Origin of the sequence: Nocardioides ganghwensis (assembly GCF_014779655.1) — a bacterium.
Lineage (GTDB): Bacteria > Actinomycetota > Actinomycetes > Propionibacteriales > Nocardioidaceae > Nocardioides > Nocardioides ganghwensis.
The window spans coordinates 169,904-225,750 of record NZ_JACXYX010000008.1 but is presented as its reverse complement, the minus strand read 5'-3'; the positions used below and the strand labels follow the sequence as shown (position 1 = coordinate 225,750).

The window sequence follows — 55,847 nt, the reverse complement described above, 5'->3', positions numbered from 1 at the left end:
CGGGGCGAGATCAAGGTGTTGCTGATCAACCACGACCCCGTCGAACCCGTCGTGCTCAGGCGTGGCGACCGGATCGCCCAGCTGGTGATCCAGCGGTTCGAGCGGGCGCGGTTCGTCGAGGTGGGGGTGCTGCCGGAGTCGGTCCGGGGCGCCGGGGGCTACGGTTCTACGGGTACCGGTTCGCGCGCGTGAGCCGGGGCCCGTGTCGAGACGAGCGCTGATCGAAGGAGTGCTGACGTGAAGTTCCGCCGCAAGGCAGAGGCCGCCCAGGCGTCCGCGGAGGACGCCGCAGACCGGAGCGCCCCGGACGAGGGCGCCGAGGCCGCGGGCGAGCGATCCGTGACTGCCGCGGGAGCCTCGGGTCCGTTCGACGTCTCCCAGGTCGAGGGCGACGGCATCGAGCGCGCCGACCTCGGCTCCCTGCTGGTGCCGGCGATCGCCGAGCGCGAGCTGCGCCTCCAGGTCGACGAGAAGACCGGCCAGGTGCGCGCGGTCATGCTCGCCGGGTCGGACGGCGCGTGCGAGTTCCAGGCGTTCGCGGCGCCCCGCAACGGCGACCTCTGGTCCGACGTCCGACCGCAGATCGCCGAGGACATGGTGCGCCGCGGCGGCCAAGCGACCGAGCGCGAGGGTCGATGGGGCACCGAGCTGGTCTGCCAGATGCCGGTGAAGCGACCAGACGGCACGGCCGCGACCCAGCCCTCGCGCATCCTCGGGATCAACGGCGACCGATGGATGCTGCGCGCGTCCTTCCTCGGCCGGCCTGCGCTCGACCCGGACGCCACCTCCGAGTGGGAGGACGCGCTCGCACAGGTGGTCGTACGCCGCGGTGAGCAGGCGATGCCGGTGGGTGAGCCCCTGCCCGTCACGCTGCCGGACGACGCCCGACGGGTCAGGTGAGCGATGGGCGAGAAGAGCCGGCTGCGGCAGGCCCTCTCGAAGTGGGCCGACAGCTCCGAGGCGCACCAGCGTGACCTGCGTGAGTCGCACGCGACGGCGGAGGCTCTGGCCATCGCCGACGCCCCCGAGCGCGAGCACGTCGTCGTCAACGGCGTCCTGCGCACGGTGACTCTCCGCCCACGGGGCGGCGTACCGGCACTCGAGGCCGAGCTGGACGACGGCTCCGGTGTGATCACCGTCGTGTGGCTGGGCCGGCGTCGGATCAGTGGCGTCGACCCCGGCCGCTCGATGACGGTCGCCGGCTGCATCGGCCGCCAGGGCGGCGTACCCATCATGTTCAACCCGCGCTACGAGCTCCGCCCGTGAGCGGCACCACCGGCCACCACCCGCCGGGCACCGACACCGTCGAGGCGGTGGTGCGCCAGCAGCTGTCCAAGGCGCTCGGTGGCCGCCGCGGCATGGCCGAGGCGGCGGTGCCCACGATCCTGTTCACCGTCACCTGGCTGACGATGCGCGACCTCGACCGCGCCCTCGCGGTGAGCATCGGGGCGGCGCTCCTGCTCCTCGTCATCCGCCTGGTGCAGCGCTCGACGGTGCAGTTCGTCGTCAACGCGCTCCTCGGCATCGGCATCGGCTGGTTCTTCGTCCAGCGCTCCGCGGCGTCCGGCGGGTCGGAGCAGGACCAGGCGCTCGCCTACTTCCTGCCCGGTCTGCTCTACAACGGCGGGTACGCGGTGGTGCTGGCCTTCACCTGCCTCATCGGCTGGCCGCTGGTGGGGTTCATGGTCGGCAGCATCACCGGTGATCCGACCGCGTGGCACTCCGACAAGCAGATCGTGAAGCTCTGCAACAGGCTCACCTGGCTGCTGGTGGCGCCGTGCGTCCTCCGGGTGGTCATCCAGGCTCCGATCTGGCTGGCAGGGAGCTCGGGCTCGATGGACCCGGACGCCGCCATCGCGGCACTCGGCGTGCTCAAGATCGCCCTGGGCTGGCCGCTCCAGCTCGCGGCGCTGGCCTCCATGGTCTGGCTGCTCTCGCGCAACCGGACGCCGGTCGAACCGGACGCGGCACCGGGCTGAGCGGACGGGCGTGGGAGCTCAGGCGTGGCCGGGGGAGAGCAGCTGCTCGAGCTCGTGCTCGACCTCGGCCGGCACCACGAACAGCAGCTCGTCACCCGACTCGAGGGGCTGCTCGGCCTCCGGGGTGTAGACCTGCCCGTCGCGCAGGATCGTCACGAGGGCGCAGTTCTCGGGGAAGGGGACCAGCCCGGCCGGCGTGCCGACGTAGGGCGAGTCGGCCGACAGGGTGAGCTCGACGAGGTTGGCGTTGCCCTGCCGGAAGGTGAAGAGGCGGACGAGGTCGCCGATCGAGACGGCCTCCTCCACGAGCGCGGACATGATGCGCGGCGTCGACACGTTGACGTCGACCCCCCACGCCTCGGTGAACAGCCACTCGTTGTTGGGGTGGTTGACGCGGCCGACCGTGCGCGGCACGCCGAACTCGGTCTTCGCCAGCAGCGAGGTCACCAGGTTCGCCTTGTCGTCGCCGGTGGCGGCGATGACCACGTCGCACTTGCCGAGCTGGGCCTCCGCGAGGGAGGACAGCTCACAGGAGTCGGCGAGGAGCCACTCGGCGTTGGGCACGCGCTCGGGACGGATCGCGGACGGGTTCTTGTCGATGAGCAGGACCTGGTGGCCGTTCTCGATCAGCTCCCGCGCGATCGAACGACCCACGGCTCCGGCTCCGGCGATGGCGACGCGCATGTGTGTGCTGTGCTCCTTCAGTCGTCTTGGGGGCCGGCCTCGAGCACGGCGTACGCGTGGGCGGCGTTCTCCTCGCGGATGACGAGGTGGATCATGTCGCCCTCCTGCAGGACCGTCTCGCGCGTGGGCAGCATTCCCTCGCCGAGGCGGTCGATCCACGCGATCCGGCTGCGCGACTGCATCTGGAACTCGACCGTCCGGTTGCCGATCCACGCCTCGGGCACCGGGACGTGGTCGACCCGGATGGTGCCGGACGGGTCGCGGAAGTCGGGCTCCGCGCCGGCGGGCAGGATGCGGCGCAGGATCTGGTCGGCGGTCCACTTGACCGTGGCGACCGTCGTGATCCCGAGGCGCTGGTAGACCTCTGCGCGACCGGGGTCGTAGATGCGGGCGACGACCTGCTGCAGGCCGAACGTCTCGCGAGCGACGCGCGCGGCGATGATGTTGGAGTTGTCCCCGCTGGAGACCGCGGCGAAGGCGTCCGCCCGCCGGATCCCGGCCTTCTCCAGCACCTGCTGGTCGAAGCCGTAGCCGGTGATCTTGTCGCCGTTGAACTCAGGGCCCAGGCGCCGGAAGGAGTCGGGCTCGCTGTCGATGACGGACACCGTGTGGTTGCGGTCCTCGAGGCTGCGGGCGAGCGTCGAGCCGACGCGGCCACAGCCCATGATCACGACGTGCACAACGGAACCGTATCCCAGCGAGGATATCGGCCGCTGCGGGTCTAGGCTTGCCGCCCGTGAGTGTCGGCGACGTGTCCAAGCGGATCCTGCTGGGCCGCAAGCTGCGCAGCAGCCAGCTGGGCGAGACCCTGCTGCCCAAGCGCATCGCGCTGCCGGTGTTCGCCAGCGACGCGCTGTCCTCGGTCGCGTACGCCCCCGACGAGGTCTTCATCATGCTCGCGATCGCGGGCGCGTCGACCTACGTCTGGTCGTGGAAGATCGGCCTCGCGGTCGCCGTGGTCATGCTCACCGTGATCGCCAGCTACCGCCAGACCGTGCACGCCTATCCGTCCGGCGGCGGTGACTACGAGGTCGCGACCGTCAACCTCGGACGCAACGCCGGCGTCACCGTCGCGAGTGCCCTGCTGGTCGACTACGTGCTCACCGTGGCGGTGTCGATCTCGTCGGCCTCCCAGTACGCCGCGGGCGCCATCCCCCCGTTGATCGGCCACGAGGCCACGGTCGGCGTGATCGCGGTGGCGCTGCTGACGGCGATGAACCTGCGCGGCGTCCGCGAGTCGGGGTCGTTCTTCGCCGTGCCGACCTACCTGTTCATGGTGGCGATCCTCGGCATGTGCGCGTACGGCCTGATGCGCCTCCTGGCCGGGGACCTGCCCGACGCGGAGAGCGCGGACCTCCAGATCGTGCCCCAGGCCGGCTGGGAGGAGCCGCTCACCCAGATCGGCCTGATGTTCCTGCTCGCGCGGGCGTTCTCGTCGGGCTGTGCGGCGCTCACCGGCGTCGAGGCGATCAGCAACGGCGTGCCGGCGTTCCGCAAGCCCAAGAGCCGCAATGCCGCCACCACCCTGCTCCTGCTCGGCCTCATCGCCATCACGATGATGATGAGCGTCATCGTGCTCGCCAAGCAGATGACGATCCGCTACGTCGACCCCCATCACCTCGAGCAGCTGCGCACGTCGAGCGGCGCGGTCCCCGAGGGCTACGAGCAGCACCCGGTGATCTCCCAGATCGCCGCCGGGGTCTTCGACCACTTCCCGCCCGGCTTCTACTTCGTGGTCACCGTCACCGGCATCATCCTCGTCCTGGCTGCCAACACCGCCTTCAACGGCTTCCCGGTCCTGGGGTCCATCCTCGCCCAGGACGGGCTCGCGCCCCGCTCGCTGGGCTCGCGTGGCGACCGGCTGGCCTACAGCAACGGCATCGTGTTCCTTGCCGCGATGTCGATGCTGCTCATCTGGGTGTTCGACGCCGAGACGACCAAGCTCATCCAGCTCTACATCGTCGGCGTCTTCGTGTCGTTCAACCTCAGCCAGCTCGGGATGATCCGGCACTGGACGCGCCACCTGCGCACCGAGAGCGACCCCGCCGTACGCAGGCGGATGATGCGATCGCGTGCGATCAACACCTTCGGCCTCGGGATGACCGCTGTCGTGCTGGTGATCGTGCTGGTCACCAAGTTCCTCGCGGGCGCCTGGATCACGATCCTGGCGATGGGCTTCTTCTTCGTCCTGATGCAGGCGATCGGACGCCACTACGCGCGCGTCGAGCTCGAGCTCGCGGCCGACGAGCAGGACAAGATCATGCCGACGCGCGTCCACGCGATCGTCCTGGCCTCCAAGCTGCACAAGCCCACGCTGCGCGCGCTCGCCTTCGCCCGCGCGACCCGGCCCAACGTGCTCGAGGCGATCTACGTCAGCATCGACCCGCGCGCGACCAACCGGCTGCTCGAGGAGTGGGACGAGCGCCACCTCGACATCCCGCTCAAGGTGCTGCACTCGCCTTACCGCGAGGTCGTGCGCCCGATCGTGGAGTACACCCAGGAGATCCGCCGGGCGAGCCCGCGCGGCGTCGTGGCGGTCTACATCCCCGAGTACGTCGTGGGCCGCTGGTGGGAGCAGCTGCTCCACAACCAGACGGCGCTGCGGCTCAAGGGTCGACTGCTGTTCACGCCGGGCGTCATGGTCATCTCCGTGCCCTACCAGCTGCGGTCCTCGCAGGTCGCGCAGGAGCGGGGCCGGCTCGACGACGCGCGCGTGCATGCCGGTGACCTCCGCCGCGGTCGCGTCGGCAACCGCGACACCGACCGGAAGATCGACGACGTATGACCCGCACCAGCCGTCCGCGCCGTGCCCGGGGCCGCTCGCGGGTGGGGGAGCGGTTCGAGGTCGAGGTGGGTCCCGTCGCCCACGGCGGCCACTGCGTCGCCCGCCTGCCCGAGCCCGAGGCGCGGGTCGTGTTCGTACGCCACGCGCTGCCCGGCGAACGGGTGCTGGTGCAGATCACCGAGGGCACCGAGGGTGACCGGTTCTGGCGGGGCGACGCCGTGCGGATCGACTCCGCCTCGCCCGACCGCGTGGCGCCGCCGTGCCCCGTGGCCGGACCGGGCCTGTGCGGCGGTTGCGACTTCCAGCACGTGGCCGTGCCGGCCCAGCGCGACCTCAAGACGGCCGTCGTGCGCGAGCAGCTCGTGCGGCTCGGCCGCCTGCCCGCCGACTCCGCGCTGGTCACCGCCCTCCGCGTCGAGGCCGTCCCGGTGCCCGGCCGGGCGGACGACGGGCTGAGGTGGCGCACCCGGCAGAGGTACGCCGCCCTCCCAGACGGACAGCCCGCGATGCGGGCGCACCGCTCTCACGACCTCGTCCCCCTCGAGGACTGCCTGATCGCGGTCGACGAGGCCCGCCCGCCCGTGTCGCTGGTCGAGGAGGCCGTCCCGCACCCGTCACGAGACCCCGTCATCCACGAGGTCACCGCCTCGGGCCAGACCCACGGCTTCGACGTCGCGGCGGACGGCTTCTGGCAGGTCCACCCGGAGGCACCGCGCGTCCTCGTCGAATCCGTCCTGGACCTGCTCGCGCCCCGGCCGGGTGAGCGGGCCCTCGACCTCTACGCCGGCGTCGGGCTGTTCGCCCGCTTCGTCGGCGAGGTCACCGGTGCCCGGGTGGTGGCGGTCGAGGCCGATCGCACGGCGTGCCGGCACGCCCGCGCCAACCTGTCGGCGCTGAAGGGTGCGGTGGTGGAGTGCGGTCCGACCGACCGGGTGCTCCGCGGCGGTTTCGACGAGCCGTTCGACCTCGTCGTCCTCGACCCGCCGCGGGAGGGCGCCAAGCGGGCCGTGGTCGAGCAGGTCGTCGACCGGCGCCCCCGCGCCGTGGCGTACGTCGCCTGCGACCCCGCTGCCCTGGGTCGCGACGTCGCGATCTTCGCCGAGCACGGCTACGAGCTGACGGCGATCCGCGCGTTCGACCTGTTCCCGATGACCCACCACGTCGAGTGCGTGGCGCTGCTGGAGCCGCGGCGCCGCTGACGGCGTCAGCCCGCTGCTGCGTACGCCTCGCCGAGCCAGGCGCACACCTCGGCGTCCACGTCGCCGGGGGCACGGAGCTCGAGGTGGTGCATCCAGGTGCGGGCGGAGGGGTGGACCACCTCCTTCCACCGCGGGCTCGCGTCCTCGCGCGGCAGGGCGATCGACAGGACGGCGGGCACGTCGCTGGCGACGTACTGGCCGGGGCGCCACAGGTAGGCGAACCCGGTGCGGCGGCGGAAGGCGACCTGGCTCCGGGAGACCCGCACCTCGTGGGGCCCGACGGACCCGACTGCCCGTACGACCGCGGCGGCCATGCCCTGGCCGTCAGGGTGCCCGGCGAAGAACCGGACGGCGGGATGCTCGGTGACCACGGGACCAGCCTGTTCCCGATGAAGCCCCGCGTCGAGTGCGTCGCACCTTCGCCGTGTTCCGGCCCCGACCTCCCGTGCTTCCGAACTAGAGTCGGGCGGGTGCGTCTGGTCTCGGCAGTCCTCGGCTTCGTCCTGAGGAAGACGGGCGCGCTCCTCGTGGTCGTGCTGTCCCTCTTCCTCGCCTACCTGCTCGTCCAGGCCGCGGTCCCCGCGGTCAAGGAGGCCGTGACCGACCGCGAGAGGCTGGAGCAGGTGGCGGCCGAGCGAGCTGCGCTGGAGAAGGACCTCGAGCAGCTGAGGGACGAGGTCGCGGAGGCCCAGCGCGAGGAGGTCGCCTCGCTGCGTGGCGCCCTCGACACAGAGATCGAGGCGCTGGGCGACCAGGTGTCGGAGCAGCGGTCCGATGTCGAGAAGAAGCTCGAGGAACGTGACGAGTGCAGTCGCCTCCGGGAGATCGTCGAGAACCTGCCGCTGGTGCCCAACACGTGCGACCTGAAGGAGCGTGCCGCCGAGACGGCACAGGAGGCACTGGACACCCTCGAGTCGAGCCTCGCCCGGGCAGAGGCCGATGCGGCGTTGCTGCGCGATCCCGACCTGACGCCCCAGCAGCAGCTCGCGCAGCTCGGCGCGGACGGTGCCTTCGAGTCGTCCGAGAGGGAGATCGACGCCGTCGAGTCGGAGCTCGCCCAGAAGGAGGCGGAGGAGCGGAGCCTGGAGGAGACCCAGGGGTCCGGGGTCGGGTGGGTCGTCGACCAGTGGGCCCGGTCGTGGCGGTGGCTGGCCGCGGTCGCACTCCTCGTGCTGCTCCTGCCTCCGGTCCTCAGGACGGTCAGCTACTTCGTCCTGATGCCCCTGGTCCACCGGGCGCACCGACCGATCCACCTGGCCCGCGGGTCGGAGGGTGAGGCCGGCGTGCTCCGGACCTCGGATGCCGAGCGGACGCTGACGGTCGAGCTCGGCCCCGGTGAGGTCCTGTCCGCGCGCTCGGAGCACGTGCGCCCGGTGCAGGGCCGGGCCCGGAGCCACCTCCTCTACGACTGGTCGTCGCCGTTCATCAGCTACGCCGCAGGACTCTTCGCCCTGAGCCGCGTCACCGGTGACGAGCGCGTGACCGCGGCGACGCTGTCCACGCCGGACGACCCGGACTCCTACCTGATGCGCATCGACTTCGCGAACCATCCGGGACTGGTGATGCGGCCGCGGCACGTCGTGGGAGTGATTGGGACACCGGAGCTCGAGACGCGCTGGCGCTGGGGGATCCAGTCCTTCGCGACGTGGCAGGTGCGCTACATCCTGTTCTCCGGCACCGGCAGCCTGATCGTCCAGGGCCACGGCGACGTCGTGGCGACGAGCCCCCGGGGCGGGACCACCCGGTTGGAGCAGCACCTCGTGATGGGCTTCGACTCCCAGCTGCTCGTGGGCGTCAACCGGACCGAGGTGTTCTGGCCGTACCTGTGGGGCCGCACCCCATTGGTCGACGACGAGTTCACCGGGGTCCACCCGTTCTTCTGGCAGAAGGCCAGCACCCAAGGGCCGAGCAACCCGGTCGCACGGGCGTTCAACACCTTCTTCTCGGCGTTCGGCAAGCTGCTCGGCTTCTGAGTCTGGCAGGGTGGCGCCATGGCCAGGTACGCCGTCAATGCCGCCGCTGTCGTCCATGCGCGCCGGCTGATCGACGCCCGCCAGTACGTGCTCGACAGCGACTGGGGCGAGGTGCAGCCGAGGGCCGAGGCGGAGAACGCCTATCTCGAGCGGCACTCGTGGGAGGACTACGCCGCCTGGCACCTCGGCCTCACCGAGGGCGCCAACGACCACACCAAGGCGCGCTACGCGTTCGTGTACGGCGACCTGCGGCGGGTCCACCGCAGCGGGCTGATCGCCTGCGTCTACCGGGCCGCGGAGTGGCGCCACAAGGCGGTCGAGCTCGCCGCCCACGACCTGCTGCAGCGCCTCGACCAGATGGCGGGCATCGACTGACCCGCCGACGGCCTCACGGGCGTACGGCGTGAGCCAGCGCAGCCAGCGCGGGCTCCTTGTTGCTCGTCTCGACCACGGCCCAGCCCTGCTCGAGGGCGAGGTCGAGCAGCTGCCGACGTCCCTCGAGGACCAGCTCGTCGCCGCCGCGCTCCTCGATGATCCGGGAGACGACAGCCGTGACCGGCGTGACCTCGCGGGAGTGGAGGCGCTCGAGCAGGACCTCGGGTGCCACGTCGAGCACCACCCCGACGTACGTCGCCCCGGCCTCCGCGGCGGTCGTCTCGAACCGCTCGACCTGGGCCGGGGTCACGATGAGCTGGGGGAGGACCACGTCGCGACCGGTGCGGAGGTAGGCCGTCATCAGGGCGAGCGCCGAGGCGCGGACGGCCTCGCCGGTGCCGACGAAGTCGTCCTCCCACCCCGACACCCACGAGCGCAGCTCGTCGATGTCGCAGAGCAGGGTGCCCGGGTGGGCAGCGGCGTGGGCGCGCGCGAGCGTCGACTTGCCGACGCCCGACGGGCCGTTGAGGTGAAGGAGGGTCGGCACGCGGCGAGGCTAGCGGGGGAGGATCAGGCCGGTGTGATATCTTGACGTCAAGATACTGCGATGTCAGAACTAAGGGTCGCCTGTCTTCCCGTCCTCTCCCGGACGACGGCAAGATGGACGCGAACCCGCGAACTCCCGAGGAGATATGGCTGATGGCCAGTCAGGACAGCTTCGGTGCCAAGGGCACCCTGGACGTGGACGGACAGTCCTACGAGATCTACCGCCTCGACGCGGTCAAGGGAGAGGGCCTCGACGTCGAGAGCCTGCCCTTCTCGCTCAAGGTGCTCCTGGAGAACCTGCTCCGCACCGAGGACGGCGCCGACATCACGGCCGACCACATCAAGGCGATCGCCGGCTGGGACGCCGACGCGAACCCCGACCAGGAGATCCAGTTCACGCCCGCCCGCGTGATCATGCAGGACTTCACCGGCGTCCCCTGCGTCGTCGACCTCGCCACCATGCGCGAGGCGATGGCCGAGCTCGGTGGCGACGCCACCAAGATCAACCCGCTCGCTCCGGCCGAGATGGTCATCGACCACTCCGTCATCGCCGACGTCTTCGGCTCGGCCGACGCCTTCGAGCGCAATGTCGAGATCGAGTACGAGCGCAACCGCGAGCGCTACCAGTTCCTCCGCTGGGGCCAGGGTGCCTTCGACGACTTCAAGGTCGTCCCCCCGGGCACCGGCATCGTCCACCAGGTCAACATCGAGCACCTCGCCCGCGTGGTCATGGTGCGCGACGGCGTGGCCTACCCCGACACCTGCGTCGGCACCGACTCCCACACCACGATGGTCAACGGCATCGGCGTGGTCGGCTGGGGCGTCGGCGGCATCGAGGCCGAGGCCGCGATGCTCGGTCAGCCGGTCTCCATGCTGATCCCGCGCGTGGTCGGCTTCAAGCTCTCCGGCGAGCTGCCCGAGGGCTCGACCGCCACCGACCTCGTCCTCACGATCACCGAGATGCTCCGCGAGCACGGCGTGGTCGGCAAGTTCGTCGAGTTCTACGGTGAGGGCGTCTCGGCTCTGCCGCTGGCCAACCGCGCCACGATCGGCAACATGAGCCCGGAGTTCGGCTCCACGATCGCCGTGTTCCCGATCGACGAGCAGACCGTCGACTACCTGCGCCTCACCGGCCGCTCGGAGGAGCAGCTCGCGCTCGTCGAGGCGTACGCCAAGGAGCAGGGCCTCTGGCACGACCCGAGCGCCGAGCCGCGCTACAGCGAGCGCCTCGAGCTCGACGTGTCGACGGTCGTCCCGTCGCTGGCCGGCCCGAAGCGTCCGCAGGACCGCGTCGAGGTCACCAAGGCGCAGGAGAGCTTCCAGAAGGCGCTGGCCGACTACACCGAGGACAAGGACACCAAGGCGACCGTCAGCCTCGACGGCCAGGAGTTCGAGATCGGCCACGGCGCCGTCACGATCGCCGCGATCACCTCGTGCACCAACACCTCCAACCCGAGCGTGATGATCGGTGCGGCGCTGCTCGCCAAGAACGCCGTCGACAAGGGCCTGACCCGCAAGCCGTGGGTCAAGACCACGCTGGCTCCCGGCTCCAAGGTCGTCTCCGACTACTACGACCGCTCCGGTCTGACGCCCTACCTCGACAAGCTGGGCTTCAACCTCGTCGGCTACGGCTGCACGACCTGCATCGGCAACTCCGGGCCGCTCATCCCCGAGGTCAGCGCCGCGGTCAACGAGGCCGACCTCGCGGTCGTCTCGGTGCTGTCGGGCAACCGCAACTTCGAGGGTCGGATCAACCCCGACATCAAGATGAACTACCTCGCGTCCCCGCCGCTGGTGGTGGCCTACGCGCTGGCCGGGTCGATGGACCTCGACCTGTTCAACGACCCGCTGGGCCAGGACCAGGACGGCAACGACGTCTTCCTCAAGGACATCTGGCCGAGCCCGCAGGAGGTCGAGGAGACGATCGCCCAGGCGATCAGCTCCGAGATGTTCAACGAGTCCTACCAGGACGTCTTCGCCGGCGACGAGCGCTGGCGGTCCCTGCCCACCCCCGAGGGCAACACGTTCGAGTGGGACGAGAACAGCACCTACGTCCGCCGCGCGCCCTACTTCGACGGCATGCCGGACGAGCCGGAGCCGGTCAGCGACATCGTCGGCGCCCGGGTGCTGCTCAAGCTGGGTGACTCGGTGACCACCGACCACATCAGCCCGGCCGGCGCGATCAAGAAGGACAGCCCGGCCGGCAAGTACCTCGCCGAGCACGGCGTCGAGCAGCGGGACTTCAACTCCTACGGCTCGCGCCGCGGCAACCACGAGGTCATGATCCGCGGCACGTTCGCCAACATCCGCCTGCGCAACCAGCTCGCGCCGGGCACAGAGGGCGGCGTGACGCGCGACTTCACCACCGCCGACGGTGACGTCACCAGCGTCTTCGAGGCCAGCCAGAACTACCAGGCCGCCGGCACCCCGCTGGTCGTGCTCGCGGGCAAGGAGTACGGCTCCGGCTCCTCGCGCGACTGGGCCGCCAAGGGCACCGCGCTGCTGGGCGTGAAGGCCGTCATCGCCGAGTCCTACGAGCGCATCCACCGCTCCAACCTCATCGGCATGGGCGTCATCCCGCTCCAGTTCCCCGCGGGCAAGACCGCCGAGGACCTGGGCCTCACCGGCGCCGAGATCATCTCGATCTCCGGCATCACCGAGCTCAACGACGGCACCACGCCCAAGACGGTCACCGTCAAGGTCGAGCCGGCCCCCGGCACCGACCAGGCGCACGGCGAGACCAGCGAGTTCGAGGCCGTGGTGCGCATCGACACCCCGGGCGAGGCCAACTACTACCGCAACGGCGGGATCATGCAGTACGTCCTGCGCAACCTGCTCAAGGGCTGACCGCACGCATCAGCCGAGCACGCGGCCGCGTCCAGGACCTCCTGGGCGCGGCCGTCGTGCGTCCCGGTGGCGTGGACAGTGGCACTTCCGGGACGCGCCCCACCGAACGCGCCGCTCGCGGCGTGTTGACGTGTGAGGCTGTCCACCCACCCGAGGAGCTCCGCATGTCCGCACCACCCGGCGACGTCGTCGACCGGCTCGACCAGCTGGCCGCGCACGCGCCCGCGGGCGGCATCGACCCGGACGCGGTCTGGACGCACGGCCGCCGTCGCCAGCGCGTACGCCTGGGCGCGGCCCTCGCCGCCGTCGCCGCCGTCGGGCTGCTGGGGACGACGACCACGCCGCTGCTCGTGGAGCGCGCGCAGCGGGTGGAACCGGCGGACGCGGGGGAGCGGATGGTGCTCCCGGACGTGGTGCGCCAGCCGGGGGCGTGGGAACCCGCCTTCCCCTCCGCTCCCGGACGGCTGTCCGCGGTCGCGATCGGGACGCGCGGCAGCCTGCTGGGGGACCATGCCGCGCTCTGGGGCGTCTCGGCGACCACCGGTGAGTCGCGCTTCCTCGACCTCCCCGTGGCGGAGGCGTTGGTCGACCAGGCCGTGCTGTCGGCTGACGGCACCAGACTGGCCTACTGGGCGTCGACCGGCGACGCCGGTAAGCGCTCGGACGGGCAACCGTCGGCCGCGACGGGACTGAACGTCCTCGATCTCGTCACCGGCGAGCAGCGGGGCTGGGACCCGGCGACCGAGCACGGGCTGATGACGGTCGGCCTCGCCTGGGCGGGCGACACGGTGTGGTTCACCCAGGGCGCCTACCGCGACGCCGACCAGGACAGTGCACGGATCAGCACGCGCACCTGGCGATGGGGGTCGGTCCCGGAGCCGGTCGAGGGCCCACCCGCCGACGACGCCGGCCTCACCACGACCAGCCAGGACGCAGGCGGCTTCCTCGCCGCCAGTGGCAGCGCGGCCACCGAGGCCTGGCGTGTCGACGACGGAGGATCCGTGGGCAGGATCCGGTTCGTCGCCGACGAGGCCGTCACCACGCCGTACCTCTCTCCCGACGGCAGCCGGGTGGCGGGGATCGAGCAGGGGCGTGGTGCTCGGTTCATCCTGACCGATCTGCCGCTGCTGGTCGGCACGCTCGAGGGCGACCGTGCAGTGATGCAGCGCGTGGGCCCCGTCGAGGCGGAGCTCGTGCTGGGGTGGCGCTCACCCACGGAGGTCGTCGTCGGCGCCGGCGCCGACCGTGATGGCGACGGCGTGCGCGATGCCACCCGGGCGTCGCTCGTCGACGTGACGGACGGGAGCATGAACGCACTGCTCGACATCGAGGGCAACCTTCCGGACTTCGCCGCGGACGCGTGGGCCGCCGAGGTGGTTCCCGCCCCGGACGCCCCGTTCGCCCCCGACCCCCGCCTGGTCGGCCTGGGGCTCCTGGTCGCGGCGTTCGTGGGCTGGCGGATCGCCGTACGGGTCAGGGGGCGCCGTGTCCACGCCTGACGGCTTCAGCGAGTTCGTCCTCGCCCGGCAGGCGGCACTGCTGCGCACGGCGTACCTCCTCACCGGCCACGCGCAGGACGCCGAGGACCTCGTGCAGACCACGCTGGTCAGGGTGGTGCCGCAGTGGCGGCGCATCCGCGACAACCCCGAGCCGTACGTCCGCCGGACGATGGTCAACACCAACGTCTCGCGCTGGCGACGGCGTCGGTGGCGCGAGGAGAGCACCGACGTGCTGCCCGAGCAGCTCGCAGAGGCCCCGGACCACGACGAGCTGCTCGCCGTACGCTCCGCGCTGGCGGGCCTCGCGCCCCGGCAGCGGGCGGTGCTGGTGCTGCGCTACTACGAGGGGCTCTCCGAGGCTCAGATCGCGGCGACACTCGGGATCGCGCCCGGGACGGTGAAGTCGCAGGCACGGGACGGGCTGGCCAGGCTGAGGCAGGCGCTCCCCGCCGAGGAGGGCGCCGGTAGCCTGACGCGGTGAGCGACGCCCACGGCCAGGCCCCTGCGCAGCCGGACGAGAACCCCCTCGTAGAGCAGTTCCAGGGGCCCGTTGCCGAGGATTCGCGGCCCGGACGGCTGCCGCTCGTGCTGGCGAGCGTCGCGGCCGCCCTCGTGCTCGGTGCGGCGCTCGTCGCGCCGCTGGTCGACCGGGTCGTCCGCGGCGACGAGCAGGAGCAGCGCGCGCTCGACCTCAGCCTCGTCCAGACGTGGGAGATCACGGACCGGGCGCACACCACGGGCGACGTCACCTACCCGCAGGACCCGCCCGCCGGTGGCGCCCACGCGCCCACTTGGCTGGCGTGCGGCGTCTACGACGAGCCGGTGCGCGAGGAGAACGCGGTCCACGACCTCGAGCACGGCACCGTCTGGATCACGCACGACCCCGGCCTGTCGGCCGCGGACGTCGAGGCGCTGGCCGAGCAGCTGCCCGACAACGGCATCATGTCGCCGCGCGAGGGCCTGCCGTCACCGGTCGTGGTGACCGTGTGGGGCGCCCAGCTCCGGCTCGACGGCGCCGACGACGAGCGGCTCGGGCTGTTCCTCGAGGAGTACGGCGACGGGCACACCGCGCCGGAGTTCGGGGTCAGCTGCCAGGGCGGCACCCCCGACCCGCAGGGCGGGCTCCCGGGCGAGGGTGCCAACGCCTGATCAGCGGGCGAGGAAGTCCAGCAGCGCCCGGTTGAACTCGACGGCGTGGCTCACGTTGAATCCGTGCGGCGCGTCCGGCACCACGACGAGCTCCGAGCCGGCGATCGCCTCGTGGGTACGCCTGCCCGAACCCTCGAAGGGGACGGTGGCGTCGCTCTCGCCGTGGATGACCAGCGTCGGCACGGTGATCTTCGTGAGGTCGTCGCGGAAGTCGGTCGTGCCGAAGGCCTCCATGCAACCCAGGGCTGCCGTCTGGTCGCTCTGGTGGCACAGGGCGATCGCGTCCTGGCGCTGCTGCTCGGTGACCTTGAGCTCGCCGTTCGCGGAGAAGAAGTCCGTGGTGAAGCCGTCGAAGAACGCCGTCCGGTCGTCCTTCAGGCCCTGCTCCATCTCGCCCGCGGCCTCCTCGGTGAGCGGGCCGTCGGGGTTGTCGTCGGTCTTCAGCAGGTACGGCGGGACCGCGGCCGCGAAGACTACCGAGTGCAACCGGTCCTCGCCGTGGCGGGCGACGTAGCGCGCCACCTCGCCGCCGCCCATCGAGAACCCGACGAGGGTGACGTCGGTGAGGTCGAGCTCGGACAGCACGCCGTCGAGGTCGTCGGCGAGGGTGTCGTAGTCATAGCCCTTGGACGGCTTGTCGCTGCGACCGAAGCCGCGGCGGTCGTACACCACCACGCGGTGCCCGGCCGCGCTGAGCGGGCCGACCTGCTCGCTCCAGGACTCGCCCGAGAGCGGCCAGCCGTGGATGAGGACGACGGGCCGGCCGCCGCCTCCCGAGTCCTCGACGTGGACCTTGATGGTGCGCAGCAGTCCGGAGCTTGCGGTGACGTCAGGCACGTGGTGTCCCTTCGTTGGGGCCCTCGGCGCGAGGGCCGTTCGGTGGTGCTTCGAACGTAGGCAGGGGCACGGATGGGGTGTCCCACCCGGCGGGGTGGCCCGGGGCCGGACGCAGTCGTCCCGGGCGCACGACTAGCGTGGCCGCATGATCGTGGCCTTCTCGCTCTCGCCCATGTCCAGCGACCCGTCCGGGTCCGTCACCGAGGCGGTCGCCGCGGCCGTACGGGTCGTCCGGGAGTCCGGGCTGCCGCACGAGACGAACGCGATGTTCACCAACATCGAGGGGGAGTGGGACGAGGTGATGGCCGTCGTCAAGCGTGCCGTCGACGTCGTCGCCGAGGTGTCCCCGCGCGTCGGGCTCGTGCTGAAGGCCGACATCCGCCCTGGCTACGACGGACAGCTCACCGCCAAGGTCGAGCGCATCGAGGAGGCGCTGCGCGATGCCCCGGACAGATCCTCGGACGGACGAAGCGGGGAGGCGCCGCGCGATGAGAAGTGAGACCAGGACCTATCGCACCGGCGGTGACGAGGTCGTGCTCGACCTGACCCGCGACGCGGCGGACGTCGTGGCCGGCCGTGGCGACGGGATCCTGCACGTCTTCGTGCCGCACGCGACCGCCGGCATCGCGATCATCGAGACGGGAGCCGGCTCCGACGACGACCTCCTCGCCGCGCTCGGCGACCTGCTCCCGGCCGACGACCGCTGGCGGCACCGCCACGGCTCGCCCGGGCACGGTCGCTCCCACGTCATGCCGGCGATCGTGCCGCCGTACGCGACGGTGCCCGTGCTGGCCGGACGGCTCGCGCTCGGCACCTGGCAGAGCATCTGCCTGGTGGACCTCAACGTCGACAACGCCGAGCGCGAGGTGCGCTGGTCCTTCCTGGAGGGCTGACGGCGTCACGGACGGCGGTGGGGGCGATCGTCGTGTCATTTCGAGGACGTTCGTCCCCCTCTGCTCGCCCGAGCGGCTCGATGGATCGAACAGGCGTTCGATAGACTGGTGCGGTGTTCCCCGCACCGCAGCCACGTCAAGGCCCGACCCCACCTCAGGGGCACCGCGGCGTGGCGCCGCCCGGCTGGCCGCGCCAGGTGCGACCGCCCGACGCGCCCGACTGGGAGGTGACCGCGGCCAGCTGGCTGCTGGACCTGTGCCCGCCCGACTACCGCCGCTTCCCCGGTCTGCGCCGACATGTCGTGGTGCTGGCCCGCTTCGCCGTGCTGCACGTCGAGGCCCAGCAGCTGGCGACGAGGCGCGGGCTGAGCGAGATCCGCGGCGACCTCAAGGACGTCGCGAGCGAGGCCGTCGTCCTCGCGGCGGTGCAGACCTTCCAGCTCGAGGACGCCCGCCTCCAGGCCGTACGTCGCGAGGTCGGCCTCGTCGAGGACGCGCTGCGCGGGCGTCGCTACCGCGTCCGGATGTGAGTGCTGGCTAGGGTCGCCGGATGCCAGCCTCCGCACCGGACCCAGCACCCGCCCCCGGTCCCGATGCCCGCCGCTTCGCCGGCGTCATCCTCGTCGACCGGCGGGGCTGGATCCTGCTCCAGGAACGCGACGAGCACCCCCGCATCGACCCCGAGAAGTGGGGCCTCGCGGGCGGGCACGTCGACCCCGGGGAGGACTTCGAGCCCGCTGCCCACCGCGAGCTCGAGGAGGAGACCGGCGTACGCCTCCCCGACGGCGGGCTGCGCCTGTTCCGCGAGTTCGTGGTCGACCACCGCGAGGCCTACGGCACGTGGGACGTGATGCAGGTCTTCGTCGCCGCCACCGACCTCACCGACGCCGACATCGACTGCCGCGAGGGACGGCAGATCGTCTTCGTCGCCCCGGAGGTCGCCCGCGGCCTCGACCTCAGCGCCGCAGCCCTCGACATCGTCCCGGCGTTCCTCGACAGCGACCTCTACGCCACGATGGCGCCATGACCTCCTCGACCTCGCTCAGCGTGCACCCCGTCCCGTCCATGGGCGCCGAGGACGTCGTCGTCTCGGCAGAGGGGGTCGTCCTCACGGGGACCGAGGACGGTGCGATCTGGGCGATCGACCCGACCACCGGCAGCGCCCGGGTCGTCGCCGACACCGGCGGTCGTCCGCTCGGACTCGAGATCCTCCCCGGCGGGCACCTGCTGGTGTGCGACGCGCAGCGCGGGCTGCTGCGCGTCGATCCGGCCGCGGGCACGGTCGAGGTACTGGTCGACCTCGTCGACGGCGAGCCGATGAGGTTCTGCAACAACGCGGCGGTCGCCGCCGACGGCACGATCTGGTTCAGCGACTCCTCGTTGCACTTCGGCGTGGACCAGTGGAAGGACGACTTCGTCCAGGACACCGCTACCGGCCGGCTGCTCCGGCGCGACCCCGACGGCACGGTCACCGTCGTCCTCGACGGCCTCCGCTTCGCCAACGGCGTCGCGCTCGCGGCCGACGAGTCGTTCGTCTGCGTCGCCGAGTGCCGCGGGCGCACCGTCGTACGGCTGTGGCTGACCGGCCCGCGGGCGGGGGAACGCGACCACCTGGTCACCGACCTGCCGGGCTACCCCGACAACATCAGCCGCGGCAGCGACGGGCTGATCTGGGTCGCCGTCGCCAGTCCGGTCGACGCCGTCGTCGAACGCCTCGGCCACGCCCCGATGGTCCTGCGCCGCGCGGTCACGAGGATCCCCGAGGCGCTCCAGCCCAGGCCGAAGCAGACGATCCGCGTGCAGGCGTACGCCGACGACGGCCGGCTGGTGCACGACCTCGACCTCGCGCAGCCCGAGCACGGGCCGGGCTACCACATGGTCACCGGGGTGCGGGAGCACGACGGCAGGGTGTGGATGGGGAGCCTCCACGAGCCGTCGGTGGCCGTCCACGACCTGGCATGAAATAGACTCAGGCCCCATGGCACTCCTCGACTCGATCGGCTCCCCGCGCGACCTCCGCGACCTCTCTGCGGAGCAGCTGGACGAGCTGGCCGCCGAGATCCGGGACGTGATGATCCGCACGGTGGCGACCAACTCCGGCCACCTCGGTCCCAACCTCGGAGTGGTCGAGCTGACGCTGGCCATCCACCGGGTCTTCGACTCGCCGCGCGACCGGGTCGTCTTCGACACCGGCCACCAGTCCTACGTGCACAAGCTCGTCACCGGACGGCACGCCGACTTCGGCACGCTCCGTAAGGAGGGTGGCGTCAGCGGCTACCCCAGCCAGGCCGAGTCCGAGCACGACATCGTCGAGAACTCGCACGCGTCCACCTCCCTGTCCTACGCCGACGGCCTCGCCAAGGCCTACGCGATCCGCGGCGAGGACCGCCACGTCGTGGCGGTCATCGGCGACGGCGCGCTGACCGGTGGGATGGCGTGGGAGGCGCTCAACAACATCGCGATCGCCCGCAACAGCCGCCTCGTGATCGTCGTCAACGACAACGAGCGCTCCTACACCCCGACCATCGGCGGCCTCGCCACCGCGCTCACGTCGCTGCGCACGAACCCGCGCTACGAGCAGGTCCTCGACCTGGTCAAGAAGCGCCTCAACCAGGTGCCCGGCGTCGGGCACGCGGCGTACGACGCGCTCCACGCGGTCAAGAAGGGCATGAAGGACGCCCTCGCGCCGCAGGGCCTGTTCGAGGACCTCGGCCTCAAGTACGTCGGTCCCGTCGACGGGCACGACCGCGCCGCGATGGAGCAGGCGCTGACCAACGCCAAGCGCTTCAACGGTCCCGTGATCGTCCACGCGATCACCCGCAAGGGCCAGGGCTACGACCCGGCGCTGCGCCACGAGGCCGACCAGTTCCACGCTCCCGGCCCGTTCGACGTGCAGACCGGGGCGGAGAAGCCCAAGGGCAGGATCTGGACCGACCACTTCTCCGAGGCGGTCGTCGACCTCGGCGAGCGTCGCGACGACGTCGTCGCCATCACGGCCGCGATGATGCACCCGGTCGGTCTCGACGTCTTCGCGCAGAGGTTCCCCGAGCGCACCTTCGACGTCGGCATCGCCGAGCAGCACGCCGTCACCTCGGCCGCCGGCCTCGCGATGGGCGGGCTGCACCCCGTGTTCGCGGTCTACGCGACCTTCCTCAACCGCGCCTTCGACCAGGTGCTGATGGACGTCGCGCTGCACAGGTGCGGCGTGACCTTCGTCCTCGACCGGTCCGGCGTCACCGGCGACGACGGCGCCAGCCACAACGGCATGTGGGACATGTCGATCCTCCAGGTCGTCCCCGGCCTGCGCCTCGCCGCGCCGCGAGACGTCACCCGGCTCCGCGAGCTGCTCGACGAGGCCGTCGAGGTCGACGACGCGCCCACGGTCGTCCGCTTCCCGAAGGGTCCGCCGCCCGAGGACGTGCCCGCGATCGACCGCGTCGGGGGCGCTGACGTCCTGGTCCGCGAGGGCGAGCGGGACGTGCTCGTCGTCGCCGTCGGGTCGATGTGCACCACCGCCGTCGACGTCGCCTCGCGCCTCACCGCGCAGGGCATCGGGGTGACCGTGGTCGACCCGCGCTGGGTCAAGCCGGTCGACCCCGCGATCGTCGACCTCGCGCGCGAGCACCGCCTCGTCGTGAGCGTGGAGGACAACGGCCGCGTCGGCGGCTGCGGTGCCGCCCTGCTCCAGACGCTCAACGACGCGGGCGTGCGTACGCCCGTCCGCCTGCACGGCATCCCGCAGGAGTTCCTCGACCACGCCAAGCGCGACGTGATCCTGGCCCGCATCGGGCTGGACGCCCAGACGATCGCGCGCACGATCGTCGAGGACGTCACCGCGCTCGACCGGGGGCTCACCCTCGTCGAGGCGGAGCACCCGGCCTGAGCAGGGGCGTCACAGGTCCCGGTGGACCGACCCGGGCTCCTCGCCGCGGAAGCGGTTGATGTTCCAGATCGCGACGGCCAGGCCGCCCCACAGGACGGTCATGGCGATCAGCATCGTGATGACGGCTGCTGCGGACATCAGGAGCTCCTCTCGTCCTGCGCGGCGACGACCTCGGGGTCGTCGAGGGGGGTGCTCGCCCGCCACGGCAGGCGTGCCGCCACGAAGCCGAGCACGAGGACGGCTGCGGCCAGGCCCCAGCCGAGCGTGTTGAGCATCCAGGTCGGGTAGTCCTCGTAGGGGACCCGGATGTTGTCGATCAGCTCGTTGACGAGGATGAAGACCAGCGCGGCCGGGGCGACGAACCCGATGAGGACCTCCCACGTACGCCCGATCTGCACCGACCCGTCCCGGTTGAGGTGGTCGCGCAGCAGGCCCGTCCTCCGGAACACCCACGCGAGGGCGAGCATGCTCGCCACGGCCACGAGGAGGATCCCGAACCGGTTGATGAAGTGGTCGACGATGTCGAGGACGTAGACGCCCGTCGTGGTGCCGAGCAGGGTGATGCTGATGACCGCCGCGGGCACTCCGACGGCGAGCGAGGCTCCGGTGCGCGTCATCTCGAACTTGTCGCGGACCGCCGAGATGACGACCTCGATGACGCTCACGAGCGAGGTCACCCCGGCCACGACGAGGGAGCCGAAGAACAGGATGCCGATCAGCGCACCGGCGGGAGCCTCGTTGATGATCGCCGGGAAGGCGATGAAGGCGAGGCCGAGGCCCTCCGTCGCCACCTCGTCGACCCCCACGCCGGTCGCGGTCGCCATGAAGCCGAGCGCGGCGAACACGCCGATGCCGGCCAGCAGCTCGAAGCCCGAGTTGGCGAAGCCGACCACGAGGCCGGAGCCGGTCATGTCGCTGCGACGGCCGACGTAGGAGGCGTACGTGATCATGATGCCGAAGCCGACCGAGAGGGAGAAGAAGATCTGTCCGTAGGCCGCGATCCACACGCTGGTCTCGGTCAGGGCGCCCCAGTCGGGCGAGAACAGGGCGTCCAGGCCGGTGGCGGCGCCGTCGAGGGTCAGTGCGACGACGACGAGCGCGATGAAGGCGACGAACAGGATCGGGATGAAGATCGCGGATGCGATCCCGATGCCCTTCTGCACGCCCAGCACCATCATCGTCAGCACCGCCACCCAGACCAGCACCAACGGGACGGTGACGCCGCTGACGAAGTCGAGACCGATGCCGGGATCGCCGGCCTGGAGGTAGGACCCGAACAGGAAGCCCTCGGGGTCGTCGCCCCACGCCTTGTCGAAGGAGAAGAGCGCGTAGCGGGCGGCCCAGGCGATCACGGCCGCGTAGTAGACCGCGATGACGAAGCAGATGCCCACCTGCCACCAGCCCAGCCCTTCCGCCGCCCTGTGCGCGCGCCGGAAGGACAGCGGCGCGGAGCCGCGGTAGCGGTGACCGAGGCCGTAGTCGAGCAGCAGGAACGGAAGTCCCGCGGTGAGCAGGGCGATGAGGTAGGGGAGGATGAACGCCCCGCCGCCGTTCTCGTAGGCGACGTAGGGGAAGCGCCAGATGTTGCCCAGGCCGACGGCGGAGCCGATCGCGGCGAGGATGAACACCTTGCGCGAGCTGAAGCCGCCGCGCTGCTGCTCGGCGTGGTCGAGTTCCTGGCTCACGGTGCCTCCCGGCTGACGACGACGACGGACGACGTCCAGCATGGCAGAGATCCGCCGTGCCGGACGTCGCCCGTCCCTCGCATGGGACGTGGCCTCCAAGGGCCTCAGTCGCCGAAGTGGATCCCCACGGGCAGCTGGAACTGCGCCGCGAGCGACTGGCTCGGAGCACACGCACCGGTCGACACCGCGCAGTTCAGCAGGTGGGGCCGGTCCTCCTCGACGCCGCTCAGCGAGCCGCTGAAGGCCAGCACCGCGACGGTGTCGGAGTCCAGCCACTGGAACGGCAGCGCCCAGGCGTACCCGGTCTCGAGCGCCACCCTCTCGCCCGTCGTCGTGTCGAGGAGGACTCCCTCGTCATCGGTCTCGGAGACGAGGTGGGTGCCGTCGGGGGAGAGGTTGGCGAAGCTGTCCGTGGTGAAGGTCAGCTCGCCGGCCGGGCCGCTGACCCGGGCGCGGCGACGCCGGTCCGCGATGACGAGCGTGGCGGCCTCGGCGTCGATGACGACCTGCTCGCCGGTGGGGTCGAGCACCTCGACCTCCTGGCTGCGGGTGTCCCACGAGAAGACCCCGCCGCGGTCGACGCCGTAGACCATGTCCCCGTCGAGGGCGGTGACGCGGGTGTCCCGCTCCCCAGCGGTCCCGAGCTCCTTCTGCTCGCCGGTCGAGGCATCCAGGTGGACGACCCGATCCCCGGGGGCAGCCCACGCCACGCGCGTCCCGTCGGCCACCAGCTCGGCGTCGTCGGCTCGCGGCGCCGCCACGGTCCCGACGAGCTCGAGGTCGTCGCCGGTCCAGACGAGCACCCGGCGCGCGGCGTCGGTGAGCACGATGTCGTCGCCCGCCCACACCCAGGCGCGGACGTCGACGCCGAGGTCCACGTCGGGGCTGCCGACGCGGCGGAGCGTGCTGCCCTCCACCCACGACAGCGCGACCGGGGCGGCGTCCGTACCGTCGGCGACGTCGGCGCGACCGCCGTCGGGTCCGGGCGCGCGCCCGCCGCCGAGGAGAGCGGAGCCCGCAGCGACCACGACGGCGGCCGCGGCGATCCCGCCGACGAGGGCCGTACGCCGATGCCGGACGCGGCGGTCGCCGTCGCGAGTGATCGCCTCCAGGTCCACGGGAGGCGGGCCGAGCCGGTCGGCGTAGTCGTGCATGACGTCGGTCAGGAGCCCGGTCATCGGGTCACCTCCAGCAGGTGCAGGGGCAGCACGTCGGCGTCGGCGCGCTCGCCCAGGTGGTCGCGGAGCTTGCGGAGCCCGGCCGAGACCTGGCTCTTGACGGTGCCGGGCGCGCAGCCGAGGACCTCGGCGGTGCGGGCCTCGGACAGGTCCTCGTAGAAGCGCAGCACGATCGCGGCGCGCTGACGCGGCGGCAGCGCCTGGAGGGCCTCCCACAGGAGCTCGCGGGTGGTGAGGTCGTCGACGTGGTCGGCGCGCACCCGCTCGGGCACGACGTCGGTGGGACGCTCGCCCCAGCTGCGCCGGCGGTACCACGTGATCGCGGTCGTCGTGATCGCCTTGCGGGTGTAGGCCTCGGCCTTGCCGGGGTCGCGCAGCCGCGGCCACGCGACGTACGTCTTGGTCAGCGCCTCCTGCAGCAGGTCCTGTGCGAGCTGGCGCTCACCGACCAGCAGGTACGCCGTGCGGTGCAGCGCGGCGGACCGCGCGGCGACGAACTCGGCGAAGGCCGCCGGGTCGCGTCGGGTCATCGGGTGCTCCTCGTGGGTGGGAGTGGTCACCACTACCGACGAGGTGGCGGGTCGTTTTGGTTCGTCGGGCCTCCGGGCGGTGTGCCAGCCACATTGTGCGGCGCTTGGAGGTGGCACCCGCACCGCCGCACCGGCGTGTCCTCCGCGACGCGCGAAGGGGCGGTGCCCCAGCCACCCTCCGCGCGTACGGAATGTGGCTGGGACACCGCCCCAGCGGTCAGGCACGGATCAGTGGAACCGCTTGCCGGTCGCCTTCTCCGAGATGCCCTTCACGTCGAGCATGAAGGTCAGCCCGCCGTTCCAGAACGAGAACCCGGCACCGGTGATCATGGCCAGGTCGATGTCCTGCGGGGCCGCGACGACGCCCTCGTCGAGCATCAGGCGGGCCTCCTCGGCCAGCCCGGCCAGCGTCTTCTCGCTGACCTCCTCGGCGGTGAGGACCACCGGCGAGGCCGGCTTCTCCAGCAGGGCCTCGACCTCGGGGTCGAGGTTGCCGTCCGGGCCGTAGTAGGCCGGCTTCCGCGCCGCGACGATCCGCTCGAGGGCGGGGGAGACGTAGAAGCGGTCCGGGAACGCGCCCTTCAGCGTCTCGTTGTTGTGCAGCGCGATCGCCGGGCCGACCAGCGACAGCAGCACGAACGGCGGCATCGGCGCGATGCCGGCGAAGGCGCTGTCGGCCACGGAGACCGGCGTGCCCTCGTCGACGATGCGTCCGACCTCGCTCATGAAGCGGCCCAGGAGACGGTTGACGATGAAGGACGGGCTGTCCTTGACCAGGATCGAGGTCTTCTTCAGCGCCTTGCCGGTGGCGAACGCCGTGGCCAGGGTCGCGTCGTCGGTGGCGTCGCCCTTGACGATCTCCAGCAGCGGCATGACCGCGACCGGGTTGAAGAAGTGGAAGCCGACGACCCGCTCGGGGTGCTCGAGGTCGGCAGCCATCTCGGTGATCGACAGCGAGGAGGTGTTGGTCGCGAGCACGCACTCGGCGCTGACGACCTTCTCCACGTCGGCGAAGACGGTCTTCTTGACCGACATCTCCTCGAAGACGGCCTCGATGACGAAGTCGGCGTCACCGAAGGCGACCTGCTTGTCGGTCTCGCCCGAGACCAGCGCCTTGTGCCGGTTGGCCTTGTCCTGGTTGATCCGGCCCTTGGCGAGCAGCTTGTCGATCTCGGCGTGCACGTAGGCGACGCCCTTGTCGGCGCGCTCCTGGTCGAGGTCGGTCAGCACGACCGGCACCTCGAGGCGGCGTACGAAGAGCAGCGCGAGCTGGCTGGCCATCAGGCCGGCGCCCACGATGCCGACCTTCGTCACCGGACGGGCCAGCGACTTGTCGGGCGCGCCGGCGGGTCGCTTGGCGCGCTTCTGGACCAGGTCGAAGGAGTAGAGCGAGGCCAGCAGCTCCGCGGTCTGCGACATCGCCTCGAGCGCGTCGTCCTCGGCGGCGAAGCCGGCGTCACGGTCGGTGTCGCGTGCGGCGGCGATGAGCTCGACGGCCTTCGCGGCGGCGGGTGAGGCACCACCGGTCTTGGCGGCGACGATGCCCTCGGCCCGTGTGATCGCGGCGTCCCAGGCCTCGCCTCGGTCCACATCGGGACGCTCGACGACGGTCTCCCCGCGCAGCACCGAGGCCGCCCAGAGCAGCGACTGCTCGAGGAAGTCTGCACCGTTGAAGACCGCGTCGGCGAGCCCGAAGTCGTACGCCGCCTGCCCGCCGAGGGTCTTGCCCTGGTTGAGCGGGTTCTCGATGATCAGCGTGACGGCCTTGTCGGCGCCGACGAGGTTGGGCACGAGCCACGCGCCGCCCCAGCCGGGCACCAGGCCGAGCATGACCTCGGGCAGTCCCAGCGCGGGGGCGGAGTCCATCACCGTGCGGTAGGTGCAGTGCAGCGCCACCTCCAGGCCGCCGCCGAGGGCGAGGCCGTTGATGAGGCCGAACGACGGCTTGCCGCCCTCACCCAGCTTGCGGAAGACCGCGTGGCCGAGCTCGGCGACGATCCGCACGGCGTCTGGGCCGCCGCCCTGGATCGAGGTCAGGTCGGCACCCGCGGCGAGGATGAACGGCTTGCCGGTCACCGCGATCGCGTCGATCGAGTCGTCGGCCAGCGCGGCATCGATCGCCTCGTTGAGCGCGAGCAGCGAGCCCGGGCCGAAGGTGTTGGGCTTGGTGTGGTCCTCGCCGTTGTCGAGGGTGATCAGGCCGAACGTCGCGCCCGGCAGCGACACCGTGCGCAGGTGGGCCTGGGTGACGCGCTCGGCGTCGGACACGATCGCCTGCGCGCGCTCGAAGATGCTGGTGCTCACTTGCTGTTCTCTCCCTCTTCGGTGGAGCCGGTCCAGTGCGGGTTCTCCCAGATCACGGTGCCGCCCATGCCGATGCCGATGCACATGGTGGTGAGGCCGTAGCGGACCTCGGGACGCTCCTCGAACGCCTTCGCGAGCTGGTTCATCAGGCGTACGCCGGACGAGGCCAGCGGGTGGCCCATCGCGATCGCGCCGCCGTAGGGGTTGACCCGCGGGTCGTCGTCGGCGATGCCGTAGTGCTCGAGGAAGGCGAGCACCTGCACGGCGAAGGCCTCGTTGACCTCGAAGGCCTCGATGTCGTCGATGGTCAGGCCGGCGAGCCTGAGGGCCTTCTCGGTGGCCGGGATCGGCCCGGCACCCATCACCTCGGGCTCCACGCCGACGAAGGCGTAGGTCACCAGGCGCATCTTGACCGGGAGGCCGAGCTCGCGTGCGGTCTCCTCGTCGGCGAGCAGTGCGGCGGTCGCACCGTCGTTGATGCCGGCCGCGTTGCCGGCGGTCACGTTGCCGTGCGAGCGGAACGGCGTCTTGAGCGCGGCGAGCGACTCCAGGGTCGTCTCGGGGCGCATCGGCTCGTCGATCGTGGCCAGGCCCCATCCGGCGTCGGCCGACCGGGTCGCGACCGGGACGAGGTCGGGCTGGATCTTGCCGGCGTCGTAGGCAGCCTTGGTCTTCTGCTGGCTGCGCACGGCGTACGCGTCGACGCGCTCCTTGGTGATCGTGGGGTAGCGGTCGTGGAGGTTCTCCGCGGTCTTGCCCATCACCAGGGCGTCGGGGTTGACGATCCGCTCCGACAGGATGCGCGGGTTGGGGTCGACGCCCTCACCCATGGGGTGGCGCCCCATGTGCTCGACGCCGCCGGCGATGGCCACGTCGTAGGCGCCGAAGGCGATGCCGGACGCGGTGCTGGTCACCGCGGTCATCGCGCCGGCGCACATGCGGTCGATGGAGTAGCCGGGCACGCTCTGCGGGAGACCCGCCAGCAGCGCCGCGGTGCGGCCCAGGGTCAGGCCCTGGTCGCCGATCTGGGTGGTGGCGGCGATCGCGACCTCGTCCACCCGCTCGGGCGGCAGGGACGGGTTGCGACGCATCAGCTCGCGGATGCTCTTGATGACGAGGTCGTCGGCGCGCGTCTCGGCGTACTGGCCCTTGGCCTTGCCGAACGGGGTGCGCACGCCGTCGACGAAGACGACCTCACGCTGGGGACGGGACACTGGCTACTCCCATGACACTAGAGGTGGAGAACGGGGGACAGGGCGGGATCACGTTACCCCTGAGTAACAAGGCCTGCCCACAGGGACGGGTGTGTGTCGGGTCACCTGCGCGTACGCCCTAGTCTTGGCGCATGGCCGACCGACTCGTGCACATCGTCGACGATGCCGAGGTGCTGGCCGACGCCGGTGACCTCACGCTGGTGGTCGTCCTGACCGGGTTCCTCGACGCAGGCAAGGCGGCCGAGCTCGCCGCCGCGCACCTCGCCGACCTCTCCGAGGGCAAGGTCGTGGCGACCTTCGACGTGGACGCGCTCCACGACTACCGCGCCCGGCGCCCACCGATCACCTTCGTCCGCGACCACTACGCCGACTACGAGGCGCCCCGGCTGGTCGTCCGGGCGCTGCGTGACACCGGCGGCACGCCCTTCCTCCTGCTCGCCGGCCCCGAGCCCGACACCCGGTGGGAAGGCTTCGCGCGCGCCGTGCGCGAGGTCGTCGAGCACTTCGGCGTCTCCCGGACGGTGAGCCTGGGAGCGGTGCCGATGGCGGTGCCGCACACGCGCCCGATCGCGATCACCCCCCACGCCAACCGTCCCGAGCTGGTCCCGGGCGAGAGCCCGTGGCAGGGCGAGCTGCGGGTGCCTGCCAGCGCGCAGGCGCTGCTCGAGGTGCGGTTGGGGGAGTGGGGCCTCGACGCGCTCGGCTTCGTGGCGCACATCCCCCACTACCTGGCCCAGATGGAGTACCCGCAGGCCGCACTGGTGCTGCTCGAGCACCTCGAGATCGGCGGGCGCCTGACCATCGACCTCGGGGAGCTGCGCGAGGCCGCCGAGATCACCGAGACCGAGGTCGACCGCTACCTCGCCAGCCACGACGAGGTCGACGACGTCGTGCGCGGGCTCGAGGAGCAGTACGACTCCTTCCGTGAGGCCGAGGCCAGCGGCACCTCGCTCCTGGCGGGCGACGAGCCGCTCCCCACCGGCGAGGAGATCGGCAGCGCCTTCGAGGCGTTCCTCGCCGACCTCGACGACCGCCCCAAGGACAGCGACGACGACACGTCCGGCTGGGACGGTCGCTGATGGCCGGCACCTCCGCCGAGCTCGCGAGCCTGCTCGACCTCGAGCGCCTCGAGGTCGACCTGTTCCGGGGCGCGCAGGCCCGCACGGAGCGCCAGCGCGTCTTCGGCGGCCAGGTCGCCGCGCAGGCCGTCGTGGCCGCGACGCGCAGCGTGGACGGCGACTTCGTCCTGCACTCGCTGCACTCCTACTTCCTGCGCCCGGGCGACACGACCGTGCCGATCGTCTACGACGTCGAGCGGATCCGCGACGGGCGCTCGTTCGTCACGCGCCGGGTCTCCGCGCGCCAGCACGGCCGTCCGATCTACTACATGACCGCCAACTTCCAGATCCCCGAGCCGGGACTGGAGCACCAGGACCGGATGCCCGAGGTGCCGGGACCCGAGCAGGGCATGCCGCTCGTCGACCTCGCGCGCGAGCGTGGCCCCGAGGCCGCCGAGCACTGGGAGCGCGAGTGGGCGGCTCTCGACATCCGCCACGTCGGCATCACCGGGAAGGGCCTCCCCGAGGACCCGGAGCACGCGGCGCGCGCCCGCCTGTGGATCAAGGTCGACGGTTCCCTCGCCGACGACGCCACCGTGCAGCAGGCGGCCTTCACCTACGCCAGCGACCTCACGCTGCTGGGTGCCGCCCTGGTGCCGCACGGCATCCACATCGCCTCACCGAGGCTCCAGCCGGCGTCGCTGGACCACACCATCTGGTTCCACAAGCCCTTCCGGGCCGACGAGTGGTGGCTCTACGACCAGTTCTCGCCCTTCGCCGGCGGGGCCCGCGGCCTGGCCCTCGCGCGGGTCTTCTCGCAGTCGGGCGAGCTGGTCGCCACGGTCGCCCAGGAGGGCCTGATCCGGCTCCGCGACGGTCGTCCCTAGCAGCAGCGCCCGACATCTGAGGACGTGGTGAACGGGGATCCGGGCCCATCCCGTTCGGGGCGTCCTCAGACATCACCCATCAGGCAGGCGTGGCCCGCCCCACGAGGTGGGGCGACCCGTCCTTCGGGTTCGTCATCGCAAAGGTCCAGCCGCCGTCGTCCCGGCGTGCGGCGAAGGCGACCGTGCCCGGCAGGAACACCGGCTTCTTGAACGCCACCTCCACGGTGACCGCGTCGGGCAACCGGTTCTCGATCGCCGCGACCGAGCGCGCCTTGGTCCACATGCCGTGCGCGATCTGGCGCGGGAAACCCAGCGCCCTCGCCGTCAGCGGGTAGAGGTGGATCGGGTTCGCGTCGCCGGACACCGAGGCGTACGTGCGCCCGAGGTCGGCGGGCAGGCGCCACTCGACGCCACCGGTCGGCGGGTCGGGGACCTCGAGGCCGGGTGCGACGTCCCCCTCGATCGTGCGGCCGCGACGCAGGTAGGTCGAGGTGGACTCCCACGCCGTGCCACCGTCCGCCGTCACGGTGGTCACGAAGTCGAGGAGCACCCCCCGGGCGTGCGGTCGCGGCGGGCCGACCTCCGTGGTCACGTCGAGCGCCTCGCCGACGCCGACCGCACGGTGGGCGGTGATCGCGTTCTCGACGTGCACCATCCCGATCGCGGGGTAGGGGAACGCCGGGTCGCCCATGATCGCCATGTGCAGGGGGAAGGCCAGCATGTGCGGGTAGGTGACCGGCACGACGTCGCGGCGCGGGAAGCCGCACACGGAGGCGTACGCATCCACGCGGGCGCGCTCGGCGACGACCTGCTCGCGGCGGTAGGACAAGCCGGCGAAGTCGCGGGCCGGGCCCTTGCGCACGCCGGGCAGCTGGTTGACCCCGGGTACGGCCGGCAGCGCCGCGCGGACGAGCGTGCCGAGCCGGCCGGGCTCGCCGTCGAGGGTCTTGGCGGGCGGGGGTGTGGTCGGCATCAGGCGCCCAGCATCATCTGGCCGCAGACGCGCACCACGTTGCCGTTGACCGCACCCGAACCGGCGCTGGCGAACCAGGCGATCGTCTCGGCGACGTCGACCGGCAGCCCGCCCTGGGACATCGCGTTGAGCCGCTGTCCCACCTCGCGCGTCGCGAACGGCACGGCGGCGGTCATCTGCGTGATGATGAAGCCCGGTGCGACGGCGTTGACCGTGATCCCGTCGTCGAGCTCGTCGCGCAGGCTCTCCACGAGGCCGATGACGCCGGCCTTGGAGGTCGCGTAGTTGGTCTGCCCGACGTTGCCCGCGATGCCGGCGATGGAGGCGACCCCGATGATCCGCCCGCCCGCGTTGAGCACGCCCGTGTCGAGGAGCTCGCGGGTGATCAGCTCGGGGGCGGTGAGGTTGACCGCGATCACGCTGTTCCAGCGGTCCTCGGCCATGTTGGCGAGCTTCTTGTCCCGGGTGATGCCGGCGTTGTGCACGACGACGTCGACGCCGCCGTGGTGCTCCCGGAGGTGGTGCGCGATCCGCTGCGGCGCGTCCTTGGCGGTGATGTCGAGGACGAGGTGGTCACCGTCGAGCTCGGTCATGAGCGTCTGGAGCTCGCTCGCCGCCTGCGGCACGTCGACGCCGACGACCGTCGCGCCGTCGCGGTGGAGCACCCGGGCGATCTCCTCGCCGATGCCGCGGCTCGCGCCCGTGACGAGGGCGACCTTGCCGGCCAGGGGGCGGGTCCAGTCGGCGACCTCGTCGGTCGCGCTCGCCCCGTGGGCGCCGATCCGGACGACCTGGCCCGAGACGTACGCCGACTTGGGGGAGAGGAGGAAGGCGAGCGTGGACGCGACGGCGCCGTCGGCGGCGGGAGCCACGTACACGAGCTGGACGGTGCCTCCGCGGCCGATCTCCTTGCCGAGGCTGCGGGTGAAGCCCTCGAGCGCGCGCTGCGCGACGCGTTCGGAGCCGGTGCGCTGCTCGGGCGGCGTGCCGATCACGACGACGCGCGGGCAGGTCTCGAGCCGGCGCATGAGCGGGGTGAAGAACTCCTGGAGCGCGACGAGTCCCGCGGTGTCGGTGATGCCGGTCGCGTCGAAGACGAGGGCCTTGGCGCGGACGCCGTCCTCGAGCGTCGTGGCCGAGGCGATGCCGAGCCCGTCGAGGGTGCGGGGGAGGACCTCGGTGAGGCGGCCCTCGCCGCCTAGCACGACGAGCCCGTCGACGAGGACGTCCCCGCCCGACCAGCGCTCGAGCGGTGTCGGGTTGGGCAGACCGAGGTTCTTGACGAGCAGCTGGCCGATCGAGGTGGACGCGAAGCCCTGGTAGCGGTCGCTCATGGGGGCGGGAGCCTTCCGGTAGTGCGGCGGTCGGAGTCATGTAACTCTGTGTGCAACTCAGAGTCCACATTTCGTGACGTGCCCCTCATACCGTTGGCGTGAAGCACCTCACCGGCAAGGATATGGACATGCAGCCCACCACTCGTCCCGTCGCCGTCCTCGGTGGCAACCGCATCCCGTTCGCACGCAGCAACACGGTCTACGCCGGGGTGTCCAACCAGGAGATGCTCACCGCCGCGATCGACGGGCTCGTGGACCGCTTCGAGCTGCGCGGCGAGCGGCTCGGCGAGGTCGTCGCCGGCGCCGTCCTCAAGCACTCCCGCGACTTCAACCTCACCCGCGAGGCGGTCCTCGGCTCGCGCCTGGCACCGGAGACCCCGGCGACCGACATCCAGCAGGCCTGCGGCACGGGGCTCCAGGCGGCGATCCAGGTCGCCAACAAGATCGCGCTCGGCGTCATCGACGCCGGCGTCGCCGGTGGCACCGACACGACCTCCGACGCGCCGGTCGCGATCAGCGACAAGCTCCGCAGGAAGTTGATGAAGGTCAATGCCGCCAAGGACACCGCGTCGCGGCTCAAGGCCCTCGGCGCGATCCGCCCCGGCGACATCGGCCTCGACATCCCGCAGAACGGCGAGCCTCGCACCAGGCTGTCGATGGGCGAGCACGCCGCGCTCACCGCGCTCGAGTGGCGGATCACCCGCGAGGCGCAGGACGAGCTCGCCGCCCGGTCGCACCACAACCTCGCCCGGTCCTACGAGGAGGGCTTCCACGACGACCTGGTCACGCCCTTCCGGGGAGTGGAGCGCGACAACAACATGCGCCCCGACTCGTCGGTGGAGAAGCTCGCCACGCTCAAGCCGGTCTTCGGCAAGGGCGCCGCGGCCACGATGACCGCCGGGAACTCCACGCCGCTGTCGGACGGCGCGTCCGCGGTGCTGCTGTCCAGCGACGAGTGGGCGGCGGAGCGCGGACTCCCCGTGCTGGCGCACCTGGTCGACGCGGAGACCGCGGCGGTCGACTACGTCAACGGCCACGAGGGCCTGCTGATGGCGCCGGCGTACGCCGTGCCGCGCATGCTGGAGCGCAACGGCCTGACCCTGCAGGACTTCGACTTCTACGAGATCCACGAGGCGTTCGCCTCCCAGGTGCTGTCGACGCTGGCGGCGTGGGAGGACCCGGTGTTCTGCCGGGAGCGCCTCGGCCTCGACGCCCCGCTCGGGGCGATCGACCGTGACAAGCTCAACGTCAACGGCTCCTCGCTCGCCGCGGCCCACCCGTTCGCCGCAACCGGTGGCCGGATCGTGCCGGTGGCGGCCAAGCTGCTCGCCGAGAAGGGCGAGGGTCGCGCGCTGATCTCCATCTGCGCCGCCGGCGGCCAGGGCGTCGTCGCGATCCTGGAGCGCTGAGGAACCCGTACGGTCAGGGGCGGGTGAGCCGGTACCACGTGCCGTGACGGGGGGAGGTGGCGTCGTCCGCGACCTCCTCGGCGACCGTCCAGCCGCGGAACGCCCGCTCCACGTCGGCCCGGCCGGCGCCTCGCCCGCCGAGGCGCCACGGACGCCGTTCGGTCGCGTGCAGCAGGACCGTCGCGTCGGGTTCGGCGAGGGCGGTGATCCCGCCTGCCATCAGGGTCCGGCCCGCGTCGTCGAGGGACTGGAAGCACCCGACGTCGAGGAAGAGGTCGAAGGCCGAGCCGACCCCGGAGTGCACGAGGTGGCGTACGTCGCCGATGACGAACCGGGCGTCGTCGAGACCGTTGCGTCGTACGGCCACGTCGACCGCCCACCGGACGTCGTCGACGCCGATCGCGTCCCAGCCGCGGTCGACGAGGAGCTTGGTGTGCGCCCCGCGGCCGCAGCCGAGGTCGATGGCCCGGCGGCGCCCTTCGGGACGGTCGGCCTCCTCGCGGTCGAGGAGACGCTCGAGGACCGGGAGACCGTTGCGGCCCGCCTTCTCCCAGGGAGTGATCCCGGCGCGATAGGCAGTGGCGTAACCGATTCCCATGGTGCTGTCCTGACCTGAAGGGTCGGGGAGTACCGGCCACTGTCGACTCTACGCCCCCGACCCTGACTGCTAGGGTCGCCCCGATCGACATCCTTTAACGAGCCGTCCCGTGAGGCGGAGAAGGAGGTCCGGCGCGCAGATGCCTGCCCCCGAAGAAGTGAGCCCCGACGCCGTGAGCCGACGGGCACCCCGCACCGACCGCACGGTGCTCGACGCCCGTGACATCTCCCGGGCCCTGACCCGGATCTCGCACGAGCTGCTCGAGCGCAACAAGGGCGCCACCGACCTGGTGCTGCTCGGCCTGCACACCCGCGGCGTACCCCTCGCGAAGCGGATCGCCGAGAAGATCGCCGCCGTCGAGGGTGCTCCGGTCGCGGTCGGCGAGCTCGACGTGACGATGTACCGCGACGACCTGCGCTCGCAGCCGACCCGACGCGCCCACCGGACTGCGCTGCCCCCGGGCGGCATCGACGGGAAGGTCGTCGTGCTGGTCGACGACGTCCTGTTCTCCGGGCGGACGATCCGTGCCGCGCTCGACGCGCTCGCCGACCTCGGCCGCCCGTCGGCCGTACGCCTGGCGGTCCTGGTCGACCGCGGTCACCGCGAGCTGCCGATCCGCGCCGACCACGTCGGCAAGAACCTGCCCAGCGCCCTCGCCGAGCGCGTCAGCGTCCGGCTCAGCGAGGTCGACGGCACGGACGAGGTGACCATCTCGTGAAGCACCTGCTGTCCATCGACGACCTCTCCACCGACGAGATCATCCAGCTGTTCGAGACCGCCGCCGACATGCACGACGTGCAGGGCCGCGAGGTCAAGAAGCTGCCGGCGCTGCGCGGTCGCACGGTCGTGAACATGTTCTTCGAGGACTCCACGCGCACCCGCTCGTCGTTCGAGATCGCCGGCAAGTGGCTGTCGGCCGACGTGATCAACGTCAGCGCCAAGGGCTCGAGCGCGTCCAAGGGCGAGAGCCTGCGCGACACCGTGCTGACGGTGTGCGCGATGGGCGTCGACGGCCTCGTGATCCGCCACCCCGCCAGCGGCGCCGCGGTGCAGGTGAGCCAGTGGGTCGACGCGGCGGTGGTCAACGCCGGCGACGGCATGCACGAGCACCCCACCCAGGCGTTGCTCGACGCCTACACGCTCAGGCGGCACCTCGGCTCGCTCGAGGGCCGGCACGTCGCGATCGTCGGCGACCTCACCCACAGCCGCGTCTTCCGGTCCAACGTCCAGTGCCTGACCCGCCTCGGAGCCCGCGTGACAGTCGTGGCCCCGCCGACGTTGATGCCCAGCGGCATCGGCGCGTGGTCGGCCGCCGCCGGCTTCGAGACGTCGTACGACCTGGACGAGGTGCTGCGCGGTGCCGGGGTCCATGGGAGGCCGGACGCCGTGATGATGCTGCGCGTGCAGCGGGAGCGGATGTCGGGTGCGTTCTTCCCGAGCCCGCGGGAGTACACGGTGGGCTACGGACTGACCCGCGACCGGCTCGCCCTGCTGGAGCCGGACGTGCCGATCTGCCACCCCGGCCCGATGAACCGCGGCCTCGAGATCGCCGCCGACGCCGCCGACGCGGCGCAGTCGGTCGTGCTGGAGCAGGTCTCCAGCGGCCTCGCGATCCGGATGGCCGTGCTCTACCACCTGCTAGCCGGAGAGCCCGAAGGAGGGATTGCCTGATGTCGCTGGTGATCAAGGGGGCCTCGCTGCTCGGCGAGGGAACCACGGACCTGTTCATCGACGACACCGGCACGTTCGTCGACGCCGCACCCAGCGGGGCGGAGACCGTCGACGCCGACGGCCTCGTGGCGCTTCCGGGCCTCGTGGACCTGCACACGCACCTGCGCGAGCCCGGCCGCGAGGACGCGGAGACCATCCTAACGGGCTCGCAGGCTGCTGCGCTGGGCGGTTACACCGCCGTCCTCGCGATGGCCAACACCTCGCCGGTGACCGACACGGCCGAGGCCGCGACCCGGGTGTGGGAGCTCGGCCGCGAGGCCGGCCTGGTGCACGTCCAGCCGGTCGGTGCGGTGACCCGCGGCCTCGCCGGCGAGGAGCTCGCCGAGCTCGGCTTGATGCACCGCTCGCGTGCGGGCGTCACGGTGTTCTCCGACGACGGCAAGTGCGTCCACGACGCTCGCGTGATGCGCCGGGCGCTGGAGTACGTCAAGGCGTTCGGCGGCGTCGTCTCGCAGCACTCGCAGGACCCGTCGCTGGCCGGTCCCGCCGCGTGCTGCCACGAGGGCGAGCTCTCCGGTCGCCTCGGCCTGCCCGGCTGGCCCGGCATCGCGGAGGAGGTCATCGTCGCCCGCGACGTGATGCTCGCGCGGCACACCGGGTCGCGGGTGCACGTCGCCCACGTGTCGACCGCCGGGTCCGTCGAGGTGCTGCGCTGGGCCAAGGCACAGGGCATCGACGTCACCGCCGAGGTCACCCCGCACCACCTGCTGCTCACGACCGACCTGCTCGTCGGCTACGACCCGACCTACAAGGTCAACCCGCCGCTGCGCCCACAGGAGGACGTCGAGGCCCTGCGCGCTGCGCTCGTCGACGGCACGATCGACGCCGTCGCCACCGACCACGCCCCGCACGCCCGGCACGACAAGGAGCACGCCTTCGTCGACGCCGCGTTCGGGATGCTCGGCATCGAGACCGCACTCGGCGTCGTCCGCACGGCCCTGCCGGACCTGTCCTGGGCGGACGTCGCCCGGGTGATGTCGGTGACCCCGGCCCGGATCGCCGGCCTGGCCGCCCAGGGCCGGCCGCTCGCCCCGGGCAACCCTGCCAACCTCGTCCTCGTCGACCCGGACGCCTCGGTGACGGTCGACCGCGACGCCTCGGCGTCGCTGTCGCGCAACAACCCGTGGCACGGCCGCAGCCTCAGCTCCCGGGTGGTGCACACGGTGTACGCCGGGCGGGTGACGGTCCGCGACGGCGCGCTGGCGCAGGCAGGCGCCCACTCGTCGTGAGGACGGCCGTGTTGGTGGTCGACGTCCAGCGCGGCCTCGTGGAGGGTGAGGCCGCCGTCCCTGACGCGGACACCTTCGTCGCCGGGCTGGCCGCGTTCCTCGAGCGCGCCAGGTTGGACGGTGTGCCGATCGTGCACCTGCAGGACGAGGGCACTGCACCCGATTCGCCCATCCGGCGAGGCACGGAGGGCTGGGAGCTGGCGCTCGCCGTTGGGAGCGGCGAAGTGGTCCTGTCCAAGTCGGACGACGACGGCTTCCGCGGCACCGGCCTCCACGACACCTTGCAGGCCCGCGGAGCCGACCGGTTGATCGTGGTCGGCATCCAGTCGGAGATGTGCGTCGCGGCAACGGCTCGCGGCGCACTCGACCGGGGGTACACCGTGGTGATGCCGCGCGAGGGGCACACCACGTACGACGTCCCGGACGACGACGCAGGCGGCCCCGCCGTACCTGCCGCCCTCGTGGCGCGGGTGGCCGAGTGGTCGCTGGGGGACGCGGTCGAGCTCCCGCAGACGCTCGACGACGTCACCTGGAGCTGAGACGACCCGAAGTTGGACTTCCACTCACACGGGTGGAAGTTCAGGCTTGCACGGGCCGCCCCACGCTCACGTGCGGATGAAGAACCACGCGCACGGGTGGAAGTTCATCGGCGGCCGTCAGCGGCGCGGCCGCAGGTCCAGGACGTTGCCCTCCCCGCGGTCGCGGACGGTCGTACGCCCGCGCTCGACGACGACCGCGTTGCGGTCCCCTGTGAGGACGAGACGATCGCTGCGCCGGAGCCGCACCACGTTGTCGGACCCGGTGAGGCGGGTGCGGTAGGCCTTCCGCGCGGTCACGCTGCCGGTGCCGCGCAGCCGGAGCACGTTGACGGTGTCGGCGGTCAGCGAGGACCCGGTGCTGCGCAGCTCCGCGCGCTCGACCAGGCCCGCCACGACGACGCTCGACCCCGCACCGGAGACGGCGAGGGTGGTGATCGACGGGGTGGTGACGGTCGTGTCGGGGCCGAGGACCTGCAGGTCGTACAGCGACTTGGCCGTGACGGCGTTGGCGCTGCCCTCGACGACCAGCTTCGTGGCTGCGGGCATCGTGACGGTGGCGTCGTCGGCGGTGACCCGGACGACGCCACAGGTGCCGCGCAGCTCGTAGGCCACGTCGTCCCAGGCCAGCACCGTCTCGGCACCGATCTCGCACTGCACCGGCACGGTGAGGCCGGCCGCGTGGGCCGCGCCGGAACCGCCGCTGACGGGCGTCGCGACCAGCGACGCAGCGAGCAGGGCGGCTGACAGGGTGCGGGCGCGGGAATTCACATACCGACAGTACGCATTCCGCGCCGCGAGCGCGCCGTGGGGTCCGTCACACCGCTCGGCCGGTCGCCGGATCGCGATCGGTGAGGCAGTAGACCTGTCCGCCCGGAGCCTCGAGGACCGTCCAGTGGTCGTGCTCGTCGCGGACCCTCGCGCCCAGCGCCACGTGACGGACGGCGTCGGAGCGCCGGTCCGAGGTGGCGAGGTCCGGGTGCGCCCGGACGGGTCCGTCCTCCTCGTCGAGGCGCTGGAGCAGCAGCCGCACGCGGCCGTCCTCCACGAGGCGTACGAACTCGGGCAGCGCGCCGACCTCGGGTTCGCGTCCGGTCAGTGCCTGCCAGAACGCGACCTCGGCCTCCCAGCAGGTCGACGGGATGTCGAGGCAGACCTGGTCCAGGATGGTGCTGCCGTCGCGGACCAGGCTGGGCTCGCCGTCGACGACCGTGTGGCAGAACGTCAGGCCGCCGGGGGAGCGCGCCACCTCGACGTCGTGGTAGGTCCAGGCAGTCGTCGCGCCGAGGGTCCGTGAGCGCTCGACGAGTGCCGGGCGGTCCGCGGAGTCGAGGTCGAGGTGCACACCGGCCGGGCCGGCGACGGCCTGCACCTTGACGTACGCCTGGCCGCGCCGGGGGACCAACGTGAGGAACTGGCCGTCCTCGCCCCGTCGCGGCGACGGGTCCCACCCGGTGACGGCGGACCAGAAGGCCACCGCCTCCTCCATCCGGTCGGCCGGGGTGTCGAGGAAGACCTGGATCCAGGCGGGGCGCGCGGTCATCGACGCATCGTGGCACGACGTAGGGTCGCGACGTGAGCGACTTCCCGCCCGTCGTCCCGCAGCTGCTCCACACCGTCCTCGACGCCGTCGACGTACGCGTCGAGGCCGAGTTCTGGCGGGACCTGCTCGGCCTGGGCTACCGTCCCGGCGACGAGCCACCCGCCGACGGTCCCGACGAGGCCGACTGGGTGGTGCTCACCCACCCCGACGGTCGCCGCTGCCTCGCCGTCCAGCAGGTGGAGGAGCTGCCCGCGAGCCGCTGGCCGGAGCCCGGCCACCCTTCGGTCTCGCACCTCGACACGACGGTGCCGTCGCGCACGGCGCTCGACGCCGTGCACGAGCGGGTGCTGGAGATGGGCGGCGAGCTCCGGCTCGACCGCACCGACGATCCGGACGAGCCGCTGCGGGCGTACGCCAGTCCCGCCGGGCACGTGTTCTGCGTCTTCGTCGCCTGAGGCGACAAGGAGGTCGGCTGCCTCAGGCGAGCCCGAGCGCGCGAGCCTCCTCCCACAGGTCGTCGCGGACGCTCGGGTGGGCGGCGTGCTCGATGAGGTTGCGGGCCTGGTCGCGCTCGCTGCGGCCCCACATCCAGGCGACCCCCTGCTCGGTGACGACGGCACCGTGCTGGAAGGACGTCACCGGCTCGTCGACCAGCGGCACGATCGTCGAGACGTCGGCGCGAGGGTGCCAGCTGCGCAGCGCCATGAAGGCGCGGCCGCCGGGCGAGTGGCTGGCACCGACGGTGAAGTCGGTCTGCCCGCCGAAGCCGCTGTAGATCCGCGCGCCGATCCGCGACGCGTTGGCCTGGTCGAAGAGGTCGACCTGGAGGGCCGTGTTGATCGACGTCATCGCCGGCTGCTGGGCGATCGCCGCAGGGGAGTTGGTCGTCTCCGTGCGCAGCATCCGTACGCGGGGGTTGTCGTCGACCCAGTCGTAGAGCTCCTGGCTCCCGAACACGAACGACGTCCGCACCGGGGTCCCGCGGTCGAGCGCGCCCGACTCCTCGAGGACCAGGACACCGTCGCTGAACATCTCGGTCCAGATCTTGAGGCCGCGCCTCTCCAGGACGCCGGCGATGGTGGCGTCGGGAACCTCGCCGATGCCCGCCTGGAGCGTGGCTCCGTCGCCGATCTCCGCCGCGACCCGCGACCCGATCAGCCGTGCGTCGTCGCTGGGCGGGCGGGCGACGTGCGTGGTCAGCGGGGCATCGATCTCGACCCCGAGGTCGATGTCGTCCAGCGACACCACCGCGTCGCCGAAGGTCCACGGCATCCGCGGGTTGAGCTGGGCCACCACGAGGGCGCCACGGGCACGGGCCGCCTCGATCGCCGCGGGCAGCACGTTGACCTCGAGGCCGAGGGACACCTGGCCGTCGCGCGGGGTGGTGGCGTGGACGACCACCACGTCCGGGGCGAGCGGCCCGTGGAAGAGCCGCGGCACCATCGACAACCGGCAGGGCACGTAGGACAGCCGCGGGTGCCGCCGGAAGCCCGGACCGACGAACGTCGTCTCCGGGACGACCCCGTCGTGCATCGGCAGGTCGGGCTGCGCGTTGAGGGCGTGCAGCCGGGCCGACGGGAGCTCCGCCAGCAGGGGACCGAGCAGGTCGACGGGCGAGGCGAAGTTGCCGCTCGTCACCACCCGGGGGCCCTCGGGGGAGGCGCAGTGCTCGCGCACCTCGCGGACGGCCTGGTCGATCTCGACGACTCGCATGGGGCCAGCGTGCCAGTCCTGCGCGAGAAATCGGTGGGCCGTCCGGCCCCACCCGCCTAGGCTGTTGGTCATCATGTGGATCCAGGACTGACCCGACTCGCGTCCGCGGCGGCGCACCAGTGCGCCCACAGGCCCGGCGAGTCCCCCGAGTCGTCGAAGGACCTCCGCATGCCTGTCAGCCCCACTTCTCCGTCCGTCCTCGCGCCCCTCGTCGTCACCGGTCTCTCGGTGACCTACCCCGACCGGACCGTGCTGGGCGGCGTCGACCTGCTCGCCCAGCCCGGTCGCCGCATCGGGCTCGTCGGCGAGAACGGTGCCGGCAAGTCGACCCTGCTGCGAGCGGTCGCCGGCCGTCTGCCCGCCCACGCGCACACCTCGGGCTCCGTCACCGCACCGGACGACCTGGTGCTGCTCGGCCAGGAGCCGCCCTTCCGCGACAGCGCGACGGTCGCGGAGGTGCTGGCCATGACCCTCGCTCCGCTGCGGACCGCCGTCGCCGACGTGGAGCGCCTGGCCGGCGGTGTCGGCACCGCCGGGGGAGACGCGGCGTACGAGCGCGCCCTCGAGCTCGCGGTCGACCACGACGCGTGGGACGCCGATCGGCGGGCGGCCCTCGCGGCCGAGCGACTGGGGCTGTCGCGGCTCGACCCCGCCCGGGTGGTCGGCACGCTCTCGGGCGGCCAGCGCACGCGGCTCGCCCTCGCCACCACGATGACGACGAGGCCGGCCTGCCTGCTGCTCGACGAGCCGACCAACCACCTCGACGACGACGCGATCGACGTGCTCACCGCCTTCCTGCGCGAGCTGCCGGGGGTGGTGGTGCTCGCCAGCCACGACCGCGTCCTGCTCGACGACGTGTGCACCGACCTCGTCGACCTCGACGCCGGCGCACTGGGCACCGACGGCGGTGGCGGTCGGCGGTTCGGCGGCGGCTGGAGCGCCTACGAGGCGGCCCGGGCAGACGCCCGGCGGCGGTGGGAGGAGACGTACGCCGCGCAGCAGGAGGAGATCGCCCGGCTGCGCTCGGCGACCCGGATCGGGACCGAGGCGATCGCGCACGACCGGCCCCCGACCGACAACGACAAGTTCATCTACTTCGGCAAGGGGCAGAAGGTGGCGCGGGCGCTGGCACGTCGCAAGGCCGACGCCCGGCGACGGCTGGAGGCCGCGGAGCGGGAGCAGGTCCGGAAGCCGCCCGCGCCGATGACCTTCCGCGGCGACCTCACGCGCGTCGGGACGGGAAGGCTCGTGCAGGTCCGCGACGTCGAGGTCGAGGGACGCATGCGGCTCGACCGGCTCGACGTCGCGGCGGGTGAGCACCTGCTGCTGACCGGGCCCAACGGCTCCGGCAAGTCGACGCTGCTGGGCGTGCTGTCGTCCCGGCTCGCGCCGACCGCGGGCACCGTCGTGGTGGCGGCGCGCACGGTGCGCGAGCTCACCCAGGACCCGGACGTCACCCACCCGTCGCGCTCCGCGCTGGCGACGTACGACCGCGCGGTGGCCGGGCTCCGCGACGCGCCCCGGCTCCGGGACCTCGGGCTGCTCCACCCACGTGACCACCGCACACCGGTCGGCGCCCTGTCGGTGGGCCAGCGCCGGCGCCTCGGCCTCGCGGTCGCGATCGCCGCCGCACCGGACCTGCTGCTCCTCGACGAGCCGACCAACCACGTCTCGCTCGCCCTCGCCGGGGAGCTCGAGGAGGCGCTGGGCACGGCTCCGGGTGGGGTCGTCCTGGCCTCGCACGACCGCTGGCTGCGCCGGCGCTGGAGCGGCCGGGAGCTGACCCTCTCGGCCTGGTGAACCTCCGCCCGGGCGGCCCGCCGTGCCGTGGACACGATGCCGCTCCACGGTCGTGGCGCTGGTAGGGTCGGCGACGGCTCGAACATCCTTTAACGATCCGTCCCGTGAGGCGGAGAAGGAGGTACGGCATGGCTCTGCCTGCCCCTGCCCAGACCCGTCTGGCGCCCCGATCGGCACTCATGGTCCTCGAGGACGGGCGCACCTTTCGCGGTGAGTCCTTCGGAGCCGAGGGCGAGACCTTCGGCGAGGCCGTCTTCTCCACCGGCATGTCCGGCTACCAGGAGACGTTGACCGACCCCAGCTACCACCGCCAGGTCGTCGTGATGACGGCCCCGCACGTCGGCAACACCGGGATGAACGACGAGGACACCGAGTCCTCGCGCATCTGGGTCGCCGGCTACGTCGTGCGCGACCCCGCCCGGGTCCCGTCCAGCTGGCGCAGCGTGCGCACCCTGGACGACGACCTGCGCGACCAGGGCGTCGTCGGCATCAGCGGCGTCGACACGCGTGCCCTCACCCGCCACCTCCGCGAGCGCGGTGCGATGCGCGTCGGCATCTCGACCACGGAGACCGACCCCCAGCGCCTGCTGGAGCGGGTCCTGGCCTCCGGGGAGATGACCGGCGCCAACCTCAGCGAGGCCGTGAGCACCAGCGAGGCGTACGTCGTCCCGGCACAGGGGACGAAGCGCTTCACGGTCGCGGCGGTCGACCTCGGCATCAAGTCCAACACCCCGCGGATGATGAGCGAGCGCGGCATCGAGGTGCACGTGCTCCCGGCCACCGCGACGCTCGACGACGTGCGGGCGCTCGGTCCGGACGGGCTGTTCTTCTCCAACGGGCCCGGTGACCCGGCCGCCACCACCGGCCAGGTCGAGCTGCTGCAGGGCGCGCTGCGCGCCGGCATCCCCTACTTCGGGATCTGCTTCGGCAACCAGCTGTTCGGTCGCGCGCTGGGCTTCGGCACCTACAAGCTCAAGTACGGCCACCGCGGGATCAACCAGCCGGTGATGGACCGCACGACCGGCAAGGTCGAGGTCACGGCCCACAACCACGGGTTCGCTGTCGACGCCCCGCTCGAGGGCATCACGACCACGGAGTTCGGCGAGGTCGCCGTCAGCCACGTCTGCCTCAACGACGACGTCGTCGAGGGCCTCGAGCTGCGTGACGCGGAGGGTCGACTCGTGTCCTTCTCCGTGCAGTACCACCCGGAGGCCGCGGCGGGCCCGCACGACGCGGCGTACCTCTTCGACCGCTTCTGCGAGCTGATGTCCTCGGTTTCGACACGCTCGCTGGCGCTCGCTGCTCAACCAGCGGACGACGACACCAAGAACGGGGGCAACTGACATGCCCAAGCGCACCGACATCCAGAGCGTCCTGGTCATCGGCTCCGGGCCGATCATCATCGGCCAGGCCTGCGAGTTCGACTACTCCGGCACCCAGGCGTGCCGGGTGCTGCGCCAGGAGGGCCTGCGGGTCGTCCTCGTCAACTCCAACCCGGCCACGATCATGACGGACCCGGAGTTCGCCGACGCGACCTACGTCGAGCCGATCACCCCCGAGTTCGTCGAGAAGGTCATCGCCAAGGAGCGCCCCGACGCGCTGCTGGCCACCCTCGGCGGCCAGACCGCGCTCAACTGCGCGATGGCGCTCGACAAGGCCGGCGTGCTCGAGAAGTACGGCGTCGAGCTGATCGGCGCCTCGATCGAGGCGATCGAGCGCGGCGAGAACCGCCAGCAGTTCAAGAAGATCGTCGAGGAGCTCGGCGGCGAGTCCGCGAAGAGCGTCATCTGCCACTCGATGGACGACCTGCTCGCCGCGGCGGACGAGCTCGGCTACCCGATGGTGGTCCGCCCGTCGTTCACGATGGGCGGCACCGGTTCCGGCATGGCCTACGACGAGGCCGACCTGCGCCGCATCGGCGGCGCCGGCCTCGCCGCGAGCCCCACCACCGAGGTGCTCCTCGAGGAGTCGATCCTCGGCTGGAAGGAGTACGAGCTCGAGGTGATGCGCGACCGGGCCGACAACAGCGTGATCGTCTGCTCCATCGAGAACCTGGACCCGATGGGCGTGCACACCGGCGACTCCATCACCGTCGCGCCCGCCCTGACCCTGACCGACCGCGAGTACCAGAAGATGCGCGACCTCGCGATCGCCATCATCCGCGCGGTCGGCGTCGACACGGGCGGCTGCAACATCCAGTACGCCGTGAACCCCGCCGACGGCCGCCTGATCGTCATCGAGATGAACCCGCGCGTCTCGCGGTCCTCCGCGCTCGCCTCGAAGGCGACCGGTTTCCCGATCGCCAAGATCGCCGCCAAGGTCGCGATCGGCTACACCCTCGACGAGATCCGGAACGACATCACCGAGGAGACCCCGGCGTCCTTCGAGCCGACCCTCGACTACGTCGTGGTGAAGGTCCCGCGGTTCGCCTTCGAGAAGTTCCCCGAGGCCGACCCGACGCTGACCACGCACATGAAGTCGGTCGGCGAGGCGATGGCCATCGGCCGCAACTTCACCGAGGCGCTGCAGAAGTCCCTGCGGTCGCTGGAGAGCAAGCACGCGCCGTTCGACTGGCACAAGGAGTTCGTCGAGCTCGACAAGGCCGCCCTCCTCGAGGAGATCGCGGTCCCGCACGACGGCCGGCTCAAGAAGGTCATGGACGCCATCCGGGCCGGCGCCACGCCGGAGGAGATCTTCGAGGCGACCAGGATCGACCCGTGGTTCGTCGACCAGCTCGCGCTGATCAACGAGGTCGCGGTCCAGCTCATCGACGCCCCCGAGCTCACCCCGGAGCTGTTGCGCCTGGCCAAGCGCCACGGCTTCTCCGACGAGCAGATCGGCAAGATCCGCGGGCTGTCCGCCGACGTCATCCGCGGCGTACGCCACGCCCTCGGCATCCGGCCGGTCTTCAAGACCGTCGACACCTGCGCCGCCGAGTTCGCCGCGCAGACGCCCTACCACTACTCCTCCTACGACGAGGAGACCGAGGTGCAGCCCCGCGCGGAGGGCAAGGAGGCCGTGATCATCCTCGGCTCCGGTCCCAACCGGATCGGCCAGGGCATCGAGTTCGACTACTCGTGCGTGCACGCCTCGCTCGCGCTGGCCGAGGCCGGCTACGAGACGATCATGGTCAACTGCAACCCGGAGACGGTGAGCACCGACTACGACACCTCCGACCGCCTCTACTTCGAGCCGCTCACGCTCGAGGACGTCCTCGAGATCGTCCACGCCGAGCAGCAGGCCGGCCCGATCGCGGGCGTGGTGTGCCAGCTCGGCGGGCAGACGCCGCTCGGCCTGGCCCAGGGCCTCGCCGACGCCGGGGTCCCCATCGTCGGCACCAGCCCGGAGGCGATCCACCTCGCCGAGGAGCGCGGGGCCTTCGGGCGCGTCCTCGCCGACGCCGGTCTCCCGGCGCCCAAGCACGGCACCGCGACGTCGTACCCCCAGGCCCAGCGGATCGCCCACGAGATCGGCTACCCGGTCCTGGTGCGCCCCTCGTACGTCCTGGGCGGGCGCGGCATGGAGATCGTCTACGACGACGCCGCGCTCGAGGCGTACCTCGAGAAGTACGTCGCCAACGGCCTGATCAACGAGCGCCAGCCGGTGCTGGTCGACCGGTTCCTCGACGACGCGGTCGAGATCGACGTCGACGCGATCTTCGACGGCGAGGAGCTCTTCCTCGGCGGCGTGATGGAGCACATCGAGGAGGCCGGCATCCACTCCGGCGACTCCTCGTGCGCGCTGCCGCCGATCACGCTGGGGCGCGAGGAGATCGACCGGATCCGGCGCTCGACCGAGGCGATCGCGCGCGGTCTCGACGTGCGCGGGCTGCTCAACATCCAGTACGCCCTCGCCTCCGACGTGCTCTACGTGCTCGAGGCCAACCCGCGCGCCTCGCGCACCGTGCCGTTCGTCTCCAAGGCCACCGCCACGCCGCTGGCCAAGGCGGCGGCGCGGGTGATGCTGGGCGAGTCGATCGCCGACCTCCGCACGGCGGGCGTGCTCCCTGCCGAGGGCGACGGCGGCCACCTCGCCGACGGCTCCCCGATCGCGGTCAAGGAAGCGGTCATGCCGTTCGACCGCTTCAAGACCGCCGACGGGCGCACCGTCGACGCGCTGCTCGGCCCGGAGATGCGCTCGACCGGAGAGGTGATGGGCTTCGACGCCTTCTTCGGCACCGCGTTCGCCAAGGCGCAGGCCGCGGCATACGGGTCGCTGCCGCTGTCGGGCACGGTCTTCGTGTCGGTCGCGAACCGCGACAAGCGCCACATGATCTTCCCGGTGCGGCAGATCGCCGACATGGGCTTCGAGATCCTCGCGACGGCGGGCACGGCCGAGGTGCTGCGCCGCAACGGCGTGAAGGCCACCGTGGTCCGCAAGCAGTCCGAGGGCGAGGGCCCCGACGGCGAGCGGACCATCGTGGGGCTCATCCGCGACCGCGAGGTCGACCTGGTGATCAACACGCCGCACGGCGCCACCAGCGGCGGCTCGCCGCGCGCGGACGGCTACGACATCCGTACGGCGGCGGTGCTCACCGACATCCCGTGCATCACCACCATCCAGGGCCTCGGCGCCGCCGTGCAGGGGCTGGAGGCGATGCGGCGCGGCGACATCGGGGTGCGCTCGCTGCAGGACTGGGCGGCCCACCTCAACCCGGCCGGCGACCGGACCGACTGACGTGCGGCCCTACGACGTCCTCTTCGAGCAGGCCCTGACCCGGGTCGACCCCGAGCGCATCCACCACGCCGCGTTCGGGGCGATCCGGGCGGCCGCGCCCGTGACCGGCCGCGTCGTCCGCGTCCCGTCGAGGCCGGTGCACGCCCTCGGCCTGACCTTCCCGCACGCGCTCGGGCTGGCCGCGGGCTTCGACAAGAACGCCGTGGGCATCGACGGCCTCGCCGCGCTCGGCTTCGGCCACGTCGAGATCGGCACGGTCACGGGAGAGGCCCAGCCGGGGAACCCGCAGCCGCGGCTGTTCCGGCTCAAGGACGACCGGGCGATCGTCAACCGGATGGGCTTCAACAACGACGGCGCCGAGGTGGTCGCGAAGCGCCTTGCGGCGTGGAGGTCGGGTGGCGGCTCGACGATCCTCGGCGTCAACATCGGCAAGTCCAAGGTCGTGCCGGAGGAGGAGGCCGCCCGCGACTACGAGAAGTCGGCCGGCCTGCTCGCGCCCTACGCCGACTACCTCGTGGTCAACGTGTCCTCGCCCAACACCCCGGGACTGCGCAACCTGCAGGCCGTGGAGAAGCTCGCGCCGATCCTGGCGGCCGTGCGTCGCCGCGCCGACGAGGCGCGGCCCGACCACCGGGTGCCGCTCCTGGTCAAGATCGCTCCCGACCTCAGCGACGACGACGTCCTCGCCGTCGCCGACCTCGCCCTGTCCAGCGGCCTCGACGGGATCATCGCCACCAACACCACGATCAGTCGCGACGGGCTCGCGAGCCCGGCGGCGACCGTGGCAGGCATCGGCGCCGGCGGGCTCAGCGGACGCCCGCTGACCCAGCGCTCGGAGGACGTCGTACGGATGCTGCGCCGGCGCGTCGGCCCGGAGCTGACACTCATCGGCGTCGGCGGCATCACCACGGTGGACGACGCCCGCCGGCGGCTGGTGGCCGGGGCCGACCTGCTCCAGGGCTACACGGCGTTCGTCTACGAGGGCCCGCTGTGGCCACGTCGCATCGTGCGGGGGCTCGCCACGGATGCCTGAGGAGCGGGGGACGCCGGCCGGACCGGTCCACGTGGAGGGGGAGGTCGTCGCCACCAAGCGGGTGGGCGCCTACCGCCACCTGACCCTGTCCGCCCCGGGCATCCCGGAGCGCTTCCGCGCAGGCGGTTTCGTCGCGGTCACGGTCGCCGGCCATGTCGCCCGCCGGGCGCTGTGGATCCACCGCGTCCGCGCCTCCAGCGCCTTCGGGCCCACGCTCGACGTGGTCGTCGAGGTGCGGGGGAGCGGCACCGCGTGGCTGGCCGCGCAACCGGTGGGGACCAGGATCGCGGTCACCGGTCCGCTCGGCCGCCCGTTCGCGCTGCCCAAGGACGCCGTGTCCTGCCTCCTCGTGGGCGAGGGCTACGCCGCGGCGCCCCTCTTCCCGCTCGCCGAACGGCTGCGCGAACGCGGCTGCGCGGTCTCGCTCGTGGTCTCGGCCCCCGACGAGGCGCACCTGCTCTCCGCGCTGGAGGCCCGACGCTCCGCTCGGTCGGTCACCGTCCTCACCGCGGACGGCTCGGTCGGCCAGCGCGGCGGCGTGGCCGACCACGTCGACGACCTCGTGCGCCGCAGCGACGCCGACGTCGTCTACGCAGCAGGTCCTGCGGCGGTCCTGCGCAGCGCCGCCGGAGCGGCCGAGCGCGCCGGCGCCTGGAGCCAGGTCGCGGTCGAGTGCCCGACGCCCTGCGGCACCGGGCTGTGCCACGGCTGCCCCCTGCCCGTCGTCGGCGAGGACGGCGTCGACCGGGTGGTCCGGGCCTGCACCGAGGGCCCGGTCGTCCGCGGCGACCGCGTGCGGTGGGACGCCCTGATCCCCCCACGGGACCCCGCGTGAGCGCCGCGCTGCTGGGTCGGGTGCCCGGTCCGGTGATGGTGGCCGCCGGGTGCGGCGGCACCGGCCGCGAGCTCCTGCCGTACGCCGGCCCCGCGGGCCTCGACGGCCTCGACCTCGTCACCCGGTCGATCACCCTCGACGCCCGCAGCGGTGGGCCGGGGCCCCGGGTGGTGGAGGTCCCCGGCGGTCTCGTCAACGCCGTCGGCCTGCCCAACCCCGGGCTGGAGCACTTCCTCGCCACCGAGCTCCCGTGGCTGGTGCGTGCCGGCGCCCGGGTCTTCGTCTCGGTCGCCGGAGCGACGATGGGGGAGTACGCCGACCTCGCGCGCCGGCTCAGCCGGGCGCCCGGCGTCGCCGGCCTCGAGGTCAACGTGGGCGCGCCCGACGAGGCGGGGGCCGGGCTGTTCGAGGTCCGCGAGCCCTACCACGCCGCCAGCGTCATCGCGGCCGTGCGGCGCGAGTTCCCCGCCGACCGTCCCGTCCTCGCCAAGCTGCGCCCCGACGTGTCCCGGATCGTCGAGGGCGCCCGCGCGTGCCACGAGGCCGGCGCCACCGCCGTGGTCGTCGGCAACGCCGTCCCGGCTGCCTTCAGGGACGGACGTCCGGGAGGACTGAGCGGCCCGGCGATCGCGTCCGTCGCGCTGCGCTGCGTCGTCGAGGTGCACCGAGCCCTGCCTGACGTGCCGACCATCGGGTGCGGCGGCGTGCACGACGTCGCGTCGGCCCGCGCCTTCCTCGACGCGGGCGCGCGAGGCGTACAGGTCGGCACCGCGCTCCTGCACGACCCGACCACGGTGACTCGCCTCCGCGCCGCCCTGCTGCCCGTCGACCCGCCCACCCCCGAGGAGACCCCATGACCCCGTTCGGCACCCGTCTGGCCGCCGCCATCGAGGAGCGCGGCCGGTTCTGCGTCGGCATCGACCCGCACGCCGCGCTGCTGCGGGAGTGGGGCCTCGGCGACGACGTCGCCTCGCTGGAGAGGTTCGCGCTCACCGTCGTCGAGGCGGTGGCACCCGTGGTCGGCGTGGTCAAGCCGCAGAGCGCCTTCTACGAGCGGTTCGGCAGCCGGGGCATCGCCGTCCTCGAGCGCGTCGTCGCCGAGTCGCGCGCCGCCGGGGCGCTGGTGCTGATGGACGCCAAGCGGGGCGACATCGGGTCGACCAGCCAGGCGTACGCCGACGCCTACCTCGACCCCGCCTCGCCGCTCGGCTGCGACGCGGTGACGGTCAGTCCCTACCTCGGCTTCGGCTCGCTGGCCCCGATGGTCGAGGCCTGCCGACGCCACGGCGGTGGGCTGTTCGTGCTCGCACTCACGTCCAACCCCGAGGGCCCCGAGGTCCAGCACGCCCGCACGGACGGCGGCACCGTCGCCGGCACGATGCTCGCGCACCTGCGCGCCGCCAACGCCGGCGCCGAGCCCGTGGGGTCCTTCGGCGCGGTCGTCGGCGCCACCATCGGCACCACCGACGAGGACCTCGACATCAACGGACCGCTCCTGGTGCCGGGCTACGGCGCCCAGGGCGGCACGGTCGCCGACCTCGAGCGCATCTTCGGCGCGGCCGCCCGTTGGGCGCTGCCGAGCTCGTCGCGCGAGGTGCTGGGCGCCGGCCCGGACCCGACGGCGCTGCGCGACGCCGCCCTGCGCGGCAACGACGCCGTACGGGGCCTGGGCGCGTGAGACGACTGGCCCCCGCGGTCCTGCTGGCCGGCCTGGCCCTCGGCGGCTGCTCGGGCGACCCGCAGGAGCGCTACTGCGAGGCGGTCGAGGAGCACCAGGCCGAGCTCACCGAGGTCGCGGCCTCCGACGACCCCGGCGCGGTGTTCGACGCGCTCGACGCCTACGACGACCTCGCCGAGCGGGCACCGCGCGACATCGCCGACGACTGGGCGGCCGTCGTCGACCCGCTGCGCGCCCTCGAGCAGGCGCTGGCCGAGCACGACGTGGACCCCTCCGACTACGACGCCGAGACGCCTCCGTCCGGCCTCGACGAGGACGCGCGCGCGGAGATCGAGGCGGCGGCCCGCGAGGTCGGTTCGGAGCAGACCGTACGCGCCATGGCCGCGGTCGAGCAGCACGCGCTCGACGTGTGCGGCACGCCGCTGTCGCGCTGACCGACCCCTGGCCTCCGGCCGCCCATGGCGTACGTCACGCGGGGCGTGTGGCGGCATCGGCTCGATTGCCTGTGTCGTCGGGCAATGACTAGATTGACCCGCACCAGCCGGGCCCTCTCCCACCCGGCCCTTTCCGACCCAGAAGGACAGCTTTCGTGGCCTTGCCCCCTCTGACGCCCGAGCAGCGCCAGGCAGCCCTCGACAAGGCTGCGGCCTCCCGACGCGAGCGGGCCGAGGTGAAGAACCGCCTCAAGAACTCCGGTGGCTCCATCGTCGATGTGCTGCGCGAGGGCCAGACCAACGAGGTCATCGGCAAGATGCGCGTCGTCGAGCTCCTCCAGTCGGTCCCCGGGCTCGGTCGCGTCCGTGCCCGCCAGGTGATGGAGCGGCTCGGGATCGCCGAGAGCCGACGCGTCCGCGGGCTCGGCGTCAAGCAGGTCGCCGCGCTCGAGCGTGAGTTCGGCCCCGACGCCCCGTGACCGGCTCCGACCCGACTCCCGACACCGCCGCGCCGTCGGGCAACCACACCACGCGCTCGCGGCTGATCGTGCTCGCCGGCCCCACCGCCGTGGGCAAGGGGACCGTCGCCGCGGCCGTGCGCGAGACGCACCCCGAGGTCTGGATCTCGGTGTCCGCGACCACCCGCCCCCCGCGTCCCGGCGAGGAGAACGGCGTCCACTACTGGTTCGTCTCCGACGAGGAGTTCGACGCGATGGTCGCCAAGGGCGACCTGCTGGAGTGGGCCGTGGTCCACAAGGCCGCCCGCTACGGCACGCCGCGCGGTCCGGTCGACCTCGCCCTCGCGTCCGGTCATCCGGCCATGCTCGAGATCGACCTCCAGGGCGCCCGCCAGGTCCGCGAGACCATGCCGGAGGCGCTGTTCGTGTTCCTCAAGCCGCCGTCGTGGGAGGAGCTCGTACGCCGGCTCGTCGGCCGCGGCACCGAGTCCGAGGCAGAGCGCGAGCGTCGCCTCGAGACCGCGAGGGCCGAGCTGGCGGCCGAGAGCGAGTTCGACGTGACCATCGTCAACCACGAAGTTCACGCTGCAGCCGACGAGTTGGTAGCCTTGATGGTTGGACCCGTCTCCAACCGATCTGACTAGCGAGGCACCATCACCGTGGCTTCTCCCACCATCGCCGCCGAGGGCGTCACCAACCCCTCGATCGACGACCTGCTCACCAAGACCGACAGCAAGTACAAGCTCGTGCTCTACAGCGCACAGCGTGCCCGCCAGATCAACGCCTACTACTCGCAGCTCGGCGAGGGCCTCCTGGAGTACGTCGGCCCGCTGGTCGACACCCACGTCCAGGAGAAGCCGCTCTCGATCGCCCTGCGCGAGATCAACGACGACCTCCTGACCTGCGAGGACATCGACCCCGCAGCCGAGGCCGCCGCCGCCGAGGCTGCCGCCGCCGGCGACACCACGGAGTGACGCGAGCCTCACGATGACCGTCAAGGTCGTCCTGGGCGTCTCCGGCGGGATCGCGGCCTACAAGGCCTGCGAGCTGCTGCGCCGGTTCACCGAGTCGGGGCACGACGTCACCGTCGTGCCCACGGCTGCGGCCCTGGAGTTCGTCGGGGCGCCCACGTGGGCTGCGCTGTCCGGCAAGCCGGTCTCGGCCGAGGTCTGGTCTGGCGTGCACGAGGTGCCCCACGTGCGCATCGGGCAGTCCGCCGACGTGGTCGTGGTCGCGCCGGCGACCGCCGACCTGCTCGCGAAGGCGGCCCACGGGCTCGCCGACGACCTCCTCACCAACACGCTCCTCACCGCGCGCTGCCCGGTCGTGCTCGCCCCGGCGATGCACACCGAGATGTGGGAGCACCCCGCCACGCAGGCCAACGTCGAGACGCTGCGCCGCCGCGGGGCCGTCGTCATCGAGCCCGCCGAGGGCCGGCTCACCGGTGCCGACAGCGGCAAGGGCCGGCTCCCCGAGCCGGCCGAGATCTTCGACCTCGTGCGGGCGGTGCTCGACCGCGGGCCGGACATGCGCCCCGACCTCGCCGGCCGCAAGGTCGTGGTGTCCGCCGGCGGCACCCGCGAGTACCTCGACCCGGTGCGCTTCCTCGGCAACCGCTCATCCGGCCTGCAGGGCTACGCACTGGCCCGTACGGCAGCCGCCCGCGGTGCCCACGTCACCCTCGTCAGTGCCAACGTCTCCCTGGCCGACCCGGCCGGGGTGAGCGTCGTACGGGTCGAGACGACCGACCAGCTGCGCGAGGCCGTGGTCGCGGCGACCGCCACCGCCGACGCGGTCGTGATGGCTGCGGCGCCCGCCGACTTCCGGCCCGTGTCGGTGAGCGAGGCCAAGATCAAGAAGGCCGACGACGGCTCCGCGCCGGCCATCGAGCTGGTGCAGAACCCCGACATCCTCGCCGAGATCTCCCGCGACCGGGCCCGCGAGGGAGCGGTGGTCGTCGGCTTCGCCGCCGAGACGGGTGATGCGTCCGGCTCGGTCCTCGACCTCGGGCGCGCCAAGCTGGCGCGCAAGGGCTGCGACCTGCTGGTGGTCAACGACGTCAGCGGGGGAGCGGTCTTCGGCAGCACCGACAACGAGGCCGTCATCCTCGGGGCCGACGGCGCCGCGGTCGAGGTCCCGCACGGCACGAAGACCGCGCTGGCCCACGTCATCTGGGACGAGGTCGCGCGTAGGTTCCCCTGAGATGGGGATTCCGGATACTGGGCAACGGGTACGTTTGCCTCCACCGTTCCACACAAGAATCGAGGGACCCGTGGCTGGACGCCTCTTCACCTCCGAGTCCGTGACCGAGGGTCACCCGGACAAGATCGCCGACCGGATCAGCGACTCCGTCCTCGACCACCTCATGGCCGCCGACCCCGACCGCGCCAACCTGCGCGTCGCCGTCGAGACGCTGCTGACCACCGGGCTGGTCGTCGTGGCCGGTGAGGTCCGCACCACCGCCTACGCCCCGGTGGCCGACATCGTCCGCAGGGCGATCCTCGAGATCGGCTACGACTCCTCGGAGAAGGGCTTCGACGGCACCACCTGCGGCGTGCAGGTCGCCATCGGCGCCCAGTCCAGCGACATCGCCGCCGGCGTCGACGCCGGCCACGAGTCCCGCGTCGGCTCGTCGGAGGACGAGCTCGACAAGCGCGGCGCCGGCGACCAGGGCCTCATGTTCGGCTACGCGTGCGACGACACCCCCGAGCTGATGCCGCTCCCGATCACCATCGCGCAGCGGCTCGCGCAGCGCCTGACCCAGGTCCGCAAGGACGGCACTCTCGGCTACCTGCGTCCCGACGGCAAGACCCAGGTCACCATCGAGTACGACCAGGACGACCGCCCGGTGCGCGTCGACACCGTGGTGCTCTCCACCCAGCACGACCCCGGGATCGAGCACGCGGCGCTCGAGGCCGACATCAAGCAGCACGTCATCGACCCGGTGCTCGCTGACTTCGAGATCCCCTCCGAGGGCTACCGGATGCTGGTCAACCCCACCGGCACCTTCGTCATCGGCGGCCCGATGGGCGACGCCGGCCTCACCGGACGCAAGATCATCGTCGACACCTACGGCGGCATGGCCCGCCACGGCGGCGGCGCCTTCTCCGGCAAGGACCCCTCCAAGGTCGACCGCTCGGCCGCCTACGCCATGCGCTGGGTCGCCAAGAACGTCGTCGCCGCGGGCCTGGCCCGCCGGTGCGAGGCCCAGGTCGCCTACGCGATCGGCAAGGCCGCGCCGGTCGGCGTGTTCATCGAGACCTTCGGGACCGGTGTCGTGTCGGACGAGAAGATCCAGGACGCGGTCCTCGAGGTCTTCGACCTGCGCCCGGCGGCGATCATCCGCGACCTCGACCTGCTCCGGCCGATCTACGCCGAGACGTCGGCCTACGGCCACTTCGGTCGCGAGCTGCCGGAGTTCACCTGGGAGTCGACCGACCGGGCCGACAAGCTGAAGGCCGCGGCCGGCGTCTGACCCGGGCCGCCGCCCTCTCGCAGAGTCCCCGCCCGAGCGGGGACTCTGCCACTTCGAGGGGGTTGCAACCGCCTCCAGGTGTCGGACTTCCCCACCAGGTCCGAGCGTCGGAGGCCGCTGACAGAATCAGCCGCATGACGCAGCACGAAGCCCCGGAAGCCGACATGCTTCCGGGGCTTCGCGCTGCCGTCGACGATGCCCGGGCCAAGGCGGCGGCCACCCGGCGACGCAAGGCGGCGGCCTGGGAGCCGGCAGCGACCGACCCGGTCGCGCGCGTGCTCGTCGACATCGCCCTGGCCCACCTCGACCGCCCCTTCGACTACGCCGTGCCGGTGTCGATGGCCGACACGGCGGTCCCCGGCGCCCGGGTCAAGGTCCGGTTCGCCGGCCAGGACGTCGACGGCTTCGTGGTCGAGCGGGCGAGCACCTCCGATCACACCGGCTCCCTCCAGCCGCTGCGCCGGGTCGTCAGCCCCGAGCCCGTCCTCGCACCCGAGATCGCCCACCTGAGCGAGACCCTCGCCCGCAGGTACGCCGGCGCCCGCTCCGACGTGCTCCGCCTCGCGGTGCCCCCGCGGCACGCCACCGCCGAGAAGGCGCCGTCCCCGGCTGCTCCGGCCGTCCCCACGGTGACCTCCACGGCCTGGTCCGAGGTCGAGCACGCCGACGCCTTCCTGCGCCACCTCGCGACCGGCGGTGCACCGCGGGCCGTCTGGTCCGTCGCCCCGGCCGACGACTGGCCCGCCATGGTCGCGGAGGCCGTCGCAGCCACGTACGGCGGTGGTCGCGGTGCGCTGGTCTGCGTCCCGGACCGACGAGACGTCGCCCGCGTCGACGCCGCGCTCACGTCGGTGCTGGGGGAGGGGCACCACGTGTGCCTCACCGC

At 72.3% G+C, this 55,847-nt stretch carries 57 protein-coding genes (2 of these 57 running past the window's edge); 40 read left to right on the top strand and 17 right to left on the bottom strand.

Features of this window, described 5'->3' with window-relative positions; all coding sequences use genetic code 11:
- The 4 genes in view from dut to IEZ24_RS11950 are tightly spaced (at most 45 nt apart) and all read left to right on the top strand, a layout consistent with a single transcriptional unit that may run on beyond the window.
- Nucleotides 1–192, top strand: partial view of a dUTP diphosphatase gene (dut, locus tag IEZ24_RS11965; RefSeq protein WP_129453897.1) — the 3' end only. It extends 315 nt beyond the left edge of the window; 192 of the gene's 507 nt are visible here — the last part of the coding sequence; its start codon lies off the left edge, out of view; its stop codon occupies nt 190–192.
- 45 nt (nt 193–237) lie between these two features.
- Entirely contained in the window at nt 238–900 is a 663-nt protein-coding gene (locus IEZ24_RS11960) for a DUF3710 domain-containing protein (RefSeq protein WP_129453898.1), read from the top strand.
- Nucleotides 901–903: 3 nt separating this feature from the next.
- Entirely contained in the window at nt 904–1,266 is a 363-nt protein-coding gene (locus IEZ24_RS11955; RefSeq protein WP_129453899.1) for an OB-fold nucleic acid binding domain-containing protein, read from the top strand.
- Complete coding sequence (locus IEZ24_RS11950; protein WP_242498402.1) at nt 1,263–1,979, top strand: DUF3159 domain-containing protein; 717 nt, start codon at nt 1,263–1,265, stop codon at nt 1,977–1,979. The genes IEZ24_RS11955 and IEZ24_RS11950 overlap by 4 nt, the downstream gene beginning before the upstream one ends.
- An 18-nt stretch (nt 1,980–1,997) precedes the next feature.
- On the opposite strand, the gene IEZ24_RS11945 is transcribed toward IEZ24_RS11950, so the two are convergent.
- Together IEZ24_RS11945 and IEZ24_RS11940 are read right to left on the bottom strand one after the other, a co-directional pair.
- Nucleotides 1,998–2,663, bottom strand: coding sequence for a potassium channel family protein (locus tag IEZ24_RS11945; protein ID WP_129453900.1), 666 nt, complete (start codon nt 2,661–2,663; stop codon nt 1,998–2,000).
- A 17-nt stretch (nt 2,664–2,680) separates the two neighbouring features.
- The gene (locus tag IEZ24_RS11940) at nt 2,681–3,343 is read right to left on the bottom strand and encodes a potassium channel family protein (RefSeq protein WP_129453901.1); all 663 of its coding nucleotides are present in this window, start codon (nt 3,341–3,343) and stop codon (nt 2,681–2,683) included.
- A 56-nt stretch (nt 3,344–3,399) separates the two neighbouring features.
- Here IEZ24_RS11940 and IEZ24_RS11935 point away from each other — a divergent pair, with 56 nt between their 5' ends.
- Together IEZ24_RS11935 and IEZ24_RS11930 are read left to right on the top strand one after the other, a co-directional pair.
- On the top strand, nt 3,400–5,448 hold the full coding sequence (locus tag IEZ24_RS11935; RefSeq protein WP_129453902.1) for an APC family permease: 2,049 nt from the start codon (nt 3,400–3,402) through the stop codon (nt 5,446–5,448).
- On the top strand, nt 5,445–6,647 hold the full coding sequence (locus IEZ24_RS11930) for a class I SAM-dependent RNA methyltransferase (RefSeq protein WP_129453903.1): 1,203 nt from the start codon (nt 5,445–5,447) through the stop codon (nt 6,645–6,647). Before IEZ24_RS11935 ends, IEZ24_RS11930 begins: the two co-directional genes overlap by 4 nt.
- Nucleotides 6,648–6,652: 5 nt before the next feature.
- On the opposite strand, the gene IEZ24_RS11925 is transcribed toward IEZ24_RS11930, so the two are convergent.
- The gene (locus IEZ24_RS11925; protein ID WP_207206721.1) at nt 6,653–7,018 is read right to left on the bottom strand and encodes a DUF5655 domain-containing protein; all 366 of its coding nucleotides are present in this window, start codon (nt 7,016–7,018) and stop codon (nt 6,653–6,655) included.
- A gap of 99 nt (nt 7,019–7,117) precedes the next feature.
- Between IEZ24_RS11925 and IEZ24_RS11920 the strand changes: the two genes are divergently transcribed.
- Both IEZ24_RS11920 and IEZ24_RS11915 read left to right on the top strand, forming a co-directional pair.
- Nucleotides 7,118–8,620, top strand: coding sequence for a hypothetical protein (locus IEZ24_RS11920; RefSeq protein WP_129453904.1), 1,503 nt, complete (start codon nt 7,118–7,120; stop codon nt 8,618–8,620).
- An 18-nt stretch (nt 8,621–8,638) separates the two neighbouring features.
- Complete coding sequence (locus IEZ24_RS11915; protein ID WP_129453905.1) at nt 8,639–8,995, top strand: hypothetical protein; 357 nt, start codon at nt 8,639–8,641, stop codon at nt 8,993–8,995.
- A gap of 13 nt (nt 8,996–9,008) precedes the next feature.
- On the opposite strand, the gene IEZ24_RS11910 is transcribed toward IEZ24_RS11915, so the two are convergent.
- Nucleotides 9,009–9,542 (bottom strand): AAA family ATPase, encoded by a 534-nt coding sequence (locus IEZ24_RS11910; RefSeq protein WP_129453906.1) that lies wholly within the window; start codon nt 9,540–9,542, stop codon nt 9,009–9,011.
- A 152-nt stretch (nt 9,543–9,694) separates the two neighbouring features.
- Between IEZ24_RS11910 and acnA the strand changes: the two genes are divergently transcribed.
- From acnA to IEZ24_RS11890, 4 genes are all read left to right on the top strand, one after another.
- A complete protein-coding gene (gene acnA / locus IEZ24_RS11905; protein ID WP_129453907.1) occupies nt 9,695–12,388 on the top strand; it encodes an aconitate hydratase AcnA in 2,694 nt (897 codons plus the stop codon).
- 164 nt (nt 12,389–12,552) lie between these two features.
- The gene (locus IEZ24_RS11900) at nt 12,553–13,887 is read left to right on the top strand and encodes a hypothetical protein (protein WP_129453908.1); all 1,335 of its coding nucleotides are present in this window, start codon (nt 12,553–12,555) and stop codon (nt 13,885–13,887) included.
- Nucleotides 13,874–14,368 (top strand): SigE family RNA polymerase sigma factor, encoded by a 495-nt coding sequence (locus IEZ24_RS11895; protein ID WP_129453909.1) that lies wholly within the window; start codon nt 13,874–13,876, stop codon nt 14,366–14,368. The genes IEZ24_RS11900 and IEZ24_RS11895 overlap by 14 nt, the downstream gene beginning before the upstream one ends.
- Entirely contained in the window at nt 14,365–15,036 is a 672-nt protein-coding gene (locus IEZ24_RS11890; protein WP_129453910.1) for a DUF3105 domain-containing protein, read from the top strand. The genes IEZ24_RS11895 and IEZ24_RS11890 overlap by 4 nt, the downstream gene beginning before the upstream one ends.
- Here IEZ24_RS11890 and IEZ24_RS11885 read toward each other — a convergent pair whose 3' ends face one another.
- Nucleotides 15,037–15,873, bottom strand: coding sequence for an alpha/beta fold hydrolase (locus tag IEZ24_RS11885; RefSeq protein WP_129453911.1), 837 nt, complete (start codon nt 15,871–15,873; stop codon nt 15,037–15,039).
- A gap of 145 nt (nt 15,874–16,018) precedes the next feature.
- On the opposite strand from IEZ24_RS11885, the gene IEZ24_RS11880 reads away from it, so the two are divergent.
- From IEZ24_RS11880 to dxs, 6 genes are all read left to right on the top strand, one after another.
- Nucleotides 16,019–16,372 carry a thiamine-binding protein gene (locus IEZ24_RS11880; RefSeq protein WP_129453912.1) on the top strand — a complete coding sequence of 118 codons (354 nt, stop codon included), beginning with the start codon at nt 16,019–16,021 and terminating at the stop codon, nt 16,370–16,372.
- The gene (locus IEZ24_RS11875) at nt 16,362–16,766 is read left to right on the top strand and encodes a YjbQ family protein (protein ID WP_129453913.1); all 405 of its coding nucleotides are present in this window, start codon (nt 16,362–16,364) and stop codon (nt 16,764–16,766) included. Before IEZ24_RS11880 ends, IEZ24_RS11875 begins: the two co-directional genes overlap by 11 nt.
- A gap of 170 nt (nt 16,767–16,936) precedes the next feature.
- Entirely contained in the window at nt 16,937–17,296 is a 360-nt protein-coding gene (locus tag IEZ24_RS11870) for a hypothetical protein (protein WP_129453914.1), read from the top strand.
- 20 nt (nt 17,297–17,316) lie between these two features.
- Nucleotides 17,317–17,793: an NUDIX domain-containing protein gene (locus tag IEZ24_RS11865; RefSeq protein WP_129453915.1), complete on the top strand. Its 477-nt coding sequence runs from the start codon at nt 17,317–17,319 to the stop codon at nt 17,791–17,793.
- Nucleotides 17,790–18,728, top strand: coding sequence for an SMP-30/gluconolactonase/LRE family protein (locus IEZ24_RS11860; protein WP_129453916.1), 939 nt, complete (start codon nt 17,790–17,792; stop codon nt 18,726–18,728). Before IEZ24_RS11865 ends, IEZ24_RS11860 begins: the two co-directional genes overlap by 4 nt.
- Before the next feature lie 16 nt (nt 18,729–18,744).
- Nucleotides 18,745–20,649 carry a 1-deoxy-D-xylulose-5-phosphate synthase gene (dxs, locus tag IEZ24_RS11855; protein ID WP_129453917.1) on the top strand — a complete coding sequence of 635 codons (1,905 nt, stop codon included), beginning with the start codon at nt 18,745–18,747 and terminating at the stop codon, nt 20,647–20,649.
- Nucleotides 20,650–20,658: 9 nt separating this feature from the next.
- Here dxs and IEZ24_RS11850 read toward each other — a convergent pair whose 3' ends face one another.
- The 6 genes from IEZ24_RS11850 to IEZ24_RS11825 form a co-directional block, all read right to left on the bottom strand.
- Complete coding sequence (locus IEZ24_RS11850; RefSeq protein ID WP_129453918.1) at nt 20,659–20,787, bottom strand: methionine/alanine import family NSS transporter small subunit; 129 nt, start codon at nt 20,785–20,787, stop codon at nt 20,659–20,661.
- Nucleotides 20,787–22,334: a sodium-dependent transporter gene (locus IEZ24_RS11845; protein ID WP_207206722.1), complete on the bottom strand. Its 1,548-nt coding sequence runs from the start codon at nt 22,332–22,334 to the stop codon at nt 20,787–20,789. The genes IEZ24_RS11850 and IEZ24_RS11845 overlap by 1 nt, the downstream gene beginning before the upstream one ends.
- Before the next feature lie 104 nt (nt 22,335–22,438).
- A complete protein-coding gene (locus IEZ24_RS11840) occupies nt 22,439–23,512 on the bottom strand; it encodes a hypothetical protein (RefSeq protein ID WP_129453920.1) in 1,074 nt (357 codons plus the stop codon).
- Nucleotides 23,509–24,042: a SigE family RNA polymerase sigma factor gene (locus IEZ24_RS11835; protein WP_129453921.1), complete on the bottom strand. Its 534-nt coding sequence runs from the start codon at nt 24,040–24,042 to the stop codon at nt 23,509–23,511. The genes IEZ24_RS11840 and IEZ24_RS11835 overlap by 4 nt, the downstream gene beginning before the upstream one ends.
- Before the next feature lie 228 nt (nt 24,043–24,270).
- Nucleotides 24,271–26,346 carry a 3-hydroxyacyl-CoA dehydrogenase NAD-binding domain-containing protein gene (locus IEZ24_RS11830; protein WP_191192851.1) on the bottom strand — a complete coding sequence of 692 codons (2,076 nt, stop codon included), beginning with the start codon at nt 26,344–26,346 and terminating at the stop codon, nt 24,271–24,273.
- The gene (locus tag IEZ24_RS11825) at nt 26,343–27,560 is read right to left on the bottom strand and encodes a thiolase family protein (RefSeq protein ID WP_129453922.1); all 1,218 of its coding nucleotides are present in this window, start codon (nt 27,558–27,560) and stop codon (nt 26,343–26,345) included. Before IEZ24_RS11825 ends, IEZ24_RS11830 begins: the two co-directional genes overlap by 4 nt.
- Nucleotides 27,561–27,691: 131 nt before the next feature.
- On the opposite strand from IEZ24_RS11825, the gene IEZ24_RS11820 reads away from it, so the two are divergent.
- Entirely contained in the window at nt 27,692–28,639 is a 948-nt protein-coding gene (locus tag IEZ24_RS11820) for a proteasome assembly chaperone family protein (RefSeq protein ID WP_129453923.1), read from the top strand.
- Nucleotides 28,639–29,505 carry an acyl-CoA thioesterase gene (locus IEZ24_RS11815; protein ID WP_129453924.1) on the top strand — a complete coding sequence of 289 codons (867 nt, stop codon included), beginning with the start codon at nt 28,639–28,641 and terminating at the stop codon, nt 29,503–29,505. Before IEZ24_RS11820 ends, IEZ24_RS11815 begins: the two co-directional genes overlap by 1 nt.
- A 79-nt stretch (nt 29,506–29,584) precedes the next feature.
- On the opposite strand, the gene IEZ24_RS11810 is transcribed toward IEZ24_RS11815, so the two are convergent.
- Nucleotides 29,585–30,478: a MaoC family dehydratase gene (locus IEZ24_RS11810; RefSeq protein ID WP_129453925.1), complete on the bottom strand. Its 894-nt coding sequence runs from the start codon at nt 30,476–30,478 to the stop codon at nt 29,585–29,587.
- Complete coding sequence (locus tag IEZ24_RS11805; RefSeq protein WP_129453926.1) at nt 30,478–31,812, bottom strand: 3-oxoacyl-ACP reductase; 1,335 nt, start codon at nt 31,810–31,812, stop codon at nt 30,478–30,480. The genes IEZ24_RS11810 and IEZ24_RS11805 overlap by 1 nt, the downstream gene beginning before the upstream one ends.
- Nucleotides 31,813–31,940: 128 nt before the next feature.
- On the opposite strand from IEZ24_RS11805, the gene IEZ24_RS11800 reads away from it, so the two are divergent.
- Nucleotides 31,941–33,221, top strand: a complete 1,281-nt coding sequence (locus IEZ24_RS11800) for an acetyl-CoA C-acetyltransferase (RefSeq protein ID WP_129453927.1) — start codon at nt 31,941–31,943, stop codon at nt 33,219–33,221.
- Between the two features lie 13 nt (nt 33,222–33,234).
- Here IEZ24_RS11800 and IEZ24_RS11795 read toward each other — a convergent pair whose 3' ends face one another.
- The gene (locus IEZ24_RS11795; RefSeq protein WP_129453928.1) at nt 33,235–33,819 is read right to left on the bottom strand and encodes a class I SAM-dependent methyltransferase; all 585 of its coding nucleotides are present in this window, start codon (nt 33,817–33,819) and stop codon (nt 33,235–33,237) included.
- Between the two features lie 139 nt (nt 33,820–33,958).
- Here IEZ24_RS11795 and pyrR point away from each other — a divergent pair, with 139 nt between their 5' ends.
- The 4 genes from pyrR to IEZ24_RS11775 are packed head-to-tail and all read left to right on the top strand — an operon-like array spanning nt 33,959 to nt 37,318.
- Entirely contained in the window at nt 33,959–34,537 is a 579-nt protein-coding gene (gene pyrR / locus IEZ24_RS11790) for a bifunctional pyr operon transcriptional regulator/uracil phosphoribosyltransferase PyrR (RefSeq protein WP_129453929.1), read from the top strand.
- Nucleotides 34,534–35,490 (top strand): aspartate carbamoyltransferase catalytic subunit, encoded by a 957-nt coding sequence (locus tag IEZ24_RS11785; RefSeq protein ID WP_129453930.1) that lies wholly within the window; start codon nt 34,534–34,536, stop codon nt 35,488–35,490. Before pyrR ends, IEZ24_RS11785 begins: the two co-directional genes overlap by 4 nt.
- A complete protein-coding gene (locus IEZ24_RS11780; protein ID WP_129453931.1) occupies nt 35,490–36,779 on the top strand; it encodes a dihydroorotase in 1,290 nt (429 codons plus the stop codon). The genes IEZ24_RS11785 and IEZ24_RS11780 overlap by 1 nt, the downstream gene beginning before the upstream one ends.
- A 14-nt stretch (nt 36,780–36,793) precedes the next feature.
- On the top strand, nt 36,794–37,318 hold the full coding sequence (locus tag IEZ24_RS11775) for an isochorismatase family protein (protein ID WP_207206723.1): 525 nt from the start codon (nt 36,794–36,796) through the stop codon (nt 37,316–37,318).
- A gap of 117 nt (nt 37,319–37,435) precedes the next feature.
- Here the strand turns inward: IEZ24_RS11775 and IEZ24_RS11770 are convergent, their stop codons facing one another.
- Both IEZ24_RS11770 and IEZ24_RS11765 read right to left on the bottom strand, forming a co-directional pair.
- Nucleotides 37,436–38,086, bottom strand: coding sequence for a DUF3060 domain-containing protein (locus tag IEZ24_RS11770; RefSeq protein WP_129453933.1), 651 nt, complete (start codon nt 38,084–38,086; stop codon nt 37,436–37,438).
- Nucleotides 38,087–38,132: 46 nt separating this feature from the next.
- On the bottom strand, nt 38,133–38,858 hold the full coding sequence (locus IEZ24_RS11765; protein ID WP_165355999.1) for a VOC family protein: 726 nt from the start codon (nt 38,856–38,858) through the stop codon (nt 38,133–38,135).
- Between the two features lie 32 nt (nt 38,859–38,890).
- Between IEZ24_RS11765 and IEZ24_RS11760 the strand changes: the two genes are divergently transcribed.
- Nucleotides 38,891–39,313, top strand: coding sequence for a VOC family protein (locus IEZ24_RS11760; protein ID WP_129453934.1), 423 nt, complete (start codon nt 38,891–38,893; stop codon nt 39,311–39,313).
- 22 nt (nt 39,314–39,335) lie between these two features.
- On the opposite strand, the gene IEZ24_RS11755 is transcribed toward IEZ24_RS11760, so the two are convergent.
- Nucleotides 39,336–40,571, bottom strand: coding sequence for an acetyl-CoA hydrolase/transferase family protein (locus IEZ24_RS11755; protein WP_129453935.1), 1,236 nt, complete (start codon nt 40,569–40,571; stop codon nt 39,336–39,338).
- Nucleotides 40,572–40,739: 168 nt separating this feature from the next.
- On the opposite strand from IEZ24_RS11755, the gene IEZ24_RS11750 reads away from it, so the two are divergent.
- The 14 genes from IEZ24_RS11750 to IEZ24_RS11685 form a co-directional block, all read left to right on the top strand.
- On the top strand, nt 40,740–42,371 hold the full coding sequence (locus IEZ24_RS11750; RefSeq protein WP_129453936.1) for an ATP-binding cassette domain-containing protein: 1,632 nt from the start codon (nt 40,740–40,742) through the stop codon (nt 42,369–42,371).
- Between the two features lie 128 nt (nt 42,372–42,499).
- Nucleotides 42,500–43,714 carry a glutamine-hydrolyzing carbamoyl-phosphate synthase small subunit gene (gene carA / locus IEZ24_RS11745; protein ID WP_129453937.1) on the top strand — a complete coding sequence of 405 codons (1,215 nt, stop codon included), beginning with the start codon at nt 42,500–42,502 and terminating at the stop codon, nt 43,712–43,714.
- Between the two features lies 1 nt (nt 43,715).
- Nucleotides 43,716–47,048, top strand: a complete 3,333-nt coding sequence (gene carB / locus IEZ24_RS11740; RefSeq protein ID WP_129453938.1) for a carbamoyl-phosphate synthase large subunit — start codon at nt 43,716–43,718, stop codon at nt 47,046–47,048.
- 1 nt (nt 47,049) lies between these two features.
- Nucleotides 47,050–48,081: a quinone-dependent dihydroorotate dehydrogenase gene (locus IEZ24_RS11735; RefSeq protein WP_129453939.1), complete on the top strand. Its 1,032-nt coding sequence runs from the start codon at nt 47,050–47,052 to the stop codon at nt 48,079–48,081.
- Nucleotides 48,074–48,916 (top strand): iron-sulfur cluster-binding protein, encoded by an 843-nt coding sequence (locus IEZ24_RS11730; protein WP_129453940.1) that lies wholly within the window; start codon nt 48,074–48,076, stop codon nt 48,914–48,916. Before IEZ24_RS11735 ends, IEZ24_RS11730 begins: the two co-directional genes overlap by 8 nt.
- Nucleotides 48,913–49,773, top strand: a complete 861-nt coding sequence (locus IEZ24_RS11725; protein ID WP_129453941.1) for a beta/alpha barrel domain-containing protein — start codon at nt 48,913–48,915, stop codon at nt 49,771–49,773. Before IEZ24_RS11730 ends, IEZ24_RS11725 begins: the two co-directional genes overlap by 4 nt.
- The gene (pyrF, locus tag IEZ24_RS11720; RefSeq protein WP_129453942.1) at nt 49,770–50,594 is read left to right on the top strand and encodes an orotidine-5'-phosphate decarboxylase; all 825 of its coding nucleotides are present in this window, start codon (nt 49,770–49,772) and stop codon (nt 50,592–50,594) included. Before IEZ24_RS11725 ends, pyrF begins: the two co-directional genes overlap by 4 nt.
- The gene (locus IEZ24_RS11715) at nt 50,591–51,028 is read left to right on the top strand and encodes a hypothetical protein (RefSeq protein WP_129453943.1); all 438 of its coding nucleotides are present in this window, start codon (nt 50,591–50,593) and stop codon (nt 51,026–51,028) included. The genes pyrF and IEZ24_RS11715 overlap by 4 nt, the downstream gene beginning before the upstream one ends.
- A 155-nt stretch (nt 51,029–51,183) precedes the next feature.
- Entirely contained in the window at nt 51,184–51,507 is a 324-nt protein-coding gene (gene mihF, locus IEZ24_RS11710) for an integration host factor, actinobacterial type (RefSeq protein ID WP_129453944.1), read from the top strand.
- A complete protein-coding gene (gmk, locus tag IEZ24_RS11705; RefSeq protein WP_129453945.1) occupies nt 51,504–52,130 on the top strand; it encodes a guanylate kinase in 627 nt (208 codons plus the stop codon). The genes mihF and gmk overlap by 4 nt, the downstream gene beginning before the upstream one ends.
- 15 nt (nt 52,131–52,145) lie before the next feature.
- On the top strand, nt 52,146–52,460 hold the full coding sequence (gene rpoZ / locus IEZ24_RS11700) for a DNA-directed RNA polymerase subunit omega (RefSeq protein WP_129453946.1): 315 nt from the start codon (nt 52,146–52,148) through the stop codon (nt 52,458–52,460).
- 13 nt (nt 52,461–52,473) lie between these two features.
- On the top strand, nt 52,474–53,688 hold the full coding sequence (coaBC, locus tag IEZ24_RS11695; protein WP_129453947.1) for a bifunctional phosphopantothenoylcysteine decarboxylase/phosphopantothenate--cysteine ligase CoaBC: 1,215 nt from the start codon (nt 52,474–52,476) through the stop codon (nt 53,686–53,688).
- Nucleotides 53,689–53,758: 70 nt separating this feature from the next.
- Complete coding sequence (gene metK / locus IEZ24_RS11690; RefSeq protein WP_129453948.1) at nt 53,759–54,961, top strand: methionine adenosyltransferase; 1,203 nt, start codon at nt 53,759–53,761, stop codon at nt 54,959–54,961.
- A 134-nt stretch (nt 54,962–55,095) separates the two neighbouring features.
- Nucleotides 55,096–55,847, top strand: partial view of a primosomal protein N' gene (locus tag IEZ24_RS11685; RefSeq protein WP_165356000.1) — the 5' end (the start) only. Its footprint extends 1,255 nt past the window's final position; the window shows 752 of its 2,007 coding nt (coding positions 1–752); the start codon lies at nt 55,096–55,098; its stop codon lies off the right edge, out of view.

What these genes read in the sequence shown, in the direction of transcription:
- IEZ24_RS11805 (WP_129453926.1), bottom strand. Translation starts at nt 31,812, where the DNA reads ATGAGCGACCGCTACCAGGGCTTCGCGTCCACCTCGATCGGCCAGCTG.
- IEZ24_RS11840 (WP_129453920.1), bottom strand. Translation starts at nt 23,512, where the DNA reads ATGACCGGGCTCCTGACCGACGTCATGCACGACTACGCCGACCGGCTC.
- IEZ24_RS11880 (WP_129453912.1), top strand. Translation starts at nt 16,019, where the DNA reads ATGATCGTGGCCTTCTCGCTCTCGCCCATGTCCAGCGACCCGTCCGGG.
- IEZ24_RS11800 (WP_129453927.1), top strand. Translation starts at nt 31,941, where the DNA reads ATGCAGCCCACCACTCGTCCCGTCGCCGTCCTCGGTGGCAACCGCATC.
- IEZ24_RS11945 (WP_129453900.1), bottom strand. Translation starts at nt 2,663, where the DNA reads ATGCGCGTCGCCATCGCCGGAGCCGGAGCCGTGGGTCGTTCGATCGCG.
- IEZ24_RS11820 (WP_129453923.1), top strand. Translation starts at nt 27,692, where the DNA reads ATGGCCGACCGACTCGTGCACATCGTCGACGATGCCGAGGTGCTGGCC.
- IEZ24_RS11875 (WP_129453913.1), top strand. Translation starts at nt 16,362, where the DNA reads ATGAGAAGTGAGACCAGGACCTATCGCACCGGCGGTGACGAGGTCGTG.
- IEZ24_RS11860 (WP_129453916.1), top strand. Translation starts at nt 17,790, where the DNA reads ATGACCTCCTCGACCTCGCTCAGCGTGCACCCCGTCCCGTCCATGGGC.
- IEZ24_RS11835 (WP_129453921.1), bottom strand. Translation starts at nt 24,042, where the DNA reads ATGACCCGACGCGACCCGGCGGCCTTCGCCGAGTTCGTCGCCGCGCGG.
- IEZ24_RS11900 (WP_129453908.1), top strand. Translation starts at nt 12,553, where the DNA reads ATGTCCGCACCACCCGGCGACGTCGTCGACCGGCTCGACCAGCTGGCC.
- IEZ24_RS11815 (WP_129453924.1), top strand. Translation starts at nt 28,639, where the DNA reads ATGGCCGGCACCTCCGCCGAGCTCGCGAGCCTGCTCGACCTCGAGCGC.
- pyrF (WP_129453942.1), top strand. Translation starts at nt 49,770, where the DNA reads ATGACCCCGTTCGGCACCCGTCTGGCCGCCGCCATCGAGGAGCGCGGC.
- IEZ24_RS11750 (WP_129453936.1), top strand. Translation starts at nt 40,740, where the DNA reads ATGCCTGTCAGCCCCACTTCTCCGTCCGTCCTCGCGCCCCTCGTCGTC.
- acnA (WP_129453907.1), top strand. Translation starts at nt 9,695, where the DNA reads ATGGCCAGTCAGGACAGCTTCGGTGCCAAGGGCACCCTGGACGTGGAC.
- IEZ24_RS11810 (WP_129453925.1), bottom strand. Translation starts at nt 30,478, where the DNA reads ATGCCGACCACACCCCCGCCCGCCAAGACCCTCGACGGCGAGCCCGGC.
- IEZ24_RS11850 (WP_129453918.1), bottom strand. Translation starts at nt 20,787, where the DNA reads ATGTCCGCAGCAGCCGTCATCACGATGCTGATCGCCATGACCGTCCTG.
- carA (WP_129453937.1), top strand. Translation starts at nt 42,500, where the DNA reads ATGGCTCTGCCTGCCCCTGCCCAGACCCGTCTGGCGCCCCGATCGGCA.
- IEZ24_RS11765 (WP_165355999.1), bottom strand. Translation starts at nt 38,858, where the DNA reads ATGACCGCGCGCCCCGCCTGGATCCAGGTCTTCCTCGACACCCCGGCC.
- IEZ24_RS11930 (WP_129453903.1), top strand. Translation starts at nt 5,445, where the DNA reads ATGACCCGCACCAGCCGTCCGCGCCGTGCCCGGGGCCGCTCGCGGGTG.
- IEZ24_RS11730 (WP_129453940.1), top strand. Translation starts at nt 48,074, where the DNA reads ATGCCTGAGGAGCGGGGGACGCCGGCCGGACCGGTCCACGTGGAGGGG.
- carB (WP_129453938.1), top strand. Translation starts at nt 43,716, where the DNA reads ATGCCCAAGCGCACCGACATCCAGAGCGTCCTGGTCATCGGCTCCGGG.
- pyrR (WP_129453929.1), top strand. Translation starts at nt 33,959, where the DNA reads ATGCCTGCCCCCGAAGAAGTGAGCCCCGACGCCGTGAGCCGACGGGCA.
- IEZ24_RS11865 (WP_129453915.1), top strand. Translation starts at nt 17,317, where the DNA reads ATGCCAGCCTCCGCACCGGACCCAGCACCCGCCCCCGGTCCCGATGCC.
- IEZ24_RS11795 (WP_129453928.1), bottom strand. Translation starts at nt 33,819, where the DNA reads ATGGGAATCGGTTACGCCACTGCCTATCGCGCCGGGATCACTCCCTGG.
- IEZ24_RS11755 (WP_129453935.1), bottom strand. Translation starts at nt 40,571, where the DNA reads ATGCGAGTCGTCGAGATCGACCAGGCCGTCCGCGAGGTGCGCGAGCAC.
- IEZ24_RS11915 (WP_129453905.1), top strand. Translation starts at nt 8,639, where the DNA reads ATGGCCAGGTACGCCGTCAATGCCGCCGCTGTCGTCCATGCGCGCCGG.
- IEZ24_RS11955 (WP_129453899.1), top strand. Translation starts at nt 904, where the DNA reads ATGGGCGAGAAGAGCCGGCTGCGGCAGGCCCTCTCGAAGTGGGCCGAC.
- IEZ24_RS11780 (WP_129453931.1), top strand. Translation starts at nt 35,490, where the DNA reads ATGTCGCTGGTGATCAAGGGGGCCTCGCTGCTCGGCGAGGGAACCACG.
- coaBC (WP_129453947.1), top strand. Translation starts at nt 52,474, where the DNA reads ATGACCGTCAAGGTCGTCCTGGGCGTCTCCGGCGGGATCGCGGCCTAC.
- dxs (WP_129453917.1), top strand. Translation starts at nt 18,745, where the DNA reads ATGGCACTCCTCGACTCGATCGGCTCCCCGCGCGACCTCCGCGACCTC.